Consider the following 57,671-nt stretch of genomic DNA (forward strand, 5'->3'; position numbering starts at 1 on the left):
AGCAGCCCGGGTCCCGAGCGCTGCGGCGTCGGGGCCGGCCGACGGTCCGCGGCCCGCCCCGTCCTCTGGAGGACCTCGTGGAAGAACTCGTCCTGGCGGACCGGCCGGTATGGCTGCTCCTCACGATCGCCGTGGTGGCGATCGCCCTCCTGCTCGTTCTCATCATCAAAGTGCGTCTGCACGCCTTCTTCTCGCTGCTGATCATCGCGGTGGCCACCGGCCTCGCCGCGGGGATCGGGGTCGCCGACGTCATCGACGTGGTGATAGACGGCTTCAGCTCGACCGTCGGCACCGTCGCGCTGCTCGTCGGATTCGGCGCCGTCCTGGGCCGATTGATCGAGGTCACCGGCGGCGCGCAGGTGCTCGCCGACAAGATGCTCGACACCTTCGGCGAATCGCGGGCCCCGCTCGCGCTCGCCGTGGCCTCGCTGTTCTACGGCTTCCCGATCTTCCTCGACGCCGGCTTCATCGTCATGCTGCCGGTCATCTACACGGTGGCGCGCCGTCTCGGCGGCTCCTTCATGCTCTACGTGCTGCCCTCGATCGCGTCGTTCATGATGATGCACGCGCTCCTGCCCCCGCACCCCGGACCGACGGCCGCGGCGACCGTGATGGGCGCGGACATCGGCCTGGTGGTCATGGTGGGTCTGCTCATCGGCCTGCCCACCTGGTACTTCGGCGGCTACCTGGTGGCGCGCGCGATCGCCAAGCGCTTCCCGGACACCCCCGTCCCTGCCCTGCTGGGCACCCCGCGCGAAGTCCCCGCCGAGGAGCGCCCCTCCTTCGGCGCGATCCTGCTGGTGCTGCTGCTGCCGCTGGTGCTGATCTTCTTCAACACCGGGCTGTCCACTCTGGAGCAGACCGGCACGGTCACCGACGAGAACGTCTTCTTCCAGCTCTCGCGCCTGATCGGTGCCACGCCGGTCGCGCTCGCGATCTCCGCGCTGACCGCGATGCTGCTGCTCTACGTGCTCCCCCGGCGCCGGCGCGGCGAGAAGATCGGCGGCCTGCTCGAGGACCTCGTGGACGACGCCCTCGCGCCCGTCTGCTCGATCATCCTGATCACCGGTGCGGGCGGCGCCTTCGGTCGCGTGCTCACCGAGACCGGCATCGGCGGCGAGGTGGCCGAGGGACTGGACGCCCTGGGCCTGCCGCTCATCGTCGCCGCGTACGTCGTCACGATGGCCATGCGCATCGCGCAGGGCTCGGCGACCGTGGCCGCCACCACCGGCGCCTCGATCATGGCCCCGGCGGTCCTCGCCGGCGACTTCGGCTCCGTGGCCGTCGCCGCGATCGTGATCGCGATCGGCGCCGCCTCCATCGGCTGGTCGCACGTCAACGACTCCGGCTTCTGGCTGATCGGCCGGTTCTGCGGCTTCGACACCGTGACCACGTTCAAGACCTGGTCCGTCGTCGGCACCACGATCTCGCTGCTGGCCTTCGCGCTGTCGGCGGTGGTGTTCACCATCGCCGCCTGAGCGGGCGCGCGGGGACGGGTCGGAGCGCCGCGGCGCACCGGCCCGTCCCGTCGATCCTCGAGGAACGATGACGGGAGATACTGGATCCATGGCTCACCACCCCGCCCGCCGCCTGCTCGTCCTCGACGACGACCCGACCGGCTCGCAGTGCGTCGCCCACGTCGACGTCGCCCTCGACCTGGACCCCGCGATCCCCCGCGGCGTCCTCGCGGAGCCGGGCTCGACCTGCTTCGTGCTCACCAACACCCGCGCCCTCGACGAGGCCGAGGCCGTGGCCCTGAACCGCCGCGTCCTCGCCGGTGTGCTCGCCGATCCCGCGGTGCGGGACGGGCTGCACGTCGTCTCCCGCTCCGACTCCACCCTGCGCGGCCATGTCGTCGCCGAGCCCACCGCGATCGCCGACGAGCTGGCCGCCCACGGGATCGACGTCGACGCGATCCTCCTGGCCCCCGCCATGCTCGAGGCGGGTCGGTACACCCGGGAGGACGTCCACTACGCCGTGGTCGACGGCGAGGCCCGCCGCGTCGAGGACACCGACTTCGCGCGCGACGCCACCTTCGGCTACACCCATTCCGACCTGCGCGCGTTCCTCGCCGAGCGCAGCGACGGGGCGATCGCCGCGGCCGACGTCCTGAGCATCGGGCTCGAGGACATCCGCGCCGGCGGCGTCGAGCGGGTCCATCAGATCCTCTCCACGGCCCGTGATCGCCGCTGGGTGGTCGTCAACGCCACCGAGTACTCCGACATGGAGGTCGTCGCCGAGGCGGTGGCGCGCCGCGAGGCCGAGGGCCGCACGCTCATCACCCGCTGCGGCCCCTCCTTCGTGCGCCCCCTGGCCGGGCAGCGCGGCGCCGAGGTGGTCGATGCCGCTGCCGTGTCCATCCCGGAGGGGCGCCTGCCCCACGGGCTCGTGGTGGTGGGCTCGCACGTGGGTCTGACCACCCGCCAGCTGCGGGCCGTGCAGGAGCGCGGAACCCTCGTGGAGGTCGAGATCGACGTGCCCTCGCTGCTGGACGAGCGCCGGGCCGCGCACCTCCGCGAGGTCGCCGACCGCGTCCGCGAGGCCCTCCGCGAGGACGACTGCGTCGTCTACACCAGCCGCGACCTGGTGCGGACCGAGGACCCAGCCGAGTCGCTGGCCATCGCACGCAGCGTCTCCGACGCGGTGGTCGAGGTGGTCCAGCGCGTGCGCACCGCCCGCCCCGCCTGGGTGGTGGCCAAGGGCGGCATCACCTCCCACGAGGTCGCCGCGAACGGGCTCGGGATCCGCCGCGCCCGCGTCGAGGGACAGTTCTGGCCCGGTCAGGTCTCCCTGTTCTCCGCCCAGGAGGCGCCGGAGGAGGTCATGGGCATGCCCTACGTCGTCTTCCCCGGGAACGTGGGCGGCGAGCAGGCTCTGGCCGAGGTCACCGGCCGCCTCGCCGCCGCCGTCGCCTCCCGCTGAACGGTGCCCGCAGGAGGGCGACCACAGGTGGGCGACCGGCGCCGGCCCGCGGGCCCGCCGGCCGGATGCGCCGTCGGCCCGCGGGCTTTGGTGGGGAAAAGCGCCAGTGGACTGGAACTTCTCCCCACCGAATCCCGGCCGACCGTCGGGCGGTGCCGCGTGATGGCGCAGGAGATCGGTGACGCCCCGGATGATCGCCTCCGCCGTCTTCCTCCCGCGGCCCCGCCGCCGTCGTCCCGCTCCTGCTGCTTCGCCTCTGCCGTCCCAGCTTCCCGCGCACAGCGGTCCCGCCGTCCCGCTCCCGCTGCTTCGCCTCTGCCGTCCCAGCATCCCGCGCACAGCGGTCCCGCCGTCCCTTCGCGGCGTTCGCGCATTTGCGTATCCGCACATTGCTGAACACCCGCCACCCGACCTCCGAGAGAGAACACGATGAGCACTGATTCGACCGTCCCCGCCGGCCCCACGAGCACTCCCGCCCCCGTGGACCCGGCCGGCACCACCGGCAGCACCGACTCCACCGGCGCGCCGCTCACCATCGGCTGGATCGGCCTGGGCGCGATGGGAGCCCCCATGGTCCGTACGGCGGGCCGGGCCGGATTCGCCGTGCGCGCCTTCGACCTGGACCCTGCCGCCCGGGACGCCGTCGCGGCCGACGCGACTCCCGTGCCCGATGCCGTCGAGGCCGCGACCGGTGCCGAGGTGGTGGTGGTCATGGTCGCCACGCCCGCGCAGCTGGAGTCCGTGCTCTTCGGCCAGGACGGTCGGGGCGGCATCGCCCCGGTGCTCACGCCAGAGACGATCCTGCTGGTCATGTCGACCGTGGGCCCGGCCGCCCTGGAGCGCACGCTCGCCGCCCTCGAGGGTGTCACCGCCCGTGTGGTCGACGCCCCTGTCTCCGGCGGGGTGGCCCGCGCGGGCACCGGCGAGCTGCTGATCATGGTGGGCGGTGCCGCGGCGGACGTCTCCGCGGTGCGCCCGCTGCTGGACGCCCTCGCCTCCCACGCCCCCGTGGTGGGCGAGCGGGCAGGGGACGGTCAGCGCCTCAAGATCGTCAACCAGCTGCTGTGCGGCGTGCACATCGCCGCCGCCGGAGAGGCCCTCGCGCTCGCCGACTCCATGGGTCTGGACGTGCAGCAGGTCCACGAGGTCCTCACCGCCGGCGCGGCGACCTCCTTCATGTTCGAGGACCGCGGTGCCCGCATGGTCGCCGGCGCCCATGACGACGTCCGCTCCGCGCTGGGCATCTTCGTCAAGGACATGGGCCTGGTGGCCGAGGCCGCGCAGGAGGTGGGGCAGGAGGTCCCCCTGGCTACCTCCGCCCAGGAGATCTACGCCCGGGGCGAGGAGCAGGGCCTGACCCGGAAGGACGACTCGATCGTGTACCGGGTGCTGCGCGATCAGTGACGTGCGGGAGGGCGATGCATCGTCCTGACCTCCCATGACTGCCGTGGAGCCGATGTCGGACTGTGACATGCGGGGAGCGCATCGGGGGCGGGGGCGTGACATACTTTCATACGCTCAGCTTTGCCCATGTGAAAGTACAGAGAATGACGACCAGCGATGCCCGCCCGGCGGAGGCGTCGGTGTCACGGGATGAACGACCCTCCCGCGTGCCCGTATGGCGCGCCTTCCTGCGCCCCGTGCCGGCGACCGCTGCCCTCATCGTGGCGGTCAGCCTGCTCGCTGCCGTCTTCGCTCCACAGCTGAGCGCGCTCTCGGGGAACGATCCGTTCACCTATCACGCGGACACCCTCGGCCCGGACACCGCCCCCCTCGGCGTCCTCGGCGGCGTCAGCGGCGAGCACTGGTTCGGCGTCGAGCCGGGCACGGGCCGTGACCTCTTCTCCCTCGTGGTGTACGGGGCGCGGGTCTCGCTGCTGGTGGGCATCGCCTCCACCGTGCTGGCCACGATCATCGGCGTGCTGCTCGGCATCATCGCCGGGGCGGTCGGGGGCGCCGTGGAGAAGCTGGTCGACTTCGCCACGGACGTCACCCTCGGCTTCCCCTTCCTCATCTTCGCGATCGCGCTCAGCGCGCTGTTCCCTCTCGAGATGCCGCGGGCGCTCCTGCTCACGGCGGTGATCGGCATGTTCGGCTGGCCCGGCATCGCTCGGGTGGTGGCCGCGGAGACCCGCGTCATCGTGCGCCAGCCCTATGTGGTCGCCTCCCGGGTGATGGGGGCCCGCTTCCCCCACGTCTTCCGCCACCAGGTGCTGCCCAACGTCGCCTCGACGGTGATCGTCTACTCCTGCATCTCGCTGCCGGGCCGGATCAGCGCGGAGGCGACGCTGTCCTTCCTCGGCGTGGGGGTGCTGCCGCCCACCCCGTCCTGGGGCCGCTCGATCGGTGACGCCATCAGCTGGCTGCTGGTGGATCCGGCCTTCCTGCTGTTCCCCGCCGCGGCCCTGTTCCTGGTGACCTTCTCCTTCAACATCCTCGGCGACACCCTGCGCGACGCCCTCGACCCGCGAGGAGCGCGCTGATGACCTCCGCCCTGACCCGCGTGGGCCGCAGCCTCGCCGTGCTGCTCACGGTCCTGATCCTCACCTTCGCGATCTTCTACGTCGCCCCGATCGACCCCGCGCTGCGGATGTGCGGCAAGCCCTGCTCCCCGGAGGACCTCGAGGCCGCTCGCGGCTTCATGGGCTTCGACCAGCCCTGGTTCGTCCAGCTGGGGACCTTCCTCGCCGCAATCGTCACCGGGCGCACCTTCGGCTCGTCGGACGTCGTCGTGGAGTGCGCGGCCCCGTGCCTGGGCTACTCCTTCCAGCTCCACCAGCCGGTCACCGCGCTGCTCGGGGACCGCTTCCCGATCTCGTTCTCGATCGCGATCGGCGCGGTCGCCCTGCAGGCGGTGCTCGGCATCGCCGCGGGGGCTCTCGCCGCCCGCCGTCAGGGCGGGATCCTGGACCGCATCGTCACCGGGGTGTCGGTCATCGCGGCCTCCGCCCCCTCCTTCGTGGTGGGCCTGCTGGCCGTGGTGATCTTCGCCCTGGGCCTGGGCCTGCTGCCCAGCGGCGGCTACGTGCCCTTCACCGAGAGCCCGGTGGACTGGGCGCGGCACCTCGTGCTGCCCTGGGCGACGCTCGCCTTCCTCAACGGTGCCGTGTATGCGCGGCTCGTGCGCTCCTCGATGATCGAGCAGCTGGGACTGGACTACGTGCGCACCGCCCGGGCCTCCGGACTCTCCGAGCGCCGCATCGACCGGTACGCGCTGCGGAACCTTGCGCTGCCGCTGACCACCCTCATCGCCCTGGACATCGGAGCACTGCTGGGCGGCACCGTGATCACCGAGCGGATCTTCGGCCTGCCGGGACTGGGAGCGCTGCTGCTGGACGCCACCACCACCGCGGATCTGCCGGTCATCGTGGGCACCACCCTCGTCGGCTCGCTGATCATCGTGCTCGCGAACCTCGGCGCCGACCTCGCCCGCCCGCTGCTCGACCGGCGCCTCGCCGTCGGCGGACGTCCGCCCGCCACCACCACCCGATCCGACTCGACCACCCAGGAGACCACCTCATGACCTCGACCTCCCTCACGCGACGCGGCCTCCTGGCCGCCACCCCGCTCGCGCTCGGCACGGGTGTCCTCGCCGCCTGCTCGAGCGACGGCTCCGGCGGCGGGGCCTCCGACGCCGGCGGTGAGAGCGGCGGCACCCTGACCATCTACACGACCGGCGAGGAGATGAGCTTCGATCCGGCGACCAGCCAGAACCTCGCCATCACGACGCTGGGTCTGACCGCACGCCGGCTCACTGCCTGGAAGACCTCGGCCGACGGTCCCACCGAGCTGATCCCGGACCTCGCCACCGACACCGGTACCGCCTCCGATGACGGACTGACCTGGACCTTCACCCTCCAGGAGGGGCTGCTGTTCGAGGACGGCACCCCGATCACCGCCGCCACCGTCAAGTACGGCCTCGAGCGCTCCTTCGCGGACGAGCTCACCGGCGGCCTGACCTATCACAAGGTGCTGCTCGAGGGCGGCGAGGACTACTCCGGGCCGTTCTCCGGCGAGCACCTCGACGCGATCGAGGCGGTCGACGACCTCACCCTCGTCCTCCACCTCAACCGCCCCTACGGCGACTTCGGCTGGGTCGCCTCGACGCCCGCCTTCGCCCCGGTCCCCGAGGAGTCCGGCGAGCCGGAGACCTACGCGACCCAGCCCGTCACCAGCGGCCCCTACCGTCTCGAGTCCTACTCCCCGGGCAGCCGGGCGGTGCTGGTCCGCAACGAGAACTGGGACCCCGCCACGGACCAGGCCCGCCTGGGCGGACCGGACAGCATCGAGTTCTCCCTCGCCCAGGACGCGAGCGTCGTCGCGCAGTCGCTCATCGCCGACCGCTCCGACGTCCAGGACGCCTTCCTCGCGAGCTTCGTGCCGACGGCGCAGCTGGTCCAGGCGCAGAACGACCCCGGCGTGGGCGAGCGCCTGGTCACCTCCGGACCGGGTGCGCTCGAGTACCTCGCGATGAACACGGAGTCCGAGGCGCTGCAGGACGTGGACGTCCGCACGGCCATCCAGTACGCCGTGGACAAGGAGGCCTACCGCACCACCAAGGGCGGCGAGATCTCCGGCGACTTCGCCACCACCCTGATCACCCCGGGCATCGCCGGTCGCGAGGAGTACTCCCTGTTCGCCGACGACCCCACCGGGGACGCCGACGAGGCGACGGCGCTGCTGGAGGCCGCCGGCGCCACCGACCTCACCCTGCGCCTGGTCGTCACCGACGACCAGACCGGTGCCGCCGAGGCGATCCAGCAGGGCCTCGCCCGCGCCGGGATCACGGTGCAGATCCAGCCCCTGGACGAGAACGCCTACTCCTCCGTGGTCACCGCCGGGGACGGCACCGGGTACGACCTGGTGCTCAGCTCCTGGCAGCCCGATGTGCCCTCCCCGAACGCGAACCTCACCCCGCTGTTCGACTCGAGCCAGATCGGGAACGGCAACTACAACCTGGCCCGGTACGCGAACCCGGAGGTCGACGCCGCGATCCTCGAGGCCTCCTCGACGATCGACCCGGACGAGGCCCACGCGAAGTGGGCGGCGGTGGACCAGCAGATCCTCGCGGACTCGCCGGTGGTGCCCCTGATCTACTCGAAGAACTCCTTCCTGCACGGCTCCGGGGTGACGAGCTTCGTGATCGGCGAGTTCCCCGCCTACCCGAACTACCTCACGGTGACGCTCGGCTGATGAGCACCGACGACGAGCTCCTCGCCCTCCGCGACCTGCGCGTGACGATCGCCGACCGGACCATCGTGTCCGGTCTGGACCTCAGCGTGCGCGCGGGCCGGGTCACCGCCCTGGTGGGCGAGTCCGGGTCGGGGAAGAGCATGACCGCTCTGTCCACGATCGGGCTCCAGCCCCGCGGCGCGCAGGTTTACGGCAGCGCCACGCTGGACGGTGCGGAGCTGGTGGGGCGCTCGGCGCAGGAGATGCGCCGCCTGCGCTCCGGGAGGATCGGCATGATCTTCCAGGAGCCGGCGCAGTCCCTGTCCCCGGTGATGAAGGTGTCCAGGGTGTTCCGGGACGTCCTCGGCGTGCGCGAGGGACTCCGGGGCCGGGCACCGGTCGAGGTGCGCACCCGCGAGCTGCTGACCTCCGTGGGTCTGCCGGACTCGGCCCGGACCGCGGCGTCCTTCCCGCACGAGCTCTCCGGCGGGGAGCTGCAGCGGGTCGTCATCGCGCTCGCCCTCAGCGGTGATCCTTCGCTGCTCATCGCCGACGAGCCCACCACCGCTCTCGACGTCACCGTGCAGCGCGGCATCCTCGACCTGCTCACCCGCATCGTCGAGGAGCGGGAGCTCGGCGTCCTGCTCATCACGCACGACATGGGCGTGGTGGGGGAGATCGCCGATGACGTGGTGGTGCTCCGGGACGGCGAGGTGGTCGAGTCCGGGACGGCCAAGCAGGTGCTCGCCGCCCCGGAGGCGCCGTACACGCAGGCTCTGCTGTCGGCGGTTCCGCGCCTGTCCGAGAGCCTCGAGCGGACCGATGGTCCCCGTGCGGAGGACCCCGGCGGCACGGAGTCCGACTCCGCGCCGCCCGTGGTGCGGGTCGAGGGACTGTCCGTCGAGTACTACCGCCGCGGGGGCTCCCACCGGGCGCTGGACGACGTCGGCATGGAGATCCGTCGCGGGGAGATCCACGGCCTGGTGGGGGAGTCCGGCTCCGGGAAGTCGACCTGGGGCAAGGCGCTGGCCGGATTGGTCCCGGCGCACGCACGGACCTTCGAGCTCGAGGGCGTGGATCCGCGCGGTCTCCGGGCCGCGGAGCGCCGTGCCGTCTTCGAGCGGGTGGGGCTGGTGTTCCAGGATCCGGCGTCCTCGCTGAACCCGCGCCGGAGCGTCGGGTGGAGCATCGGTGAGCCGCTGCAGCTGGCCGGTGGCCTCTCCCGCACCGAGATCGCGCGGCGGACGCGGGACGCCCTGGAGCTGGTGCGCCTGCCGGCGTCCTTCGTGAGCCGGTTGCCGCACGAGCTCTCCGGCGGGCAGCGTCAGCGGGTGTCCATCGCCCGCGCCCTCGTCCACGAGCCGGCTCTGCTGATCGCCGATGAGCCCACCAGCGCCCTGGACGTCACCATCCAGGCGCGGGTGATCGAGGTGCTCCGCGAGGCGATCGAGCAGACCCGCTTCGCCTGTGTGTTCATCAGCCACGACCTCGCCGTGGTCGGCTCGCTGGTCGATCAGGTGACGGTGCTCCGCCAGGGCCGGGCCGTCGAGCAGGGGGCCGCGCGCGAGGTGCTGGGGAGCCCGCAGCACGAGTACACCCGCGCCCTGCTCGAGAGCGTGCCCGATCCGGAGCGGCGGCTGCGTGGCGGAGACGGCGGCGCGGCGGCCTGAGCGGCCCTCCGCCCGTAGACTCGGGGGCGACGACGACGGCGACGGCAGGGACCGCGGCGGCCGGACGTCGCGGGCGGTCCGCCGCGCCGGGCGCGTGCGACGATCCACCCGGGAAGGGGACCCCATGCACATCGAGCCGGCCACCGAGGCGACCGCACGTGGCGCCGCCGACGTCCTGACCGAGGCCTTCGTCGACGATCCCGTCTACGGGTACCTGCTGGAGGGCGCGGATCGTCGGCGCCGGCTGGACCGGTTCTTCCTCGGTGTGGTCCGCACGGCCCTGGGGCCCGGCGGCGTCGTGGACCTCGCGCTCGACGAGGACCGCACCGTCCTGGGCGCCGCCGTCTGGAGCCGTCACCCCGCTCCGCCCGCCGCACGCCTGCGGAACCTCCGCGAGGGGTGGCGCATGCCGCTCGCGCTGCGCCCGCGCGGCGTCGTCCACCTGCGCACCTACCTGCGACGGACCGCCCCGTACCGGACTCCGGGCCCGCACTGGAGCCTCGACGACATCGGGGTCAGCGCCGCCGGGCGCGGCCGGGGCGTGGGCGGGGCGCTGATCCGCCACCGCCTCGCGCTGATCGACGAGCAGCGCGCGATCGTGGACCTGGACTCGACCACCCGTGGCAGCCGCCGGCTCTACGCGCGCTACGGCTTCCGGGTCGCCGGTCCCGCCGGCACCGAGGCGGCCCCCGAGGCCACCATCATGGTCAGGACCCCGCCGGAGGGCTGACCGGGCCGGACCTACGCCGGCGCCACGGCTTCCCAGGCCCTGCCGGCGGCGGAGCGGACGATCGCCTCGCCCACCTCGGCCGCCTGCAGGCCGTCGGTGGCGCTCGGCGCCCGGTGCGTGCCGTGCGCGACGTCGGAGAGGAAGGCCGCGGCCTCGATGGTCTTGAGGTCGTCGAAGCTCATGGGGATGCCCGGACCGGGCTGGAAGCGGGCGAAGTCGCCGTGGCCGGGGCCGGCCAGCACCGTGGTGTAGCCGTGCTCGAGGCCGCCCTCCCCGAGCTGCACCTCGAACTCGTTCATCCGCGTGAAGGACCAGCGCGCGGAGCCCTCGGTCCCGAAGATCTCCAGGGCGTAGTCGCTGCGATGGCCGCGGGCCACGCGGGAGGCCTCGAGGGTCGCGTGCGCTCCGCCGTCGAGGTGGGCGAGGGCCGCGGCCCAGTCCTCGTTCTCCACCGGCCCACGCTCCTCGCCGACCTTGATCCCGCTGTGTCCCACACCCGCGGACAGCGGCAGGGGGCGCTCGGGGAGGAACACGTCGGTGCTCGCCACGACCTCTGCGACGCGCTGCCCGGTGACGTGGGCGACGAGGTCGGCGCCGTGGGAGAGCAGGTCCCCGATCACGCCGTTGCCGGCCTGCTCCCGGCTGTATCGCCAGGTCAGCGGTCCGTCGGGGGAGGAGGCGTAGTCGGCCACGAGCCAGCAGCGCACGTTCGTGATCCGCCCCAGCCGCCCCTCGGCCACGAGCGAGCGCAGATGCGCGACCGCCGGGGCGTGGCGGTAGTTGAAGCCCACAGCGGTGGCGACCCCGGCCGAGGCCGCGGCGTCCCGGATCTCGCGGGACTGCGCGGCGGAGACCCCCATCGGCTTCTCGATCCAGAAGGGCTTCCCGGCGTGCGCGGCGGTGAGGGCCAGGTCCCGGTGCAGCGCGTTGGGGGAGCAGATCGAGACCACGTCGACCCGAGGATCGGCGAGGAGCTTCTCGATGTCCTCCACCGCCTCCTCGATGCCGAACTGCTCGCGGGCCGCCTGCCGGTTCGCAGGGACCGGATCCGCCGCCGCGATCAGGCGGGGACGGAGCCCCAGCTCCGGGAAGCGGGAGGGGACCCGCTGATAGGAGGTGGCGTGCAGCCGTCCCATCCAGCCCAGGCCCACCACGCCGACGCCGATCTCCTGCATGCTCGTGCTCCTTCGCGATAGGGGCGCACCGTGCGGTGCGCGGTGCGGGGCCTCAGGCGCCGCCGAACTCCTGCTCGAGCCGTTCGCGCATGCGCACGTTGATCGCGTCCGCCTGCTCCTCCCAGCCGAACACGCACACGCTCATCGTCCCGTCGTACTCGCGCTCGCGCAGCCAGGTAAAGGCCGCGTCCCAGTCGATCTCGCCGTGGCCGATCTCGTTGTGCTGGTGGACGCGGGCGTCCACCCCGGGCGGATTCACGATGTAGCGGTTGCCGACGTTCGCGGTGTGGTCGAAGACGTCGGCGATGTGCAGGTGCCGCAGCCGATCCCCGGCGTAGTCCATCATCTCCCGCACGTCCCGCGCGCCCTGCCCCAGGTGGAAGGCGTGAGGGAAGCAGAACTCGTAGTTCAGCCAGTCGCGGTCCACGCCGCGGATGATCTGGACGGCCCGGTCGTTCTCCTCGACGAAGTCATAGGGGTGCGCCTCGATCGTGCACTCCAGGCCGTACGTCTCGAAGGTGGGGATGAGCTCCTCGATGGAGCGGTAGAACTGGTGCTCGCTCTGCCGGGGCCGCTGCGGGTCCCCGGAGAACTCGGTGGCGATCAGCGGCACCTCGAGGGCGTCGGCGATCTCGAGCAGGCGCCGCCAGTTGCGCACCTGCGCCTGGCGCTCCTGCTCGTCCGGGCAGGCCCAGTCGAAGACGGGGTTGAGCGACCAGATCCGCACCCCGGTGTCCTTCATCGCTCGGCGGATCTCGGCGATCATGTGCCGGTCCACCTTGGGGTGGTGATGCCACTCGTGGACGTCCGCGCGCGGCGACAGCTCCAGGTAGTCGTAGCCCAGCTCCCGGGCCTTGTGCAGCTCTTCGGCGACCGAGAGCTGCGGGTGGTACATGCTGGGATCGAGCAGGATCTTCACCATCGCGCGCTCCTCCTCACCGCAGTCCGAGGCCGCACTCGGCGAGGAACTCGCGGGTGGCGATCGCATTGGGCAGCGGCAGGGCGGGGTCGCAGGGGTACAGGTCCTGCTCGCAGATCACGTACAGCTCCTTGTCGAGCGCGGCGAGCTTCCGGGTCAGGTCCTTCATGTCCGGCAGCCCGGCGGGCGGGCGCACCGAGGCGCCCTTGGCGACCGCCTCGCCGAAGGGCCAGTCCTTCTCGTGCGCCTCGCGGGTGAGATCCGGGTCGAAGGCCTTGATGTGGACGTAGCCGATCCGCTCCGGATACTCGTCGATCATCAGGAGCGGGTCCCCGCCCCCGTAGACGACGTGCCCGGTGTCCAGGCAGAAGCTCACCAGCTCCGGATCGGTCGCCTCGAAGATCCGGGCGATCTCCTCCGGGGTCTCGATGTGGCTGTCCCCGTGGGGGTGCAGCACCATCGTCAGGCCGTAGTCCTCCTTGAGCAGCTTCCCGAGCCGGTTCGCGTTCTCCACGTACAGCCGCCAGGACTCGCCGGTGAGCTCGCGCTGATCGGTGAACTCCCAGGTCTTGTCGTCGCGGTAGAGCGGCGGCAGGTGCACCATGTACTCCGCGCCCACGGCCGCGTGGGTCTCGGCGATCGCCCGGAAGGTCCGCTCCGTCTCCGCCCACGCCTCCTCCTTGTGCAGGATCCCCCAGCCGGTGCCGGCGACCACCTGGAAGCCGTGCTCGTCCATCACGGACTGCAGCTGCTTCGCGTCCTGGGGGAAGTACCCCCAGGGCCCGGTCTCCATCACGGAGAAGCCGGCCTGCGCCATCTCGCCGAGGGCGGTGCGCCAGGGGATCTGCTGCTCGTCCTCGGGGAACCACACGCCCCACTGGTCCGGGCAGACCCCGATGGTGAGCTTGTCGAACGGCGGCTCGGGGTTGCGGGCCTTCGCCGCGCGGTCCTGGACGCCGGTGGGGGTCGCGGGGTCAGCGGTCACGGGGGATCAGTCCTTCGGTGGAGAGGCGGTGCGTAGGGCCGGCGGCGGTCAGTCGTGGGTCGGGAAGCTCATGGAGCTCTCGACGGTCTCGTTCTGGGCGGGCCAGCGGGTGGTGATCGCCTTCTGCCGCGTGTAGAAGCCGACGCCCTCGGGGCCGTGGGCGTGGTGCTCGCCGAACAGCGAGTCCTTCCAGCCGCCGAAGGAGTAGTAGCCCACCGGGGTGGGGATCGGGACGTTCACGCCCACCATGCCCACCTGGATCTCCTCCTGGTAGCGCCGCGCGTAGTGCCCGGAGTCGGTGAAGATCGCGGTGCCGTTGCCGAAGGGGGAGGAGTTCACCAGCTCCACGGCCTCGTCGAAGTTGTTCACGTGCATGACCACCAGCAGCGGCCCGAACACCTCGTCGGTGTACGTCGGGTGGGTGCGGTCGAGGTCGGTGACCACGATCGGGCCCACGAAGTTCCCGTTCTCGTGCCCCTCGACGACCAGGCCGCGGCCGTCGACGACCAGGCGCCCTCCGGCCTGCTCGGCCTCGTCGGCCATGCGGAGGACGCGCTCGCGGGCCGCGGCGGTGATGACCGGCGGCATGTCGGTGGTCGGGTCGTCGCCGGGGCCCACCACGAGCTTGTTCGCCTCGGCCGCGATGGCCTCGAGGAAGGGCTCGTGGGCGTCGCCCACGGTCACCGCGACCGGGACGGCCATGCAGCGCTCGCCGGCGGAGCCGAAGGCGCCCGAGGCGATCTGGCCTGCGGCGAACTCGATGTTCGCATCCGGCATCACCACGGCGTGGTTGTTGGCGCCGCCGAGGGCCTGGACGCGCTTGCCGGCCGCGGAGGCGGTGGCGTGGACGTGCTGCGCGATCGGGGTGGAGCCCACGAAGGACACCGCGGCGATGCCCGGGTGGGTGCACAGCGCGTCGACGGTCTCCTTGCCGCCGTGGACCACCTGGAAGACGCCGTCGGGCACCCCGGCCTCCTGGTAGAGGCGGGCGACGATGTTCGAGGCGGAGGGGTCGCGCTCGGAGGGCTTGAGGATGAAGGCGTTGCCGGTGGCCAGCGCGATCGGGTGCATCCAGAAGGGCACCATGGCCGGGAAGTTGAAGGGGGTGATGCCGGCGACCACGCCGAGGGGCTGGCGCATCGTGTGCGCGTCCACGCCGGTGGAGACGTTCTCCGAGAAGCCGCCCTTGAGCTCCTGGGTGATGGAGGTGGCGAACTCCAGGGTCTCCAGGCCGCGCGCGATCTCGCCCGTCGCATCGGCGACGGTCTTGCCGTGCTCGCGGGTGATGGCGCGGGCGATCTCCTCGGTGTGCTCGATCATCAGCTGCCGCATGCGGTACATGATCTGGGTGCGCTTGGCCAGCGACACCGTCGCCCACTCGCGCTGCGCGGCGGTCGCGACCTCGACGGCGCGGTCGACGGTGCCGGCGTCGCCCAGGTGCAGGGTGCCCACCTCCTGGCCGGTCGCGGGGTTGAGGATCGGCTGGGTGGAGCCGGTGCCGGCGGTCTCGGTGCCGCCGATCCAGTGCTGGACGTCGTATCCCATGGGGTGTCTCCTCGGTGTGCTGTCAGTCGTCGGGGGCGCCTCGGCCGCGGAGGGTGCGGAACGGGCCGACGCGCGGGCGCGCGGGGTGGTGTCGGGTCAGAGGTAGTGGCGCTGCGGGGCCCGGGCGGCCTCGTACTGCGCGGAGGCCTGCTGGGTGGACTCCAGGCGGGAGACCTGCGAGACGGGCACGTCCCACCAGCCCTCGCCCGGCGGGTGCGGGCCGTAGAGGTTCGTGTTCACGACGATCGCCGTGGCCTCGGTCGAGGCCTCGGCGCGGCGGTAGGCCGCGCGGAAGTCGGCCGCGGAGGACACCTCCTGCACCTCGAGGCCGTAGGAGCGGATGTTGGCGGGGATGTCGAAGGGCAGCTTCTCGCCGTCCAGCAGGCCGGACTCCTCCGAGCGCAGTCGGTACTTGGTGCCGAAGCGCTGGCTGCCGTGGGACTCCGAGAGGGCGCCGATGGAGGCCCAGCCGTGGTTCTGCAGGATCACGAGGATGACCTTGACGCGCTCGGCGACGATGGTGGCGATCTCCTGCGGGGCCATCTGGAAGGTGCCGTCGCCGATGATGGCGACCACCTCGGCGTCCGGGGCGGCCATCTTCGCGCCCAGCGAGGCCGGCAGCTCGTAGCCCATGCACGAGTAGCCGTACTCGAGGTGGTACTGCCGCGGGGAGCGGGCCTTCCACAGGGCCTGCAGGTCGCCGGGCATGGAGCCGGCGGCGTTGATGACGATGTCCTCGTCGCCCATCATCTCGTTCAGGGCGCCGAAGATCTCGGTCTGCGCCGGCAGCTCCTGATCGTGCGGGGCGAAGCAGGGGGCGACGCGCTCGTCCCACGCCGCTCGCAGGCGCACGGCCCGCTCGCGGTGCGCGGCCGGGGCGCGCCAGCCGTCGAGGGCGCCGGTGAGGGCCTCGAGGCCGGTGCGGGCATCGGCCACCACCATCTCCGCGGCGTGCTTCGCCGCGTCGAAGGACTTCACGTTGAGGTTCACGAAGCGCACGTCGGGGTTCCGGAAGGCGGTGTGCGAGGCGGTGGTGAAGTCGGTGTAGCGGGTGCCCACGCCGATCACCACGTCGGCCTCGGCGGCGAGCTCGTTGGCGGCGTCGTTGCCGGTCGCGCCCACGCCGCCGATGCACAGCTCGTGGTCGTCGCGCAGGGCGCCCTTGCCGGCCTGGGTGTCGAGCACGGGGATGTCGGTGGACTCGGCGAAGGCCTGCAGGGCGGAGCTCGCCGCGGAGTAGATCGTGCCGCCGCCGGCGATGAGCACGGGGCGCCGAGCGCCGCGGATGACCTCCACGGCCCGCTCCAGGGCGGCGGGCTCCGGCACGGGGCGGGCCACGTGCCAGGTGCGCTCGCGGAAGAAGTCGACGGGCCAGTCGTGCGCCTCGGCCTGCACGTCCTGCGGCAGGCAGAGGGTGACGGCGCCGGTCTCGGCCGGATCGGTGAGCACCCGCATGGCGGCCAGCGCCGAGGGGATGAGCTGCTCGGGCCGCCAGATGCGGTCGAAGAAGCGGGAGACGGGGCGGAAGGCGTCGTTGACGGAGACGTCCAGGGCGCGCTCGTCCTCGAGCTGCTGCAGCACCGGGTCCACGGCCCGGTTCGCGAAGACATCGCTGGGCAGGATCAGCACGGGGATGCGGTCGATGGTCGCGAGCGCCGCGCCGGTGACCATGTTGGTGGAGCCGGGGCCGATGGACGCGGCGCAGGCGAGGGTCTGCAACCGGTTCCTGGTCCGGGCGTAGGCGACGGCCGTGTGGACCATGCTCTGCTCGTTGCGCGCCTGGTAGTAGGGCAGCGGCGCCTCCGGCTCGGCCGCGTCGTCCCGGGCCGGGTCGACGGCGTTCTGCAGCAGCGCCTGCCCCAGACCGGCCACGTTCCCGTGGCCGAAGATGCCGAAGGCCCCGGGGAAGAGGCGCTGCCGCTCGCCGTCGCGCTCGGAGTGCTGCGCGGCGAGGAAGCGGACCAGGGCCTGGGCGACGGTGAGACGGACGGTGTCGCGGGGGCCCGTGCCGCCGACGGGGGCCGGGGGGTTCTCGCTCATGCTGCCTCCGTTGTGCAGGCCCGCCGGGCGAGGGCGGGAGAGTGGTGGCACCGTCGGACGCAGTCCACTCGACGGTGAGATCATCGGGCACCAGCATGGACCGGCCGTGCCACCATGTCAAGACATTGTCAGGACAAGGGGGTGGCGGGAGAGTGCCCAGGTCGCGGGCAAGTCGCCAGGCCTGCACGGCGATCGGAGGTCCACCGGGTGCCTGGATTGCATGCTAACGTGCCGCCACGTTCGCTTGCGGTGATCGGTTAGATAGAACAAATGCTGAGCGTTTCGGGCTGTCGGCCTGACAAAGAGGTCGATCCCCGCCACCGGTCGCCCCGATTTCCGACCACCCGTCGCGCGAGTGCCGCCACGGCGCCGCGCACCGACGCCCTCGCGTCGGACTCACGTTCCAAGGAGGGGACATGAGCTCCACCCCCGCAGCGGAGAGCGCCCGGGTCCGTGACCTGGTCCGCTCGACGCCGGCCTCCGGACCCAGGCGCTCGATCGGCCTGCTCGCGGTGGTCGCCTGCCTCGGCGGCTTCCTCTTCGGCTACGACACCGGTGTCATCTCCGGGGCCCTGCCCTACATGCTGATGCCCGAGGCCGCCGGCGGCCTCGGGCTGAGCGCTCTCGAGGAAGGGCTGATCGGCGGCATCCTGCTCCTGGGGTGCGCCGTCGGCGCCGTCGTCGGCGGTCGTCTCTCCGACCGCTACGGCCGTCGCCACAATCTCCTGGTGCTCGCCGTGGTGTTCCTCGTCGGCGCCCTGGGCTGCGCCCTGGCCCCGAACCTCACCACGGTGTATCTCGCCCGCTTCGTGCTGGGCCTGGCCGTCGGCGGTGCCTCCACCACGGTCCCCGTCTACCTCTCCGAGTCCGCTCCCAAGGAGCAGCGCGGGATGCTGGTGGCCGTCGACCAGCTCATGATCGTCACGGGGCAGTTCGCAGCCTTCGTGGTCAACGCGATCATCGCCTCGATCCAGGGCGGGCCCTCCGCCCAGGTCGCGAACGACCCCTCGGGCACGTACCAGGCCGGCGAGACCGTCAGCTGGGACGCCCTCGCCGCGCTCGGCGGTGTCGCGGTCTCCGACGGCAACGGGCACGCCTGGCGCTGGATGCTGGCGATCTGCTCCCTGCCCGCGGTCGCGCTGTGGATCGGGATCCGGATGATGCCGGAGTCCGCCCGCTGGCACGTGCGCCGCGGGGAGCTCGCCGCGGCGATCGGCTGCCTGAAGCGGATCCGGGTCGAGGGGCGGCACGACGTCGCCGTCGAGGTCGCCGAGATGGCGGACAACCACCGGCAGGAGGAGGCGCGGGAGAAGCTCAGCCTGGCCCGCGCGTTCTCGGTCCCCTGGCTGCGCTCGATCATCGTCTTCGGCGGCATCTTCGCCGTCCTGCAGCAGCTCACCGGGGTGAACACGATGATGTACTACGCCCCGCGGGTCCTGATGGCGGCGGGCTTCGACGCCCAGGCCTCGATCATCCTCAACGTCTTCACGGGCCTCGCCTCGGTCGTCGGTGCGATCCTGGGACTGCTCGCGCTGCGCCGCTTCGGCCGGCGCCAGGTGCTGCTGGTCGGCCAGACGGTCCTCACCCTCTCGCTGATCGCCATGACCGCGATCTTCCTGCTCGGGATCAATCCTCACCTCGAGGCCTCGGGCGCCGTCTCGCCGGACATCCCCGGCTTCGTGCCCTATCTGGTCGTGGTCGTGATCGTGCTGTTCATGCTCGGCATGCAGGCCGGACCCGGCCCGGTGATGTGGGTGATGCTCTCGGAGATCTTCCCCAGCGCCGTCCGCGGGGCCGCCACCGGCTTCGTCGTGATGATCCTGTGGATCGCGAACATGATCGTCACCTTCACCTTCCCGCTGATGATGTCCGGGCTCGGCCCGGTGGTCACCTACGGGCTGTTCGCCGTGATCAACATCGGTGCCGTGACCTGGTACTACCTGCGGATCCCGGAGACGCGGAAGTTCACCCTCGAGCGCATCGAATGGGAGTTCCGCGAAGCCGGCGGCGTGATCCGCCTGCGCTGAGCGCGCTCCGCCCGCTGCAGGGCGGAGGACGTCCTCATTTGTCTGGACAAAGAGATGTGCCCATGGGAGCATGGATGCATCGCCGGACCGTCGGGCGCCGTCGCCCACGGCGCGACGCGCTCGCGGCAGCGCACGGCACCGACGCAGGTTTTCGACGCAGGGAGGCATGGAGACCCATGGCAGCAGACCTCGACATCATCACCTTCGGACGCAGCGGGGTCGACCTCTACCCCTTGGAGATCGACAAGGGCCTCGAGGACATCCACAGCTTCGGCAAGTTCCTCGGCGGCAGCCCGATGAACGTCGCCGTCGCCGCGGCCCGCCTCGGCCACCGTCCCGCGGTGATCACGGGCGTGGGCGACGACCCCTTCGGTCGCTATGTGGTGAAGGAGATGGAGCGTCTGGGCGTCTCGAGCCGGTTCGTGGTGACGAACGACGAGCTGAGCACCCCGATCACCCTGTGCGAGATCTTCCCGCCGGACGACTTCCCGCTCTACTTCTACCGCCGGCCCAGCGCGCCCGACCTGCAGGTCGCTCCCGAGCACCTGGATCTCGGGGCCGTCGCCGCGGCGCCCCTGTTCTGGTTCTCCGGGACCGGCCTGTCCGAGGAGCCCAGCCGCTCCGCGCACTTCGCGGCGCTCGAGGCCCGCGGCCGCACCGCGCACACCGTCTTCGACCTCGACTACCGGCCCATGTTCTGGTCCGGCATCGAGGAGGCCCGCGAGCAGTACCGCGAGGCGCTGCGGTACGCCACCGTCGCGGTGGGCAACCGGGAGGAGTGCGAGGTCGCCGTCGGGGAGACGGAGCCCGAGCGCGCCGCCGACGCCCTGCTCGAGGCCGGGGTCCAGGTCGCGATCGTCAAGCAGGGCCCCAAGGGCGTGCTCGGCAAGACTCGCGACGAGAGGGTCGAGGTCGCCCCGAACCTCATCCAGGTGATCAACGGCCTCGGCGCCGGCGACAGCTTCGGCGGATCGCTCTGCCACGGCCTGCTCGCCGGCCAGGACCTCGAGACCATCCTGACCCGCTGCAATGCCGCGGGGGCCATCGTCACCAGCCGCCTGGAGTGCTCGACCGCCATGCCCACGGGCGAGGAGATCGATCTGCTCCTCGCGGGCGGCGACCCCAACGACGGGCAGACCGTCGGGGAGATGCTCGGCGCCCTGCGCGACCGCGGGATCACCGCGCCGGTCGGAGAGCGCGCATGAGCGCCGTCCCCGCTCCCGCCGGTGTCGACGCGCCGTCGCCGGAGTTCGTCTCCACCTACGCGGAGGTCACCCGGGTGCGGCTCGAGGATCCGAGCCGGATCGCCCGGCTCGCCGCTGCGCGTCGGCGCCGCACCGTCGACGACACCGACGGCTCCATGATGATCATCGCCGCCGACCACCCGGCCCGCGGCGCGCTCGCGGTCGGCTCCCGCCCCCAGGCGATGGCCAGCCGCACCGAGCTGCTGGACCGCCTGCGCGAGGCGCTCGCGGTGCCCGGGGTCGACGGCGTGCTCGGCACCGCCGACATTCTCGAGGACCTGCTGCTGATGGGCGCGCTCGAGGACAAGATCGTGTTCGCCTCGATGAATCGCGGCGGGCTCCAGGGCAGCTCCTGGGAGATCGACGACCGCTTCACCGCCTACGACGCCGCCTCGATCGCGGCGTCCCGCTTCGACGGCGGCAAGATGCTCACGCGCATCGACCTCGCGGACGATCGCACCGCGGACATCCTCGAGGAGAGCGCCCGGGCCGTCACCGACCTCGCCCGGCACGAGCTGATCGCGATGGTCGAGCCGTTCCTGTCCTCCCGCCCCGGGGGCCCGGGCACGACGATCGTGAACGACCTCTCCCCGGATGCGGTCATCCGGTCCATCCACATCGCCCAGGGCCTCGGCGCCACCAGCGCCTACACCTGGCTGAAGCTGCCCGCGGTCCAGGACATGGAGCGCGTCATGGACGCCACCACCATGCCCGCCCTGATCCTCGGAGGAGACCCCGTCGACGACGACCCCGCGACCCTGCGGGCCTCGTGGAAGCGGGCCCTGGACCGCCCCAACGTGCGCGGCCTCGTCGTCGGCCGCACGCTGCTGTACCCGGCCGGCGACGACGTCACCGCGGCCGTGCGCGCCTCGGTCGACATGATCCGCTGACCTCCCCCTTCGACAGGAGACTCCCCCATGGCCACCGAGTCCGAGTTCCATCTGCCCGCCGGCTCCACCGGCCGCGGCCCCTACGAGACGATCATCGATCCCGGCGCGCGCGAGGGCTGGGAGCACACCGGGCTGCGGGTGCTCGCCCTCGAGGCCGGCGGCAGCGAGGTCGTCACCGCCAACGGGGTCGAGGCGATGGTCGTGCCCCTGAACGGGGGCTGCGAGGTCTCCGTCGGCGGTGAGATGCACACGCTCCGCGGCCGCGAGGACGTGTTCGCCTCCGCGACCGACGTCCTCTACGTGCCCGTCGGATCCCAGCTGACGATCACCTCCGCGGAGGGAGGGCGCTTCGCGCTCGCCACCGCCGTGGCCACCGGCAGCCACCCGGTCGCGCTGATCCGCGCCGAGGACGTGCCGGTCGAGATCCGCGGCGGCGGGCAGATGACCCGGACGGTCCGCAACTTCGGGGCCGTCGGCGCCTTCGACGCGATGGACAGCCTCATCGCCTGCGAGGTCGTCACCCCCGGCGGCAACTGGTCCAGCTATCCGGCGCACAAGCACGACGAGACGATCGACGACGGGGAGCATCGCGAGTCGGAGCTCGAGGAGATCTACTACTACGAGATCCAGGACGGCCCCACCGGACCCGGCTTCGGCTTCCACCAGACCACGGCCAGCAGGGACGATGCGCCCATCGACGTGCTCACGGAGGTGCGCGGCGGCGACACCGTCCTGGTCCCGCACGGCTGGCACGGCCCCTGCGCCGCGGCGCCCGGGCACGACATGTACTACCTCAACGTCATGGCCGGCCCGGAGACCGGTCGCGCCTGGAACATCACCGACCATCCCGAGCAGACCTGGGTGCGCGGCACCTGGGAGCAGGCAGGGATCGACCCCCGACTCGAAGGAGAGGCCCGATGACCGCGACGCAGAGCGCCGACCGGCAGACCACCGTCCCGCAGGACATCCGCGTCGGCGTCATCGGCGTGGGCCGGATGGGCGCGGACCACGTCGAACGCATCTCCCGCCGCATCAAGGGCGCCCGGGTGAGCGTGATCAGCGACTACCTGCGCGAGACCGCCGAGAAGGTCTCCGCCGCCGCGCCGGGCTCGCGCGTCGTGGACACCCCGGAGGAGGTCATCTCCGCCGAGGACGTCGACGCCGTGCTGATCGCGAGCCCCGGCCAGTTCCACCGCGATCAGGTGCTCGCCGCGATCGCGGCCGGGAAGCCGGTGCTGTGCGAGAAGCCGCTGGCCATGAACCCGTCCGACGCGTACGACGTGGTCCTCGCCGAGCACGGGACGGGCCGCGCCTACGTCTCGCTCGGCTTCATGCGCCGCTTCGATGCAGGCTACGGCCAGCTCAAGGACGCTCTTGACGCCGGCGAGCTCGGCGCCCCGCTGATCCTGAACTGCAAGCACCGCAATGCCGACGTCCTGCCGGGATTCACGAACGTGCACATGGTCTACGACTCCGCCGTGCACGAGATCGACGCGATCTCGTTCTTCCTCGAGGAGCCGGTGGTCTCCGTGCAGACCCTCACCCCCCGCAGCACCGAGAACGCCCCCGAGGGGCTGAGCGACCCGATGCTGCTGCTGTTCCGCACCGCCTCCGGCACCCTGGTCACCGACGAGCTGTACGTGAACACCCGCTCCGGCTACGAGGTGCGCACGGAGCTGGTGGGATCGCAGGGCAGCGCGACCATCGGCCAGGAGTCCGGTCTGGTGTCCACCCAGCTGCCCGGCGGGCGCTGGGGCGGGGCGGTCCCCGCCGACTTCCGGCCCCGCTTCCTCGACGCCTACGATGCCGAGGTCCAGGCCTGGATCGCGGCCGTGGCCGACGGGACGAACGTGGCCGTGCGCTCGGCCACGGCGTGGGACGGCTACGCGGCCGCCGCCGTCTGCGAGGCCGCCGAGCAGTCGCTGTCCGCCGACGGAGCGGTCGAGATCACGCTGCGCGAGCGCCCCTCCTGAGCCCTCGACCGCAGCCCACCCCGACCCTCGACCCGAAGGAGGCAGCTGTGGACAGCGCCCCCCTGCCCGAGAGCGGCCCGATCACGCTCGATCTCTCCGTCGACCGTGCCAGCCAGACCCCGCTGTACCTGCAGCTGGCCGGCGGCATCGAGGACGCGATCCGCACCGGAGTGCTCGCCCCCGGCAGCCGGCTCGAGAACGAGCTGGCGCTGTCGAAGCGGCTGCAGCTCTCGCGGCCGACGGTCCGCCAGGGCATCCAGGAGCTCGTCGACAAGGGCCTGGTGGTGCGCAAGCGCGGCGTCGGGACCCAGGTGGTGCAGGCGCCCGTGAACCGGCAGGTGGCGCTGACCTCCCTGTACGACGACCTGCGCACCGCCGGGAAGGCGCCGCGCACCGAGGTGATCGAGTACCGCGTGGGCCGGCCCTCCCCGGAGGCCGCCGACCGCCTGCAGCTCGCACCGGGAGAGCAGGTCCTCGACCTGATCCGGGTGCGCTTCGCGGACGACGCGCCGCTCGCGGTCATGCGCAACACCATCCCCGAGCGGATCGCCCCCACCCGCGAGGCGCTCGCGGCCTCGGGCCTGTACGCCTGCCTGCGCGAGAAGGGCATCTCCACGGTGCTCGCCCATGAGCGCATCGGAGCGACGGTCGCCGACGAGGAGCACGCCGAGCTGCTCGACGAGGAGGTGGGCGCGGCGCTGCTGACCATGGAGCGCACTTCCTTCGCGAACGACGGCAGCGTGGTCGAGTACGGCGTCCACGTCTATCGCGCCTCGCGCTACTCCTTCGAGGTCACCCTCGTCGACTCCTGAGCGGGACGCGCGGCCCGCGGTTCTCCGCCCGCGCCGCCACGCGCCCGCGCCGACCCGCGCTCGCGGCCGACGCCCGACGCCCTGCGCCCGGGCTCGAGGACCGGGGCCCGAAGCCCGAGCTGGGGCCCGGGCGCCGACTCCCGGCGGCGCTGCTCCGCCGCCGCCGGCAGGCCTCAGCCCTTCGTGGCGCCCGCGGTGAGGCCGCCGACGATGTACTTCTGCAGCAGCATGTAGAGCACCAGGATCGGGACCACCGCGATGAGGATGCCCGCCGCCAGACCGGTGTAGTTGGTGGCGAACTGCCCTTGGAAGTTCAGCAGCCCCAGCGGGATCGTCTGGTTCTCCTCCGAGCTCAGCAGCGACAGCGCCAGGAACAGCTCGTTCCATGTCGCCACCCCGTCCAGGATCGCGACGGTGACCAGCGCCGGCACCGAGAGCGGCAGGACCATGCGGAAGAAGATCCGCACGTCGCCCGCGCCGTCGATGCGGGCCGCCTCGAGGAGCTCGTCGGGCACCCGTCGGAAGAAGGCCTGCAGGATCAGCACCTGGAGAGGCAGCCCGAAGGCGACGTACGGCGGGATGATGCCCAGGATGCTGTCGGTCATCCCCACCCCGCGCAGCATCGTGAACAGGGGGACGATCGCGATGTAGATCGGGATGGTCATGCCCAGCACGACGGTGAAGAGGATGGCGTTGCGGAAGGGCATCTCGAGCTTCGAGAGCGCGTAGGCGAGCAGGGAGGCGACGAAGACCCCGAGGGGCACCTTCACCAGCAGCAGGAACGCGCTGTTGAGATATGCGGTGCCGAACCGGCCGGCCTCCCAGGCCTCCGGGAAGTTGGCGAGCGTGAGCTCCTGCGGCCAGGAGACCGGGCCGTTGCTCAGGAAGTCCGAGAGCGGGCGCACGGCGGAGATCACCAGCAGGATCAGGGGCGAGATCCAGATCAGCGCCCCGATCGAGGCGCCGAGGGTGGTGCCGATCCGGGCGAGGGATCGCCGCGAGTCGCGGGCGGGGCGTGCTCTCCCCTCGCCGGGCGCGCGCGACGGGACGGGGGCGGCAGGAACGGGGGAACCGGCGGTCTGGGCGGTCATGAGCTCTTCACCTGCGATCGGACGTAGGGGATGCCGGCGGCGATGGCGACGATCGTGATCACGACGGCGATCGCCGTGCCGTACCCGGCCTCGAAGTACTGGAAGACGTTCGCGTACATCCAGGTGCCCATGACCTGCGTCGAGTAGCCGGGCCCGCCGTAGGTCATGGCGTAGACCAGGTCGAACACCTTGAAGGACTCGATGAGGGACAGGGCCAGCACGATGTAGTGGGTGTCCCGGAGGCTGGGGAAGGTGATGCGGGTGAACTGCTGCCAGCGCGTGGCGCCGTCCACGGACGCGGCCTCGTACAGCTCGTCCGGGATGGACTGCAGGGCGGCCAGGTACAGGAGCATCGGGAAGCCGGTGCGCACCCACACCGCGGGGACCATGACCGACCACAGCGCGGTCGAGTCCTGCCCCAGCCAGCTCTGCTCGAACCCGGACAGGCCGACGGCGCCGAGGACGGTGTTGATCGCCCCGTCGCTGGGGTCGTACATCCACGCCCAGATCGACGCGATCGACACCAGCGGGAGCACCGCCGGAGCGTAGAAGATCGTGCGGAGGATCGGCGAGGTGCGGCTCTTCCGGTTCAGCACCACGGCGAACAGCAGTCCCAGGGCCATCGGCAGCGCGATCGTCACGAGCGACCACAGCACGTTGTTCCACGCCGCGATCCCGACCACCGGGTCGTCGAGCATCGCCCGGTAGTTGGCCAGGCCCACGAAACTCTGCGTGTCCGACAGCCCGTCCCAGTCCGTGAGGCTGATCCAGAGCGCCTGGAGCGCGGGCCAGACCAGGAAGCCCAGGTACAGCAGCAGCGCGGGGGCGGCGAAGGCCAGCGGCAGGAGGGAGGGCCGGAGGCGTCCCGGCGGTCGCAGGGTGCTCGTGGTCATCGCTGATCCGTCCAATCCTTGACGATCTGCTGCATGTCGCGGGCGGCCTCCGCGCTGGACAGGTTGCCCTGGAGCACCTTGCTCTGGACCGCGAAATAGCTGTCCGCCACCGCCTTGGGGAAGGCCTGATCCTGGATCGTGTAGATCTCGCTCTCCTCGCGGATCTGCGTCCACTGCGCGCTGAGGGGGAACTCGTCCGGGTCCGGTGGGGCGGCGAGCACGGCGGACTGGGAGTTCTGCAGCTCCCGTTGGACCTCGGGCTGCAGGATGTGGTCGATGACGGCGGCCGCGTCGTCCGGGGCCCCGGAGGTCGAGGAGATCATCAGGCCCTCGACGAAGCCCGAGTGCCGCACGGCCTCGTGCCCCGTCGGCAGCAGGAACGTCCCGAACTCCTCGCGGGGCTTCCCCGAGGGGACGATGTACTGCGACTCGATCCACGGGCCGCTGATCGTGAAGGCGCTGGTGCCCTGGACGAAGCTCTGCTCCGCATCGGGCGGGGCGACGCCGAGGGCGCCAGGGGTGATCCAGCCGCGGGCGTTCCAGGCCTGGAACAGGTCGAAGGACTCCATCACGGCCTGTTGGTCCCAGGACTCCTCGCCCACCAGGAGCGCATCGTGCAGCTCCGGACCCGCCGTGACCTCGAGCAGGTACTCGTACAGGCGCATGATGTGCCAGCCGTACTTCCCGCCGAATCCTCCCGGGGTGATCCCGGAGGCGAGGATCAGCTCGTTGGCCTCCTCGAGCTCGTCGTACGTGGTCGGCACCGCGGCGCCGGCCTCCTCGAAGATCCGGGCGTTGCACCAGGCCCCGAGGGAGGCGACGTTGAGCGGTGCGCCGTGCCGGGCACCGTGGAAGGTCATCCCGTCGATGCCGGCGGCGCCGAGGCGCTCCTCCCAGACGTAGCTCTCGTAGTACGGCGCGAGGTCCATCGTGAGTCCCGCGTCGACGAAGGGCTGCCCGATCTGGCCGCCCCAGATCTGCCAGAGGTCGGGGGCGTTGCCGCCCAGGATGCGGGTGCGGAGCTTGTCGGGGAACTGGGCGGCGCCGGAGCCGGGCACGGTGTCGAGGGTGGTGCGGACCCCGGTGTCGGTCTCGAGCTCGGCCAGCTGCTCCCGCAGCAGCGTCGCACTGTCGATGTCGTCGTAGTTCAGCAGGGTCAGGCCGTCGGTCGCGGCCGAGCTGGTCCCGATGCCCGAGGCGCAGGAGCTGAGCGCGGCAGCGCCGGGCAGCGCGAGGGCACCGGTCAGGAAGCGCCGACGCGAGCCGTGTCCGCTGAGGTCGGGGTGCCTCGTCGCGTCCATGGCCGTCAGCTCCGCACGCCGGCGAAGCGGCGCAGCTTCGCGAACATGTCCTCGAGCAGATAGCGGCCGTCGTACATCTCGCAGACCCGCACGGTGTGACGGCCGCCGGGCAGCAGCCCGCCCTCGGCGCCGAAGGTCGGTGCCGCAACGGTGCGGAAGAGGCCTCCCAGCGGGTTCAGCATGAGTCCGATCGCGGGGGAATCGCCGAGAGCGCGGTGCTCGATGGGCTCTGCGTGCCAGGTCTCGTTCCAGTCCGTGAGCTGGCGCACGAGGTACTCGCCCAGCTCGCCGCAGGGGGCGACCTTCTCCTCGAGCTCGGCGTAGCCCACGGAGGTCATGACGTAGGCGGTGCGGGGGACCTGCCAGAGACGGATCCCTGAGCGGAAGACGACGTTCGCGGCCGCGATGTCGTTGCGCAGGTTGAACTCGGCGCGCTCCTCCGGCTCGCGGTCGCCGTATCCGGGGCCGCCGATCCAGATCACCGTGGTGTCGGTCTGCGCGATGCTCGGGTCCAGCAGGAGCGCGGAGGCCATGTCCGTCAGCGGGCCGAGGAAGGCGATCTGCAGCGGGCCCGCGTCGGTCCTGTGCGCCTCCTCGATGATCAGCCGCGCTCCCGGGGAGTCCGCGGGCGAGGCCTCGTCCGCGAGCGCGGAGGCGGCGCCGTTCTCGACGCGCACCTCGGGCATCGCGAGATGCTCCAGCAGCAGGTCGATCTCCGCGCGGCTGTCGAGCATGCTCGTGCTCGAGCGGGAGGTGCCGAAGTGCGCCGCGATCAGGCCGCGCACGTCGAGCGTCTCGGAGAGCAGGGCGTGGACGATGGCGAACTGGTCGTCCGCCTCGTTCTTCGTGTCGGTGTTGATGAGGACCCGTCGGGTCCGGGGGGTGGGGATCGTCATCGATCAGTCCTCCGGGGTCGAGGAGCTCGACGAGGGGACGCCGGCATCGCCTCGGGGGCGAGGGTCGGCTCGTCGTCGAGCGCGGATGGGGTGGCAGGGACCTGCCGGTCGTGGGTGGGCGAGGGCCGATCGCGACGTCGTCGCGGTCGGCCGACAGGGTCAGGGGCTCGTCAGCCAGGTGTCGAGCTCCTCGAGCTTGAGGAAGAGGTCCTCGAGCATCAGGCGGGTGTCCACCTGGGTGTAGACCCGCATCGGGCGGGCGTCGGGGCGGGCGGTGTAGCTGCCGTCGGCCTCGAGCGCCGGGGTGGGCATCAGACGGTGGCGGCTCGAGGAGGAGTCGGGCTCGAAGAAGGAGCGCAGCGCGGTGAGCAGCACCAGCGGCGAGTCGCCGAGGGCGTAGGTCTCCGGCATGCCGCTGCTGTCCGCCCCGAGGGCGCTGAGGGCGACGGTCTCTTCGAAGAGGTAGCGGCCCACCGGCCCGGTGGCGGCGACGCGTCGACGCAGCTCGGCGGCGGAGACCAGGCACTGCCGGTAGACGTCGCGCGGGACCTGCCAGAGCGGGAGCTCGGAGTCGGTGAAGACCACCTGGGCGGCGAGCACGTCGATGAGCAGGTTGTACTCGATGGGCATGGCGCCCGGCGGCGGTGCGGCGAGCCCCTCGTGCTCGTTCCCGCCGATCCACACCACGGTCAGCCGCTCGGCGATGCGGGGCTCGGTAAGGACGGCGGAGGCGAGGTCGGTGAGACCGCCGCCGGCGACATAGAAGAGCGGGCTGTCGACGTCCTCGCGCAGGGCCTCCGCGATGATCACGTCCACGGCGGGGGACGGCTGCGGTGCGGTGCGGGAGGAGAGCGGCCGGTTCGAGCCCTCGTGGATGATCTCGGTGGAGTCGAGGCCGATGCGCGCGAAGACGTCGCGGATGATGGCGGTCGCCTGGGTCGCCGAGTCGGGTCCGGGGTAGAACCCGTCGCCCTCGCGCAGGTGCGAGCCGATCACCGCGCGGATCTCGACGCTCGGCGAGAGCAGGTGGTGGATCAGCTGGTAGAGGTCGTCGGGGTCTCCGGCGAAGTCGTTGTCGATGATCACGCGCGCGGCCGGTGCGGTCGCGGGCGTCAGCGTCTGCCAGGGTGTCTCGCCCAGTGACCAGTGCTTCCTGGCCCGAACGGTGGCGCTGTCGGTGGGGATCCGGGTCATCGTCGACCTCCTTCTGTCCGTGGCGACGCCTGAGTCGTCAACCGGTTGACCGCATTGGGTTAACGATCACAGACCGTAGCATGTGATCGGTAACCGAAAAAGGGGTGAGACGAACTCCGTCCCGATCCAGGAAGCGAGGACAGGTGGCGCAGTCCCGAGTCGGCGGCAGGCCGAGCATGGCGGACGTCGGACGAGCGGCCGGGGTCTCCGCGCAGACCGTCTCCCGATACTTCTCGGGACGGGGGTACGTGGGGGAGCGCACGCGTGTGCGGATCGCCGCGGCGGTCGAGGAGCTCGGATACCTCCCGAACCGGGCGGCCGGCAGCCTGCGCTCCCCGTACACGGGAACGATCGGCGTGCTGCTGGTGGGCGAGATGGTCCATGGCAGCGCCCAGATCCTGACCGGCCTCAGTCGCGCCTCCCGCGAGCTCGCCCAGATGCTGATGGTCGCCCAGGTCGAGGTCGGATTCGCCGCGGAGGGATGGCAGAGCGAGGTGCGCCGCGCGGTCGATCACTTCCTCTCCGCTCCCGTGGACGGGATCATCGTCTCCACCTCGATCCCCGGTGTGGACGAGTCGCTCGATCTGGCGCGGAAGCACGTCCCCGTCGTGAACCTCTCCGAGCGCCCGCGCCACGAGGTCGACTCGATCGGCACGCACTCCTTCACCGCGGGGCTCGAGGGCACGCGCCACCTCCTCGAGCAGGGTCACACGGAGATCCTCCATCTCGCCGGACCGCACACCCGCCACGAGGCCGTCGAGCGGGAGCGGGGATATCGCGAGGCCATGGCGCAGGCCGGGCTCGAGCCCGTCGTCATCAGCGGAGCACGCGACTGGTCCTCGGCGAGCGGCTTCGAGGCCACGCAGAGAATCGGGCCGAGCAGCTTCACCGCGGTCTTCGCCGCGAACGACGAGATCGCCCTGGGGTTCCTGAGCGCCATGGAGGGCCGAGGACGGAAGGCGCCGGCGGACTTCTCGATCGTCGGCGTCGACGACATGCCGGCCGCCGCCTACTTCTCGCCACCCCTGACCACGATGCGCCTCGACTTCCAGGGCGTCGGGCGCACGACGCTCCACACGCTCGTCGAGCGGATCCGCTCCGGGGAGAGCACCCCGCGGCAGATCATCGAGCCCGAGCTGGTGGTGCGCGCGTCGGTGGCTCCCCACGGGGGCACTGCCGACGACTGAGCGGTCGCCGGGCACGTCGCGGCGCTCCGGGTCCCGGTGCTCGGTGCCGCCGCGACGGGGTCCTCAGGCCCGGTGACCCGGTGAGCTCTCCGCGGCGAGGTCCGGCCGGTGCCAGCTCCAGGGGGCGACCTCGGCGCGGCGGATCGGGACGCCCGGGAGCTGGAGGTCCACCGTGCGGTGGCGGTCCGAGAGGTTCGCGAGCAGCACCGACGCCCCGTCCGCGGCGTCCTGCGCCCCGAGGGCCCACAGCAGGCCGTCGGGGCTCGCGCCGCTCAGCAGCGCGCGGCCGGGAAGGGCGGCCAGGGCCGCGAGGGCGGCGCGCACCGGCCGGTCCGTGCCGTCGGCCCGCCGCAGCCCGCGCGGCCCCCAGTCCTCGAACCAGGTCAGCGAGGCGATGCCCGGCACGGCCAGCGCCGCGGCGCTCGCGATCGTCCAGGCGGCCAGCTCGGGGCTGTCCTGGCGGGGGTCCGCCGCGCCGGTGCGGTGCGCGCCGTAGCCCTCGGCGAGGTCGGTGCGGCGAGGCGGCCGGACGGGCCGGGTCGCGACGTTGTTGAAGCGCGGGCGCAGGGTCACGGGACCGATGTGGACCGGTGTGCCGGGGGCACGGGCAGCCGCCTCGGTGGCGAGGAGGCGCTGCATCGCCACGGACTCCACCAGCTGCTCCGTCTCCAGGGTGTGGAACAGCGGGGTGGTGGGGAAGACCAGCGCGTCGAGCTCCCCGTGCGGCACACGGTCCCACTCGCGGTTCAGCTCGGTGTAGTGGGAGCGGGAGCCGCCGACGACAGGCACCGCCTCCGTCCGCACCGCGCCGAGCGCGGCACGCAGGGCCCGGGCCGATCCCGGCTCGGTGACGTGCGAGGTGGCATCGACGATCGCCGCCCAGCGCAGCGGGACGTCCCGGAGGGCGCCGGCCACCTCCGCGAGCACTGCCGGGTCCGGGGGAGTGGCGCTGACCAGCAGGACCGCGAGATCCTCCGCCCCACGACGCGCCCGCCCGAGGGCGGCGGGCCACGCGGGATCGCGCAGGTCGAGCTCGACGTGGGCGTGCGCGGCCACGGGGTCCGGGGTGGCCGGTGCAGGATCCGGGGCGGACGAGGCGCCGACGGCGATCAGCGGGACGGTGCCGGCCGCGGTGAGGGTGAGGACGTCGGGCTGCGGGGCGGGCTCTTCCGCCCGCCCGTCGCCACGGGGTGCGTCGGCGCCGCCGGCCGGGCCGTCCCCCGCCGTGAGCACCACCCGCTGGTGGGCCCGTTCCCCGGCGGCGAGGGTGTACGGGAAGGGCTCCGCGAGCGGACGGCTGTAGGTCTTGTACGAGGCGTCCGACCAGTTGCGCTGATCCTCCATCTCGAACACCTCCCCCTCGAGCTCCACACGCAGCGGGATCCCGTGGTCGCTCCAGGACAGCGCCGTGATGTCGCGGGCCGGCTGATGCGGGGAGAGGGCCACGGGGAAGGTCAGCGCCTCCTCGGAGCCGTCGCAGTGGCCCACGCCCATCACCTGCCCGGCCAGGCGCGGGGGATGCAGCACCACCAGTCCCGTGCGATTGGTGCGGGTCTCCGCGCGGGCGACGGCCTCCAGCGTCACGGCGAGGCGGTCGCCGTCGGCCTCGACGTGCAGGCGTTCGGACAGGGTGAGGCCCGGTGCGTCGACCTCCAGCTCGAGGACCAGCGTGTCGCCCTCGGCGCGATGCGCGGCGACGGTCGGCCAGGCGGTGCTCCAGTCCTCGTCGCGGGCGACCGCGCGGATCGCGCGCAGCACGATCTGACCGTCGCAGCGCACATCGGCCAGCTCGTCGCCGCGCACGTCGAGCGACCAGCGCCCCGCGCTCCAGCGCTCGCCGGAGGGGACGGCGCCCCAGGCGTCGCGTGCGCCGGGCGTGCTCACAGCGCGGTCATGCCGCCGTCGACGGCGAACAGCGAGCCGGTGGCGAAGGCGCTGTCGTCGCTCGCGAGGAACACCATGATCCCCTCGACGTCCTGCGGCGTGCCGGCCCGGCCCAGCGGGATCCGGCTCACGATCGCCGAGCGCTCCTCGGGATCGTCGGAGATGGTCGTGACCAGCGGGGTCTCGGTGTAGGCGGGGATCACGGCGTTGACCCGGATGCCGTCGGCCGCATAGGCGGCGGCCACCGTGCGCGTCAGGCCGTGCAGCCCCGCCTTGGTCGTGGCGTAGGCGGTGAAGTCGTTCCCCTCGCCGCTCAGACCCGTGGGGCTGCCGGTGATGACGATCGAGCCGCCGCCGGTGGCCAGCATCGAGCGCACGGCGTGCTTGACGGTGAGGAAGGTGCCGGTGAGGTTGACGTCGACGGTGCGCTGCCAGACCTCCAGATCCACCTCGGCGATCTTCGCGTCCTGGCCGAACAGCTGCACGCCGGCGTTGGCGATCACGACGTCCGGCGTCCAGTCCGCCGCGGCGAGCTCAGCGAAGGCGGACTCGACCGCGGCCTCGTCGGCGATGTCCACGGTCACGGCCCGCGCGGTGCCCGGGCCGGACTCGGCGGTGATGCTCTCGGCCGCGGTGCGGGCGGCCCCGGAATCGCGGTCGGCGATCACGACCCGTGCCCCCTCGCGGGCGAAGCGGGAGGCGACGGCGAGGCCGATGCCGGAGGCGGCGCCGGTGATCAGGGCGGTGCGGGAGGTCAGACGAGACATCGTTGGATCATCCGTTCGGTGGGGGTGAGGTGCGGCGGTGCACGGCCAGGCGGCGGCGGGGCAGCTCCCGGCCGGCGACCCGCCCAGTCTGCCCAACCGGTTGACCAGTGGCAAGGAGGGCGGTGCGCCCGGCCGACTGCGGCGACCGCCTCCTCGGGCCCCGGAGCGGGCGCCCTCGTCGTGTCCGAGGAGCGCCCCGCAGCGCCCCTTCCGGCCCGGCGACCGGGCCGCGGCGAGAAAGGCGCGGTTCCGTGGCAGATCAGGGCCGGATCTGGCACGGGATCGCACTCAACTGCTCGACGGCGCGGGCGGCGCAGGCGGCGCCGGTTGCACCGCGCCGCACGGGCCCGCGCCCGCAGCTGGACGGCTCCGGTCCGCGCCCGCCCGGCCGCTCGCCGCTGCGCGGCTCAGCGGTCCTCGATCTCCAGGAGGTCGGCGGCGTTGTCGAGCTGGGCCTCGACCTCGGTGGGGGTCTCCTTCTGCATGCGGTCCATGTACGGCTGGGCGCGCTGGACCTGGTGCTCGAGGTTCTCGACCGTCGTGAGGAAGTTCTTGTTCGCCTGGGCGCGGAAGCTGTCGATCCCGTCCATGGTGGTGAACAGGTTGTCGAAGGCCTTCTGCAGGGTCTCGGGGGAGACGCCGGAGGTCGCGGCCTGCTCCTGGATCTTGACCGAGTTGTCCGCGAGCATCTTCGAGGTGCGGGAGATGAGGTTGTCGGTGGTGCGGTTGACCGCGTCGATCTGGTCCAGCACGATCTTCTGGTTCTCGAGCGCCTGGGCGGTGATCACGGCGGTGCGCAGGGCGGTGACGGTGGTGGTCCGCGCCCGCTCCACGCCCTGCTGGAGCTTGGTGTTGTTGTCCTCGATGAGGCCCATCGACATGTAGGCCTGGACGGTCACGGCGATCTGCGTGGCCACGTCCTGGCGGCGCTGGCGCACGGCGAAGAGCACGTCCCGCTCGAGGGCATCGGCCTCCGCGGCCTTGCCCTCGGCGCGGGCCTGCTCGGCGCGGCGCACCGCCCGCTCGTCCAGCAGCGTCAGCAGCGAGGCGGCCTTCTGCAGGGCGCCGAGGTCCTCCCAGAGGCCGCGGCGCTCCACGGCGAGCTCGGCGTTGTCCTTCTGGAGCATCTCCTGGCCGCGGCCCAGTGCGCCGAGGACCTGGTCGAGCTGGTCCTGGTTCGACTCGAAGCCGCGGAAGTAGCGCTTGGCGGCGTTGCGGCCGGGCAGGAAGGACAGCGCCTTCTGCGCGAAGGTCTCGTCCTTGGGCGCCAGATCCTCCATGGTGGTGCGCAGCTCGGAGAGGCTCTTGGCGACGGATTCCTGGGCATTGCCCTTGTCCTTGGACTCCTTCAGCGTCTGCTCCATGAAGCGGGAGGAGGTGCTGGAGGTGCGCTCGAAGGTGCGCCGCGCGACCGCGCCGAGGGCGTTGACCTGGGCGGTGAACTCCTGGGAGTGGGGGTTCAGGCCGGCGACCTGGTCCACCCACGCGTCGGCCTTCTGCGCGAGCTCCTGCTGCTGCTCCTCGGGGAGGTCGGGCAGCACCGAGACGGCCTGGTCATCGCTGATCTCCTCGACCGGCTCGGCGGGTGCGATCTCTTCGGCGGGGGTGGGCGGCTGGAGCTTGTCCATCGGGGCCTCCTGGGGTGGGTTGCGGTGGCGGGGAACGGCGGGCGGACCAGCTGGTCAGACGTCGATCATCGGGTCCACGTGATGGTCGGCGAAGCGGGCGCGCAGGAACTCGGAGTGCACGTCGAGGGAGCGGGAGACGCCGCCGACGATGTCGGTCTCGATCTGCTCGACCCCCTCGGCGAGCACCGCGATCTGCTCGATGACGCGGTCGAGGTTCTCGAGCGCCTCCTCGCGGGCGGTGCCCGCGAAGGTCTGCAGGAAGCCGAGGATGTCCTCGGCGGCGTCGAGGAGCTCGGGCAGGTAGCGGCTGGCCATGCCCTCGAGCATCATGATCTCGCCGGAGGAGGAGCGCATCGACTGCAGCTGCTCGGAGCCGACGAGGGCATCGATCCTGGTCACGAGTGCTGTCGCCTCGTCCAGGACGCGGGTGGCGGAGGCGTTGCTCGCGCGCGGCCGCAGCTCGGCCACACGCTGCCGGGTGACCTCGTCGGCGCGGAGGATCCGTTCGAGCGTCTCGCGGGTGCTGCCGGTGACCTCACCGGCCAGGACAGGGGCCTGTGCCGGCGCCCTGCGCAGGACGCGGAGCGCCGCGCCGCTGCCACCGGCGGCCACCACGCCCACCCCGGCGGCCGCCATCAGGGCCAGCAGCGGCCCGGCGAGGCCGGTGCCGAGGACGAGCAGGAGGGTCGCGGCCCCGGCCAGGCCGCCCAGCAGCAGCGGGACGCCGAGCAGCACGGCGAGGCCGCGCCCCGAGGTGCCCGAGCGGGTGACGTCCAGACCCGCGGGACGGTGCACCGCCCCCTCGAGCGGCGTCTCGCGCGGACCCCAGAGGTCCCGGCGCTCGGCGGTCGCCTTCCAGGGCAGGTCCTGGTCCCCGGGGGAGGCCGGCGGAGGAGCCTGTCCGGCGACGGGAGCGTCCGTCGGCCCGGCGGCGGTCGCGCCGGGTGGGGAGTCGCCGGGGGAGGGGGGCTCGGGCGCGAAGGGATCGGGGAACCTGCTGTTCCCGCTGGTCGGCCGGTCGGCCGACGGGTCGTGTCCGTCGCTCACTGGTCCCCGCAGTCCTGTGGAGGCGGCGACGAGACCTCGGCGGCGGAGGGGACCGGCCGTGCGGCCCGATCCGCTCCCGAGAGCGCCTCGTCCTGTGCGTGCGGCCAGGCTATCGCGGACCACTGGACGTCGGCCGAGGATCCGCTGCGAGCGCAGGGACGGTCGTCGCTGCACGCTCCGCGCGGCCCGGCGCCGCGCCGGTCAGCGGCGAGACCCGCCGCCCCGGTGCAGGTCGGCGGCCGTGGGCGCCGGGATCTCGGCGTCGAAGGGGATCATGGGCCGGCGGATCCTCTCGTGCCCCAGTCGCAGCAGGTCCTGGTCCACGCCGCCCGGGGTGAGGGCCAGCAGCCAGTCTGCGGCGGCGGCGTACTGGTCCGGCTCGAGGTAGCCCATCTTCACGGTGACCACGTCGAAGCCGGTCATCGACAGCCCCAGCCGCGCGAACATCTCGTGCCGCGCCCACTGGGAGCGGCGCGCGGTGACCACCACGACCAGGCCCGTCTCCTGCTCCCCGTCGAGCACGCGCAGCGCCGCCGCGCGGCCCGTCGGCCCCGACGCATCCAGCGCCTGGACCTGCACCCGCAGCGGCACCGGACCGGGCTCGCGGGTGTCGATCCGCGCCCCGATCGCCACCTCGCCGCGCCCGCCCACGCCCAGGGCATGGGCCGCCTCGGTGGTCTCCGGATCGACCAGCGAGACCATGAGGGCGCTGACCTCGCCGCGGCGGATCTCCTCGCGCGCGGCGAGGCGCGCGAGGCAGTAGGTGGTGTCGTCGGCTCCGCCCGCGCCGGGGTTGTCCCCGGAGTCGGAGATCCAGAAGGGCCGGGCGTCGGAGGCGATCGCGCGGTCCAGGCACTCCTCGAACTCCCCGGTGGGGGCCACGAACTCGAAGTCGTGGCGGACCTCCCAGAGGGCGGTGGCGAGCTCGAGGGCGGCGGCGTCGACCGCCGCGGCCTCCGGGCCGTGGGCGACGATCGCGGCCTGGCAGCGATCCTGATCGGCCCAGGCGAAGCCGATCCAGCAGGAGATGTCGGTGACGCCGGCGCGCTCGGTGAGCGCCGGGATCCGCTCGTACAGCGACTTCGCGGGCTCGATCCGGGTGGAGGTCTTCTCCCCGGGCAGCAGGATCGGGACGTGCACCAGAGCCTTGTGCGGCAGGGGGGCACCCTCCCGCACCGCGGCCGCGGACTCGACCAGGTCGCGCAGCCCCCGCTCGCGGGTCTCCCAGGCGTCGATGTGCGGGGCATGGCGGTAGCAGGTCAGCAGGTCGCAGCAGGAGAAGAGGGTCTCGGAGACATTGCCGTGCAGGTCCATCGCGGTGCCCACCACGACGTCGTCGCCGAGGACGGAGCGGATCGCGGTGATCAGATCGCCCTCGGCGTCCTCGAGCCCCACCACGCTCATCGCCCCGTGGATGTCGAAGAAGAAGCCGTCCAGCGGAGCCTCGGCCGCCGCCGCGTCGAGGCCGTCGAGGATCTCCTGCTTCCAGCCCTCGTAGACCTCGCGCACCAGCTGACCGCCCGGCAGGGCCCGGGCATGGAGCACGCCCACGTAGTCCGCGGCCTCCCGCAGCGCCTGCCCGGAGGCCGAGCCGTCCGTGAAGAACGGGAAGCGGTCCAGGATCTCGGCGGTGCCGCGGCGCACCTCGAAGTCCTCGGCGGAGGAGACGTAGGGGGTGAAGGTCGAGGACTCGATGGCGATCCCCGCGAGCGCGATACGGGGTGGGGCGGACGGGGATGTCGTCTCTGACATGCGTGTCTCCAGGGGCTGAGCGGCGGGATCCTGCCATCCTTGCATCCGGCACCGCCCACCGCCACGGGACCGCTCCGACGAAGGACCACCGATGATCAGCTTCGACGACCGCCACGGCCCCGCGCACGCCGCCCCCGCCTCCGCGTATCCCGATCTCTCCGTGCCGGACTGGTACCGCGACGCGAAGCTGGGGATCTTCGTGCACTGGGGGCTGTACTCGGTGCCCGCCTGGGCGGACGTGCTGGACCGCAGCGACGTCACCGCCGAGACCGCCTATGCCCGCCACCAGTACGCCGAGTGGTACGCGAACACCGTGCGCCTGGAGGGCCCCACGAAGCGCCGCCACGAGGAGCTCTACGGCCTGGGCCGCACCTACGAGGACTTCGCCCAGGACTGGCGCCCCGCCCCGGGCGCCGCCGCGGGGATCGTGGACCTAGCCGTCCGCGCCGGCGCCCGCTACCTGGTCCCCACCACGAAGCACCACGACGGCTTCTGCCTCTGGGACAGCGCCACCACCACCTTCACCGCTCCCCGGCGCGGACCCGGCCGGGACCTGATCGCCGAGCTCGCCGCCGCGGTGCGCGCGGCGGGGCTGCGGCTGGGGCTCTACTTCTCCGGCGCCCATGACTGGCACGTCAGCGACTTCCCTCCGCTGACCTCGAACGAGGACCTCTTCGCGCTGCGCCGCAACGATCCGGCCTTCGCGGCCCACGCCGCCGCGCAGCTGCGCGAGCTCGTCGATGCCTTCGCGCCGGACCTGCTGTGGAACGACATCGACTGGCCGGATGCCGGCAAGCTCGACGGCCCCGACTCCCTCCAGCAGCTGTTCGCGGAGTACCTCGAGGCCGTCCCCGCCGGGATGGTCAACGACCGCTGGGGGATCCCCGTCCATGGGGTGCTCACCCGCGAGTACCAGGACATCGCCGCGGTGCAGGACGAGGTCTTCGAATCGACCCGTGGGCTGGGACTGTCCTTCGGGTACAACGCCGAGGAGTCCCAGGAGCACGCCCTGGACGGGGCGGCGCTGATCCGTCTGCTGGTGGACGTGGTCTCGAAGAACGGGAACCTGCTGCTGAACGTCGGCCCGCGGGCCGACGGGACGGTCCCCGACCTCCAATCCGCGGCACTGGAGCAGATGGGCGCGTGGCTGGACGACCACGGCGCGGCGATCCACGGCACCCGCCCCTGGTTCCACGAAGCGGTCCGGACCCCGCCGGAGGGCGTGCGCTTCACGTTCGGCCGCACGGCCGACGGGCAGGAGGTTCTCCACGCCCTGCTGCTCGACCCGGCAGCGGGGCCTGTGACCCTGGACCCGCAGGTCAGCGCCGCGGTGTGCGAGGTTGCGCGGGTGCCCGGCGAGGACGGGGCCCGGGCCGAGGGCGGCCTCACGCTGCGGCCGGAGGCCGCTCACGGTGCCGTGTCGGTGGTGACCCTCCCGCGGCGTTGACCGCGACGCTCCGCCTCATCCCAGCAGCAGCCGCATCCCCGTGCTCAGGGACAGCGCCGCGCCGAGGAAGCCCAGCACGATGACCAGGCGCTGGATGCCGTTCTCGGGCAGGCGCCGCTGGACCTTCTCGCCGAGCCCCACGGAGACCACCACCGCGGTGAGCATCGCCAGCCACACCCACCAGGGCAGGTGGGGCAGCTGGCCGTCGTCCCACGCCCACTTGGTCCCGAAGGACCCCAGGGAGACGAGGATCCACAGCGGCTGGAGGGTGGCGACCATGGGCAGCGCCGGCCACCGGGAGAGCACCGCGTAGACCGTCACGGCCGGCCCGCCCACGCCGCCCAGGACGGTGCCGAGCCCGGTCCCGATCCCGGTGACCACCTGTGCGGTGCGGCCGTCCACGGTCCGGTCCACGCGGGCCAGCAGGAGCGAGATCAGCAGGCTCAGCAGCACCAGCGATGCGACCACGAGGTACAGCGGGGCCGGGGGGGGGGAGATCGAGGAGAGCCAGGCGGCGCCCGGCATCACCGCGACCGCGGGCAGTCCCAGCCAGAGCACCGTCTTCCAGTCGATCCGGGACCAGACGCGGGGGAGGATCGCCAGCGGCACCAGCCCGCCCAGGAGGTTGGCGAGCATGATCCCCTCGTGGGCGCCGATCAAGACCACCGCGTAGGGCGCGAAGACGATGCCCAGGCCCATGCCCGCCACGCGCTGGATGATCGCGCAGGCCAGCACCAGACCGATCAGGGCCAGCTCGACGGTCAGGCTCATCGCGGGAACCGGCGGGGCGCGGCGGATCGGGGGAGGTCGTGCACGGGGTGTCGCTCGTTCCTGAGTTCGGGGCATCCCGACAGGCGGGACGGGGGAGAGGCCGTGGACGCTCTCCGATTCGTCCCACCGTAGGCTGGTGGGACAGGACTATCGAGGAGGATCTCGCATGACTGCTGTTCCCGCACTCTCCTTCCATGACGGCCGGACCGTCCCCCAGCTCGGCTACGGCGTGTGGCAGGTCGAGGACGAGGTCGCCGCGGACGTCGTCGTCCAGGCGCTCGAGGCCGGCTACCGGCACATCGACACCGCCGCCGGCTACCAGAACGAGGGCGGCGTGGGCCGCGCCGTGGCGTCCTCGGGCGTCCCGCGCGAAGAGGTCTTCGTGACCACCAAGCTCGCCAACGGCGACCAGGGCTTCGACTCCGCGAAGGCGGCGCTGCAGACCTCGCTGGACAAGCTCGGCCTGGACAGCGTCGACCTCTACCTCATCCACTGGGCGAGCCCGCAGCGCGGGACGTACCTGGAGTCGTGGAAGGCCCTCATCGAGCTGCAGAAGGAGGGGAAGGCGACGAGCATCGGCGTCTCGAACTTCCCGATCCCGCAGCTCGAGGAGATCATCGAGGCCACCGGCGTGGTGCCGGTGATGCACCAGATCGAGCTGCACCCCGAGTTCCAGCAGCACGAGCTGCGCGAGTTCCACGCCCGCCACGGCATCCTCACCGAGGCGTGGTCCCCGCTGGGCCAGGGCGGCGACATCCTGGAGCACCCGGTGATCACCGAGATCGCCGCCGCGCACGGGGTCGACGCCGGCCAGGTGATCATCGCCTGGCACCTGGCGATCGGCAACGTCGTCATCCCCAAGACCGTCACTCCCGCGCGGATCGTCTCGAACCTCGCCGCGGCGGAGCTCGAGCTGACCTCCGAGCAGGTCGAAGCGATCAACGGCCTGGACCGGGCCGACGGCCGGATCGGCGCGGATCCCGCCAACCCCGGGTTCTGACCACGGGGACGTGATCGCGATGGGCGCGGTCCGTCGATGATCGAGGGGGCAGGTGTCGGGGCGTTCGTGTAATTGCGCATACGCAATTACGTGAACGCCCCGACACCGGTCCCGGCACGCCCGCGGGATCTCGCTCGCGGGACCTCGCCCGTGGGACCTCGCCCACCGGACCTCGCCCGTGGGACGTCGCCCGCCGTCCCCCTCAGCCCGCGCCGAGCAGCGCGGCGATCCGGGGGTGGCCGGCGGTGTACCCCTCGAGCAGGGCGCGGCCCAGCTCCGGCGAGCTGACCAGCGGGTGTGTCGAGAATCCCTGCCAGGCGGCCTCGCGCGAGCCGGTCCGCGCGGCCTCGAGGATCGCCCGCTCGGAGGCGCGCAGACTGCTCATGAGCCCCAGCCGCCCCAGCTCCACCGGGGCCACCGGCAGGGGGTGCACGCCCGCACCGTCCACCCGGCACAGCACCTCGATCACGGCATCGGACGGCAGCTCGGGGACGATGCGACCGGCGGGCGGGGTCTCGCCGCCTGCGGGCGCATTGCCGACGTCGAGGATCATCCGCTCCTCGCGGCCGGTGGCGATCGCGGTCATCAGCCGCAGCGCCACCTCCTGGTAGCCGCCGCCGGCGATGTCCTCCTCGCGCCGCTCCTCGTCCCGCGACTCGGCCATGTAGGTCGCCTCGCGCTCGTGCAGCGTGGAGCGCCAGAGGTCCAGCGGCGAGGTGCAGCATCCGTCGGCCGATGCCCCGGCGGTGCCCGCTGCGAGGTAGAAGTCGCCCTGCTGCTTGGCGAGGAACTCCCCCCGGGTGGTGGCCGCGCCGGTGATGCGCTCGATCGCGGCGGTGGTGTGCAGGTAATAGAAGAGGTACTCGTTGGGCAGCGCGCCGTCGGCCCGCACCCAGTCCTTCCCGATCAGCCGCGCCTCCTCGATCTGCTCGAGGGCGGCGTCGTCGGCCAGCAGCCCGGGCAGGCGCTCGACCCCGTCGATCCGCACCGAGCGCAGCCAGCCCAGGTGGTTCAGGCCCACGTAGTCCACCTCCGCACCGCGCTCGCCGGCCACGAGGTCGACCCCCAGCAGGCGGCCCACGCGGCGCACCAGCCCGATCGGGGTGTCGCAGATGCCCACCACGCGATCGCCGAGCACGCCGCGCATCGCCTCGGTGACGATCCCGGCGGGGTTGGTGAAGTTGATGACCCAGGCGCGCGGGGCGAGCTCGGCGACGGCCGCGGCGATCTCGAGCGCGACGGGCAGGGTGCGCAGCGCGTAGGCGAGCCCGCCGGGGCCGATGGTCTCCTGCCCCAGCAGCCCCAGCCCGAGCGCCACCCGCTCGTCGACGGTGCGGGCCTCGGCGCCGCCCACCCGCACGGCGGAGAAGACGAAGTCCGCCCCGGTCACCGCCTCGCGCAGCGCGGTGGTGGACCGCACCCGCGGCAGGGAGGACGCGCGCCCCTCGGCCAGCAGCCGCTCGCCCAGCCCCTCGATGACGGCGGAGATGGTCCCGAGGCGTCCGGGATCGACGTCGTGCAGGGCGATCTCGTCGACCGTGAGGCCGGTGGCGGCGGTCGCGACCGCCTCGTACACGAGGGGGACGCGGAAGCCTCCGCCTCCCAGGATGGCGAGCTTCATGGCAGCAGGACCTCCACGTCCTCCCCGTCGGGGAGGGTGATCTCGAAGGGGTGGGGTGAGCGGTCGGTGATCAGGGCGGTGAACCGGCCCAGCGGGGCGATCTCGAGGAAACCCGTGCCGGGGAGCTTCTCGTGGTCGGCGAGCAGGTAGGAGGAGGTGGCGATGTCCAGCAGGCCGCGCTTGACGGGCACCTCGCTGGGGGTCGAGTCGAGCACCGCGCCGTCCGCCCGCACCCCCGAGCTGCCCAGGAAGGCCCGGTCCACGCGGAGCTGTGCGAGCGCGGACTCGGTGAGGGTGCCGACCATGGAGTCGTAGCTGGGGCGCAGCAGGCCGCCGAGGATCACGATGTCGACGGCGGGAGCGGCCGCCAGCGCACGCACCACGGCGAGGGAGGCGGTGACCACGGTGAGGGAGCGCTCCAGCAGCAGCGGGCACATCGCCGCGACAGTCGTGCCGATGTCGAGGGCGACCACCTCGCCGTCCTCGACCAGCGAGCAGGCGCGCGCGGCGATCGCCTGCTTCTCGGCGGTGGCGGTGCGGGCGACGTCGGCGAAAGAGCGCGGATCGGCCTCGGGGCGCACCGAGCCGTGCAGCGACGCGGCGCCGCCGCGCACGCGGCGCAGCGCGCCGGCCTCGGCGAGGATCTCGAGGTCGCGCCGGATCGTCGCCGTGGAGACGCCCAGGTCGGAGCTGAGCGCGGCGACCGTGACGGTGCCCCGTCGTCGGAGCGCCGTCGCGATCGCTCGATGGCGCTCCTCGCTCAGCATGGCGTCACCGTAGCACCGAGTGAGCATTTTCGCGCAGGACTGCGCAAAGCTGTGCAGGCCCGAACAACTCGTGCCATCATGGTGTGCCGGACCACATGGCCGGCATCGGAGGGCGCGACCGCGACGAGGCGGTGCCGCCGACCACCCCCAGGAGGACATCATGCGACGACGGAACTTCCTCGGCAGCACCGCTGCGCTCGGCGGTCTCGGCCTCCTGGCCGCCTGCGCCCCCGGCTCCGACGGCGGGGGCGGCGGGGACGAGGGCGCCGGCCCGTCGGCCGAGGAGGTCGACACCGACATCGCCGCCCTGGGCGAGATCACCCTGGTGGTCTGGGACCAGGAGGTGCGCGGCGCACAGAACGACGCCATCGAGGCGCTCATCGAGGCGTTCCGGGCCGAGTACCCCAATGTCACGATCGAGCGGAACTCGCAGTCCTTCGACGACCTCCAGCAGCAGACCGGCCTGGCCCTGTCCGGCAACGACGTCCCCGACGTCCTGCAGGTCAACAACGCCCGCGGCGACATGGGCGCCTTCGTGGCCGACGGCCTGCTCACCGACCTCACCGGCTACGCCGAGGCCTACGGCTGGACCGAGCGCTACGCCCCCAGCGTGCTGGGCAAGATGAGCTACTCCGCGGACGGCGTCACCTTCGGTGAGGGCTCCCTCTACGGCCTCGCCCAGACCGGCGAGGTCTGCGGCATCTACTACTCCCAGGCCAAGCTCGACGAGCTGGGCCTGGAGGCGCCGGCCACCTGGGACGACGTCTTCGCCCTGGTCGAGGCGGCGGCGACGGCCGGCGAGCAGCCGATCATGCTGGGCAACCTCGACCAGTGGCCCGCCCTGCACGTCTTCGGCCCCCTGCAGGCGCACTACGTGGACGCCGAGACCATCGTGACCCTGGGCATGGGCAACGCGGGCGCGGACTGGACCAGCGAGGAGAACGTCGCGGCGCTCACCCAGCTCGCCGAGTGGGGCAGCGGCGGGGCGCTGGGCGACTCCCCGAACGGCCTCGCCTACGACGACGCCTGGCCGCAGTTCACCGAGGGCACCGGCGTGCTGCTCATCGGCGGCTCCTGGCTGGGCCCGGACATGGAGGCCGTGATGGGTGAGGACCTGCGCTTCATGGCACCCCCGCCCGGGGCCGACGGGGCCGTCGCCACCACCGGCGGCACCGGCATCCCCTTCGCGATCCCCTCCGCCGCCGCGAACCCCGCCGCGGCCGCCGCCTTCATCGACTTCATCACCAGCGACGACGCGATGGCCATGATCGCCGAGAACGGTGGCATGCCGGTGAACCGCACCGCCGAGCTCGCCCCGGCCGGCGGCGTCAACAAGGACATCTACGAAGCCTTCGACGCCGTCTCCACCGAGGGCACCCTGCTGCCCTATCTCGACTACGCCACCCCGTCCTTCGCCGACACCGCCGGGGCCACCCTCCAGGAGGTCATCGGCGGCCAGGCCACGCCGGAGGAGGCCGCGCAGGCCCTGCAGGAGGACTACGGCGCGTTCACCGAGGGATCCTGAGGCGCATGGCTCCACGTCCCGCGACCCGCCGGAGGGGCCGCCCCTCCGCGGTGGCCCGCTCCGCCCTCACCCCGTACCTGTTCCTCCTCCCGGCCCTGCTGGTCTACGGCGCGTTCTCGCTGTACCCGCTGGTGCGGGCCGCCCAGTTCTCCCTCTTCGAGTGGAAGGGCTTCGGCTCCTCGACCTTCGTGGGGCTGCGCAACTATCTCGACCTGGTCGCGGACGAGGACTTCCGGGCGGCGATCGGCAACGCCCTGGTGCTGATCGCCTTCTACGCGGTGATCCCGCTGGCGATCGGGCTGGTGCTGGCGGCGATCCTGCGGCGCGGGCAGGTGCGGGGGATGGGCTTCTTCCGCACCGTGGTCTTCCTGCCGCAGGTCATCGCGCTGGTGGTGGTCGCGGTGGCGTGGCGGCAGATCTATGCGCCCACCGGTCTGCTCAACGACCTGCTGCGGGTGGTCGGTCTCGAGTCCCTCACGCGCGGCTGGCTGGGCGATCCGGGCACGGCCCTGGCGGCCGTCGGCTTCATCGGCACCTGGGTGGAGATGGGGCTGGTGATGCTGCTGATGCTCTCGGGCATGAGCCGTATCCCCGCGGAGCTGTTCGAGGCCGCGCGCCTGGACGGGGCCGGAGCGGTCCGCGAGTTCTTCGCGATCACTCTGCCCGCGGTCCGCGGCGAGATCAGCGTGGCCCTGGTGCTGACGATCATCGCGGCGCTGAAGACCTTCGACCTGGTCTACATGACCACCTCCGGCGGGCCCGGCAACACCACCACGGTGCCCAGCTTCGAGGTGTACTTCCGCGCCTTCGAGCTGCGCGAGGTGGGCAGCGCCTCCGCGGTCGCGATCGTGCTCACGCTGCTGATCTTCGCGATCAACGTGGGCGTGACCCGCATCGGGGAGCGTGAGGCATGAGGGTCTCCCGCGCCGAGACGACGATGAACTACGTCCTGCTGCTGGGCTTCGCCGCCTTCGCCCTCGCGCCCGTGATCACCATCCTGGTCACCGCCGTCTCCGCCCCGCTCGGGGAGAGCGGCGGGATCCACCTGGGCAACTTCGCGCGGGCCTGGACCATCGGCGGTTTCGGTCGGACGCTGGGGAACTCCGCGGTGGTCGCCGTGATCGTGGTGACGACGGCGACCGCGCTCTCGATCCTCGCCGGATACGCCTTCGGGACCATGCACTTCCGCGGCGCGACCGTGCTGTTCTACCTCTTCCTGCTGGGCATGATGATCCCCGCCGAGGCCACGATCATCCCGCTGTTCTTCGACCTGCGGACCCTGGGCCTGACCGACACCTATCTCGCGATCGCACTGCCGCAGGTGGCGCAGTCCATCGCCTTCGGCACCTTCTGGCTGCGGGCGCAGTTCCGCGCCCTGCCGGTGAGCCTGATCGAGGCCGCCGCCCTCGACGGCGCCGGTCCGCTGCGGGCCCTGGTGCAGATCCTCGTGCCCGCCTCCCGGCCCGCGATCGTGACGATGGTGGTGCTGGTGTTCATGTGGACCTGGAACGAGTTCCTCATCGCGCTGATCATGGCGCCCGGCGGCCGGCTGCGCACCGCCCCGTTGGGTCTGGCGAACTTCCAGGGCCAGTACACCGCGGAGACGGCGCTGCTCGCCGCGGGAGCGGTCATCGTCGCCCTGCCCACCGTGATCCTCTTCCTCCTGCTCCAACGCCACTTCATCCGCGGAATGCTCGAAGGAGTCGCCAAGTGATGACCGACCGACCCGACGCCCCCGTCTCCGCCGCCGACCCGCTCCCGCCGCCGGCCGTCCCGCCGCCGGCCGTCCCGCCGGCCGGCCGGGCCGGGGGAGGCTCCACCCCGGCCCCGCCGGAGGCCGCCGGGCGCCAGGACTGGGACCCCCTGGCCGCGCAGCGCACCCCCGAGGACCCGCCGCTGGACGTGCTGCTGTCCGGCACCGTCTTCTTCGACATCGTCTTCACCGGCATGGAGCGTCTGCCGCGGCCCGGCGAGGAGCTGTGGAGCAAGGGCATGGGCTCGAGCCCCGGCGGCATCGCGAACCTCGCCACAGCGGCCGCCCGCCTCGGGCTGCGCACTGGGCTCGTCGCCGGCTTCGGGGACGACGCCTACGGGGACTGGATGTGGCACACCATGGCGCACGAGGAGGGCATCGACCTGTCCGCCTCCCGCCGCTTCAGCGACTTCCACTCCGCGCTGACGGTCTCCATCGCCGCCGAGGGCGACCGGGCCATGGCCACCCACGGCCACGACCTGCCCGAGCCGCTGAGCGCCCTCATCGCCGCCGCCCCCGACGCACGCGCGGCCGTGGTGGACCTGGCGGGGGAGACCTCCTGGTGGGCGGAGCTCTCGCGCCGCGGCTCGCTGGTCTTCGCGGACATCGGCTTCGACGAGACCGGCCGCTGGGACACCGCGGACCTCGCCCCGCTCGCGCACTGCCACGCCTTCACCCCCAACGCCCTCGAGGCGATGGCCTACACCCGCACCGACAGCCCCGACCGGGCGGTGCGGGCGCTGGCCGAGAGGGTGCCGCTCGCCGTGGTCACCGACGGCGTCCACGGCTCCTACGCGGTGGACGGCTCGACCGGTGAGGAGGCGTACTGCCCGGCGGTGCCGGTCACCGCGATCGACACCACCGGCGCCGGGGACGTGTTCGCGGCCGCGATGGTGCTGGGCACCCTCGCGTCCTGGCCGCTCGAGGAGCGGCTGCGCTTCGCCTCGCTGTGCTCGGCGCTGGCCGTCCAGCAGTTCGGCGGCTCCCTCGCCGCTCCCGGCTGGGGCGACCTGGCCGACTGGTGGCGGTCCATGAGCGAGGCCGCCGACGGCGGTGACCTCCGCGCCGCCTACACCCGCCGCGGGTACCGCTTCCTCGACGACGTCGTCCCCGACCATCCCGTCCAGGGCCGCCGCCGCGCCCAGGGCACCTTCGCGCTGCGCTCCGACGCGGGAGTGCACTGAACCCGTCCCCACCGCACCGACGCCTGTCCACGACGCACCGCCGCGTCACCTCTCGAGAGAAGTCAGGAATCATGTCGCATCCCCATCCCCCCGCCCCTTCCCTCACTCGCCGCCGCCTGCTGCAGGGCTCCGCGGTGCTCGGCCTCGCCGCCGGTGCGACCGCCCTGGACCTGCCGGGCCTGCCGCCGATGGAGCGGGCGCTCGCCGACGGCACCGTCGATCTCGACATCCTCTACATCGGCGCGCACCCCGATGACGAGGCCTGGACCCTCGCGGCGCTGGGCCAGTGGAACGAGTTCGAGGGGCAGCGCGCCGGCGTCGTCACCCTCACCCGCGGGGAGGGCGGCGGCAACGCCGTCGGCCTCGAGGAGGGCCCGGCGCTGGGCCTGATCCGCGAGACCGAGGAGCGCACCGCCGTGGGTCTCGCCGGCATCGAGCACGTCTTCAACCTCGACGCGGTCGACTTCTTCTACACCCTCTCCGCCCCGCTGACCGACGAGGTGTGGGGTGGCCGGGCGGCCCTGAGCCGGGTGATCCGGGTGGTCCGCGCGACCCGGCCCGACGTCATCGTCACCATGAACCCCTCCGCCGTCGAGGGCAACCACGGCAACCATCAGCAGGCCGCGATGTACGCGGTCGAGGCCTACCTGCTGGCCGGACGGGAGGACGTCTTCCCCGAGCACTTCGAGGAGGGGCTGCGTCCCTTCGCCCCGCGACGGATCCTCCGCTCCGGTTCCACCGGCAGCGCCGGCACCGGGCCGGACGCCGTCGGTGCGGGCTACGAGCCCGAGGTGCCCAGCGACGTCGTCTTCGGCGCGTGGAACGGCACCGAGTCCGTGCGGCACGGCAAGCGCTGGAGCGCCGTGCGCGACGACTCCGTGCACGCGTACCGCACCCAGGGTTGGTTCGCGATCCCGCCCTCGCCCACCGAGCCGGAGCAGATCCCCGCCACCTGGTTCACGCTGATCGACTCCCGCACCCCGCTGGCCGACCCCACCAGCTCCGACACCGCGGCGCTCCAGGGCGCGACCCTGCCGATCGACGGAGGACTGCCGCTGGGGACCACCCTCGAGCTGCGCTCGGAGCGCTTCACCGCCCTGCCGGGAGAGGCGCTCGAGGTCACCGTCACGCTCGGCGCGCCCGGCCGCGCCCTGCCCGGCGCCGCGGTCGAGCTCGAGGTTCCCGAGGGATGGTCCGTCGGCGACGCGCAGGAGCTGGGCACCGTCCCGGCGCACCAGGAGCGCGAGGCGACCTTCTCGGTCACGCCCCCGGCGGAGACCGCCCCGGGCGAGCACCTGCTGCTGCGCGCCCGCGCCACCTCGAAGGGTGCGAACGGGGAGAACGTGCTCCCTGTGCGCACGGCCGGGCCGGTCGAGGCCGGGCTGGAGGACCGCCCCGAGATCGCGGCCTTCCTCGACTGGACCGCGGAGCTGGGCATGCAGCGACTCGACGCGCTGGTCCCCACCCGGTACACCCTCGGCTCCGGCCGCGCCGACACCGTGGAGCTCGTGGTGCGGAACCACTCCGCGGCCGTGCAGGACGCCGAGGTGGTGCTCGAGCTGCCCGAGGGCTTCACCGCCGAGCCGGCCGAGTTGCTGGTCGAGGGCGTCCCGGCGCAGGGCGAGAGGCGGGTGGAGGTGCGCCTGGAGAACACGGATTCCTCGCTGCCCACCGCCAACCGGGCGCCGGACGGCGGGGTGTACCCCGTGACGGTCGCCGCCACCGCCTCCGGCGTCACCGCGCCGGTCGAGCAGGGGATGCACCTGGTGCCGCGCCTGGTCGCCGCGCCCACCGAGGGCGTCGAGGTGGATGCCGTGCGCGGCAGCGGCGAGTTCCCCGGGGACGGGATCGACATCGGCACCCTGTGGGAGGGCGAGGCGGTCGAGCCGGCGGACGCCTCCGGTCGCACCTGGGTCACCTACGACGAGGAGAACCTCTACGTGTTCGTGCAGGTCGTCGACGACGTGCTGGGCGCGCTGCTGCCGCCGGAGGACAACAAGCAGCGGTTCCGCACGGATTCGATCGAGATCATGATCGATCCGCGCGGCACCTCGGACAACACCTCGACCACCTTCATCCTCGGCATCCTGCCGGGCACCGCGGTGGACGGCGGGATCGGCGGCCCGGCCGCCGGGCGCGACCACGACAACCGCCAGGGTACGATCGCGGACACCGCCCCCGGCGTGCAGGTCGCCGCGAAGGTCTCCGACCCGTACGAGGGCTACCTGGTCGAGACCCGCATCCCCATCGCGGAGCTGCCCGACGGCATCGACCCCACCTCGATGGGTTTCAACGTGGTCGTCTACGACTCCGACACCCAGGACCGGACCGGCCAGTCCCGGATCGGCTGGTCCACCTTCGGCGGCATCCAGGCGGACCCCTCCCGCTGGGGCGTGCTCGAGCTGCCGGACCTGACGCCCGCCGACCCCGCCCCGGTGGAGCCGCGGATCCCGGACACCGCCGCCCGCTCGGTGGAGTCCCCGGCCTCGATCCTGCAGGCGGACCAGGACGGCACCGGGCTCGGTGGCGCCGCCGTGCTCCCGGCCGGGGCGCTGCGCGTCGACCAGGTCACCGCCACCGACGGCGGCGTCTCCGCCCGGGTGCGCACCGACCGGACCGGCACCCTGCGGGCCTACCTCTGGGACGGGGCCGCGATCCTCGGCGCGCTCGACGCCCGGGAGACGGGCACCGGGAAGGACGAGGTGGAGGTGCCGATGACCGGCACCCCGGCCGACGGCGCGACCGTGCACCTGGTGCTCTCCGTCGAGAGCGAGGAGGGCACCGCGGCGGCGAGCGCCGTCGTGGCCTGAGGCGGTCGCGGCGGGCTCCGCGGGGCCGCCGTGCTCCACGCCGCGTGCGGGGGCGCGGGGACGGCGCCCCCGCCCCGCCCCTGCCTCACAGGCCCCGCGCGTGCCTCACGAAGGCATCGGCCACCGGATTGCGCCGGCGGAGGAGGCCGGAGTCGGACTCGACCAGGTCGAACAGGCCCATCGGCAGCTGGGACTCGGCGCGCGGACCGGTCGCGTGGCGGTAGGTCCACTCGTACATGTCGAACAGCGGCCACCAGGTGTAGGCGACGATCTGATGACCGGCCTCGCGCAGGGCATGGATCGCGGCGAGCGAGGCGTCCATCCAGGCGATGCGCTCCTCGACGGTGCCTTCGACGCAGGTCTCGGTGAGCGCGACGGGCGCGCCGTAGCGCTCCTCGTAGGTGACCAGGAGGTCCTCGAGGCCGGCGACGCCGTCGTTCTGCGTGGGGGCCGGATCGTGGAAGCCGCCCGTGTGGTGCTCGCCGTCGCGGAACAGTCGGGTGGAGTGCTGCGGGTAGTAGTTCACGCCCATCACGTCGGGCAGGGCGGGCTTCTCGACCAGCTCGGACAGCAGAGAGTCGGGCATGCCGTGACGCTGCAGGAACTCCAGCAGCGGGTGCCCGTCGCCGACCCGACCGGTGACCAGGTCCTCCACGATGTAGCGACGGTCCCGCAGATGGTCGACGAGCTCGCGATGCTCCCCCTCGAGGTCACCGGCGAGGCGGAGGCTGGCCTCGACGTGCACGAAGGTGGCGCGGCTCCCCAGGACCTCGGCGATGCCGTGCTGGGCACCCACGAACCCGGCGGTCAGCGCGGTGATCATCCGCACCAGCCCGTCGTCGCCGCTGAGGTAGGGCGGCCAGTAGGCGATCTCGCCGGAGAACTGGGCATGGATCATCGGCTCGTTGACGGGCGTGTAGTCGGTGACGCGGTCGGCGTAGCGCTCGGCGAAGGTCGTCGCGAACTCGGAGAAGCGGGAGGCGAAGTCCGGGTGGGCGAACTCCCCGTCCATCCACTGCGGCGTCCCGTAGTGGAGGAGGTCGATCACCGGCCGCACCCCGACCTCACCGAAACGGTCGATCGCCCGGTCGGTCCACTCCCAGTCCCATCGGCCGGGCTCCGGGCTGACGCGGTACCACGGCACTCCCCAGCGCAGCATGTCCGCCCCGACCTCCGCGACCTTGGCAAGGTCCTCGTCGACGTGGGTGTAGTGCTCGGTGAGCTCGTACTCGTCCAGCGCACGCTCCCCCGGGCGGGTCTGCGGGACGAAGGTGTCCTCGATGCCCAGGGCGTAGTGGAGAGTGCCGTCCTGATACCAGGTCATGGTGTCCTGTTCCGGCTCGCGAGACGAGCCTGTCGGGGTCTCGGGGCAGGGGCCGCCGATGGGATGGTGCGTGCGGGGGTGCACAGAGGGTGTGGCGAGTGGTGCGCGAGGCTCCCCGCGGTGCTCACTTCAAGCCGGACATCGCGACGCCCTCGATGAAGCGACGCTGGACCAGCAGGTACATGACCACCAGCGGGACGATCGCGAGCAGGGATCCGGCCATCACCACGCCGTAGGGCGCGGCGCCCGTCGCCGAGCCGGTCAACAGCGTGAGGCCGGCGGTGAGAGGCCGGTGCGCCGAATCGTTGGTCATGATCAGCGGCCACAGCAGGTCGTTCCAGTTGTTCACGAAGTGGAACAGCGCCATGGTCAGCAGGGCGGGTTTCGCGTTCGGCAGGATGATCGACCAGAACACCCGCAGCTCCCCGGCCCCGTCGATGCGGGCGGCAGAGTCCAGGTCCCGCGGCAGCGTGACGAAGAACTGGCGCAGCAGGAAGATCCCGGCGACATCGGCCGCGCGCGGCACCACCAGACCCCACAGGGTGTTGACCCAGCCCAGCGACGCCACCATCTGGTAGATCGGGATCAGCAGGGCCTGGAACGGGATCATCATGGTCGCGATGAGCACCGTCAGCACGAGGCCGTTGCCGCGGAAATCGATCCGGGCCAGGGCGTAGGCGGCCAGCGAGTTGAAGATCAGGGCGAGCACGGTGACCGCGGCGGCGAAGACGAAGGAGTTCCACATCTGCCGCCCGATGGGCAGGCGCTGCGCGAGGTCGGTGAAGTTCGCGAGGGTGAAGGAGTCGGGAAGCAGCCGCGGAGGCCAGTCATTGATCTGGGCCTCCGGCGTGAAGGCGGCGATCGCGACGACCAGCACCGGGAAAGCGGTCAGCGCGGAGATCGCCATCAGTCCCGCCAGGAGCAGCGCCTTGCGGGCGATCTGTGAGGGGGTGGTGGGTCGTCGGCGCGGAGTGAGAGCCGGAGAAGGGGCGACAGAGGCGGTGGGAGCAGTCATCAGATCAGGTCCTTCTCCTGGGCGGCGTTGATGCGCAGCTGCACGAGACCCAGGACGAGGGTGATCGCGAGCAGCACGTAGGAGAACGCGGAGGCGTAGCCCATCTCGAAGTCGCGGAAGCCGTCGGTGTAGATGCGGTAGACGATCGTCTCGGTGGCATGATCGGGGCCGCCCTGGGTGAGGATGTAGATCTGATCGAACGCCTGGAACGACCCGACCAGGGCGAAGATGATCACGAAGGTCATGGTGCTGCGCAGCCCGGGCAGGGTGACCGCGAAGAGCTTCCGCCAGGGGCCGGCGCCGTCGAGCGTGGCCGCCTCGTAGAGATGGCCCGGGATGCCCTGCAGCCCGGCCAGGAAGATCACCATGAAGTAGCCGAAGTTCTTCCACACGGCGATGCCGGTGACCACGGGCAGCGCCCAGCTCGAGGCGAAGAGATCGCCGCCGTGGATCCCGATCTTGCTCAGCCAGTAGGACACCAGCCCCAGATTCGGGTCCAGCAGGAAGTTCCAGGCGATCGAGGCGACGGCCATGGAGATCACGAACGGGAGGAAGATGATGGTCCGGAAGAATGACCGGAAGGGGATGTCCTGTCGGTTCAGCAGCAGCGCGCAGGCCAGACCGAAGATGATCACCCCCGGCCCGTACATCGCCGCGTAGGCGAGGGTGTTCAGGATCGCGCGGCGCGAGGAGCTGCTGGAGAACACCTCCACGTAGTTGTCCAGGCCCACCCAGGAGGACTGGCCGAAGCCGCTCGCGTCGGTGAAGGACAACCTCAGCGCCTCGAGGGCGGGGAAGAGGACGAAGACGACGATGACCAGCAGCGCCGGGGCCAGGAAGGCGAGGGCGCGCAGGGATCGTGCCCGTTCGTGGCGGGCGACGACGCCGCCGATCCGGCGGGGAGCCCGCGAACCGGGGCGAGCGGTGAGGGACATGCTCATGACTGGTGCCTTCTCTCGGAGAGGGGACGGTCGCGGAACGAGTCAGTCGTCCTCGTCGATCGCGTCCTCGAGCTGGAGCGCGGCATCGGACAGCAGGCCGGCGACGTCGCCCCCGCTGTCCTCCGTGATGTGCACGCTCAGGGTGGTCAGGACGGATTCGGCATCTGCGCCGCCGCGGGGCAGGCCGTCCAGCCGCACGGTCGCGTCCTTCGTGTACGAGGTCATGGCGGCGACATAGGGGTTCTCGGCCAGCTCGTCCTCGGTGATATCGGTGCGGTTCGGCGGGTAGTACGAGCCCAGCGCCCATCGGACCTGCGCGTCGTGGCTGTTGACGTGGCGCAGGAAGGCGAAGGCTCCCGCGCGGACCTCGTCGTCGGCCTGCGCGGTGAGCCACCAGTAGTTCGCGGCCGCCTGGGTCACGCTGCGCTGAGGGCCCGCGGGGACCTCGAAGACGCCGATCTCCAGGCCGACCGACTCGGCGACGGTGATCATCCACGGACCGAGGACGGTCATCGCCGCCTTGCCGTTCTTGAACAGGTCGACGGACTTGGGCAGGGTGATGTTGGTGGGACCCCAGCCGCGGCGGTACGCCTCGCGCCACCACTCCAGCGTCTCGACGTTCTGCGGGGAGTCGAGCACGACCGCGCCGTCGGCGTAGGCGTCGCCGCCGTTGGCCTCGAGCATGGTCGGAACGATCTGGGAGGTGTCGCGATCGGCCAGGCTCAATCCGTAGCGCTCGGGCCGTGCGGCGCCGGGGATCGTGAGCTCCTCGGCGAGAGCGATCCATTCCTCCCAGGTCCTCGGCGGCTCGGTGATGCCGGCCTCGTCGAAGGCGGCCACGGAGTACCAGCACGCGAAGGGGCCATAACCCATCGGGACGCCGTACTGCTGCCCGTCGATCCGCGTGTACGCGGTGACGTTCTCGAGATACGTGTCCGTCTCGTTGGCGGGATCGTCGTAGAAGTCCTGGACGGGGACGAAGGCCCCTTGGCGGGCGTAGCGCTCGCCGTCCGAGGGAGTCTGCACCACGAGATCCGGTCCGTTGCCGGCGGAGACGGCGGGCAGGATCTTGTCCGTGATGACGTTCCACGGACTCACTTCGACGGCGATGCGATAGGTGCTCTGGGAGGCATTGAACTCCTCGGCCAGCTCGCCGACGATCTGGCCATCGGCCTCGGTGAATCCGTGCCAGACGGTGACGGTGACAGGGCCGTCCTCGCGGGTGCAGCCGGCCAGTGGGGCGGCGGCCAGCGGTGCCAGGAGCGCTGCGGCGCCGAGAGTGCGCCGCGGGACGCGGGGACGGGCAGGCGGTGCGTTCACCACGGGTCCTCCTCGGGAACGGGGTAATACATCGATGTACTACTGCAGGTGGGGGTGAGGGCGGTGGGGGATGGGGTGGGGTGGATGCCTCGCGGAGCCGGTCAGCGGGGGAGCGGCGCGCCCTCCGGTGCGCAGTCCTCCTGCGCGCGGCGTGCCTGAGCCCGCAGGATCCGGTCGCGGTCGATGACGCCGACGCGCCGCGCCCACTGCTCGGAGACGGCGGCCAGGGCGGCCACGAGGTCCGGGTTCTCGGCGGCGAGATCGTGCAGTTCGGTGCGGTCCGCCTCGAGGTCGTACAGCTCCCAGGGGTGGGCGTGCTTGCGCACGAGCTTCCATCGTCCGGAGCGGACCGCTCTGTTGCCCTCGTGCTCCCACAGCAGCGGACCGTGCTCGGTGCTCTCCCCGCGCAGGAGGGGGAGCAGGCTGGTTCCCTCCGGCGGGGGCACGGCGTGCTCCTCGCGCTGGGCGGGGTACTCTGCGCCGGAGGCCTCCAGCAGCGTGGGAACGATGTCGACGAGCTGGGCCGGGACCCGGCACAGGTCTCCGGGCCGGCCCAGGCCGGCGGGCCAGTGCGCGATCAGCGGCGTCGAGATCCCGCCCTCGTGGACCCAGTGCTTGTACTCGCGGAACGGCGCGGCGGAGACGTTCGCCCATTCGCGGCCGTAGCTGGTGTAGGTGTCCTCGCCCCCGGGTTCGATCGCCGGGTTGTTGCCGAGCTGGATCTCCCGGCCGTCGCGGGTCGCGTTCGGCACGATGGGCTCGTTGCGGAAGCGCTCGTCCCCGCCGGGCGGCATCTCCTCCTCGCAGGCGCCGTTGTCGGAGAGGAACAGCAGCAGGGTGTTCTCGAGCCGGCCGGTGCGCTCCAGCTCCTCGACGATGCGCCCGATCGCGCGGTCCATCGCCTCGACCTGGGCGGCGTAGACCTCCATCCGCCGGGACTGCCAGCCGTGCTCGGCGGCGTCCTCCCAGGCCGGGACCGAGTCGTCCCGATCGCTGAGGTCCCAGCGGGGGTCGATGATCCCCTCGCGCCGGAGGTTCTCGTAGCGCCGCCGCCGGGTCGCGTCCCAGCCCTCGTCGTAGCGCCCCCGGCATCGCTCGATATCGGCCTCGGGGGCGTGCAGCGGCCAGTGCGGGGCGGTGAACGGGACGTAGAGGAACAGGGGGTCGTCCGGGCGCTGCCGGGCGTGCTCGGTGACGTACTCGGCGCCCGCCTCGCCGATCGCATCGGTGTAGTAGAAGTCGTCCGCGGCCGTCTCGGCCGCGGCGTCCTCCCCTTCGCGGTGGAGTGTGGCGGGCGTGAAGTAGGAGCCGGCACCGTCGATCGTCCCGTAGGCGCGTTCGAAGCCGCGCTCCAGGGGCCAGGAACCGGTGGGCGTCGTCATGCTGGCGCTGAGGTGCCATTTCCCGGCGAGGTATGTGCCGTAGCCGGTGTCCCGCAGCAGCTCGGCGATGGTGTGGCACTGCTCGGAGAGATCCCCGGCGTACCCGTCGGGGCGCTCGTCACCTGTCAGGATGCCGACGCCCACCTGGTGGGGGTGCAGGCCCGTGAGCAGGCTCGCCCGGGTCGGCGAACAGCGCGGCGAGTTGTAGAACTGGGTGCATCGCGTGCCGTCGCGCCCGAGCGCGTCGAGCACGGGCGTCCGCATCTCGCCTCCGTAGCAGCCGATGTCCGAGAAACCCATGTCATCGGCCAGGAGGATCACGATGTCCGGGCGGGACGGACGGGTTCCCTGCGTCATGGCGGCGCCTCCACTCCGGTAGTACATCGATGTATTACGGGACTGTAGAGGGGTGGTGCGCCAGCGTCAACCCCGGGGTCAGGACGGTCCCCGACCAGAGTGCTCACGGGGATCCGACCTCGACGAACCGGTACGATCCGAGCACCAGGAGGTGCAGATGGCAGTGACGATGGCCGATGTCGCCCGGCGCGCCGGCGTCTCGCCGAAGACGGTCTCGAACGTGCTGAACGACCGCTATCCGTACATCCGCCCTGCGACGCGCACGCGCGTCCTCGAGGCGGTGGAGGAGCTCGGCTACCGGCTCAACACCTCGGCGCGCGCGCTGCGCACCAACCGCACCGGAGTCATCGGGCTCGCCCTGCCCGAGCTGCGTGCGCCGTACTTCGCCGAGCTCGCGGACGAGGTGTTCCGCGCCGCGCGCGATGCCGGTCTGCGGGTCGTCGTCGAGCACGTGGAGCCTGCGCCCCATGTCGCCGTCGACCACATGGCCGGCGCGGGGGCGCAGGGCCTGGACGGCGCCCTGATCGCCCCGGCGAGCCGTGCGGACGTCGCGCTGGAGACGGCGCCGCCCGGCTTCCCGATCGTCGTCCTCGGTGACCGACGGCTCGAGGGGGACGTGGACCAGGTCTTCCTCGCGAATGCGCAGGGCGCACGGCTCGCCATGGAGCATCTGCTGGGGATCGGTCGTACCCGCATCGCCCTGCTCGGAG

General features: G+C 72.2%; 46 protein-coding genes (1 of these 46 running past the window's edge). 23 read left to right on the plus strand and 23 right to left on the minus strand.

Annotated features, from left to right (window positions below):
• The first annotated feature begins 77 nt into the window (after positions 1-77).
• From CXH06_RS00005 to CXH06_RS00040, 8 genes are all read left to right on the plus strand, one after another.
• Entirely contained in the window at positions 78-1,478 is a 1,401-nt protein-coding gene (locus CXH06_RS00005; protein ID WP_114853103.1) for a GntP family permease, read from the plus strand.
• 88 nt (positions 1,479-1,566) lie between these two features.
• On the plus strand, positions 1,567-2,922 hold the full coding sequence (locus tag CXH06_RS00010; protein WP_114853104.1) for a four-carbon acid sugar kinase family protein: 1,356 nt from the start codon (positions 1,567-1,569) through the stop codon (positions 2,920-2,922).
• A gap of 429 nt (positions 2,923-3,351) precedes the next feature.
• Complete coding sequence (locus tag CXH06_RS00015; RefSeq protein WP_114853105.1) at positions 3,352-4,326, plus strand: NAD(P)-dependent oxidoreductase; 975 nt, start codon at positions 3,352-3,354, stop codon at positions 4,324-4,326.
• A gap of 143 nt (positions 4,327-4,469) precedes the next feature.
• Positions 4,470-5,405, plus strand: a complete 936-nt coding sequence (locus CXH06_RS00020) for an ABC transporter permease (RefSeq protein WP_114853106.1) — start codon at positions 4,470-4,472, stop codon at positions 5,403-5,405.
• Positions 5,405-6,445 (plus strand): ABC transporter permease, encoded by a 1,041-nt coding sequence (locus CXH06_RS00025; RefSeq protein WP_114853107.1) that lies wholly within the window; start codon positions 5,405-5,407, stop codon positions 6,443-6,445. The genes CXH06_RS00020 and CXH06_RS00025 overlap by 1 nt, the downstream gene beginning before the upstream one ends.
• Positions 6,442-8,115 carry an ABC transporter substrate-binding protein gene (locus tag CXH06_RS00030; protein WP_114853108.1) on the plus strand — a complete coding sequence of 558 codons (1,674 nt, stop codon included), beginning with the start codon at positions 6,442-6,444 and terminating at the stop codon, positions 8,113-8,115. Before CXH06_RS00025 ends, CXH06_RS00030 begins: the two co-directional genes overlap by 4 nt.
• On the plus strand, positions 8,115-9,764 hold the full coding sequence (locus CXH06_RS00035; protein WP_114853109.1) for an ABC transporter ATP-binding protein: 1,650 nt from the start codon (positions 8,115-8,117) through the stop codon (positions 9,762-9,764). The genes CXH06_RS00030 and CXH06_RS00035 overlap by 1 nt, the downstream gene beginning before the upstream one ends.
• A 124-nt stretch (positions 9,765-9,888) precedes the next feature.
• On the plus strand, positions 9,889-10,494 hold the full coding sequence (locus tag CXH06_RS00040) for a GNAT family N-acetyltransferase (RefSeq protein ID WP_114853110.1): 606 nt from the start codon (positions 9,889-9,891) through the stop codon (positions 10,492-10,494).
• Positions 10,495-10,505: 11 nt separating this feature from the next.
• Here the strand turns inward: CXH06_RS00040 and CXH06_RS00045 are convergent, their stop codons facing one another.
• The 5 genes from CXH06_RS00045 to iolD all read right to left on the minus strand — a co-directional run bounded on the left by CXH06_RS00045 (position 10,506) and on the right by iolD (position 17,158).
• Positions 10,506-11,669: a Gfo/Idh/MocA family protein gene (locus CXH06_RS00045; RefSeq protein ID WP_114853111.1), complete on the minus strand. Its 1,164-nt coding sequence runs from the start codon at positions 11,667-11,669 to the stop codon at positions 10,506-10,508.
• Positions 11,670-11,721: 52 nt separating this feature from the next.
• A complete protein-coding gene (locus CXH06_RS00050) occupies positions 11,722-12,591 on the minus strand; it encodes a sugar phosphate isomerase/epimerase (protein ID WP_114853112.1) in 870 nt (289 codons plus the stop codon).
• 13 nt (positions 12,592-12,604) lie between these two features.
• Complete coding sequence (locus tag CXH06_RS00055; RefSeq protein ID WP_114853113.1) at positions 12,605-13,573, minus strand: TIM barrel protein; 969 nt, start codon at positions 13,571-13,573, stop codon at positions 12,605-12,607.
• A gap of 48 nt (positions 13,574-13,621) precedes the next feature.
• Positions 13,622-15,118 carry a CoA-acylating methylmalonate-semialdehyde dehydrogenase gene (locus CXH06_RS00060; RefSeq protein WP_114853114.1) on the minus strand — a complete coding sequence of 499 codons (1,497 nt, stop codon included), beginning with the start codon at positions 15,116-15,118 and terminating at the stop codon, positions 13,622-13,624.
• A 96-nt stretch (positions 15,119-15,214) separates the two neighbouring features.
• Positions 15,215-17,158: a 3D-(3,5/4)-trihydroxycyclohexane-1,2-dione acylhydrolase (decyclizing) gene (gene iolD, locus CXH06_RS00065; protein ID WP_114853115.1), complete on the minus strand. Its 1,944-nt coding sequence runs from the start codon at positions 17,156-17,158 to the stop codon at positions 15,215-15,217.
• Between the two features lie 416 nt (positions 17,159-17,574).
• On the opposite strand from iolD, the gene CXH06_RS00070 reads away from it, so the two are divergent.
• The 6 genes from CXH06_RS00070 (at position 17,575) to CXH06_RS00095 (ending at position 24,104) form a co-directional block, all read left to right on the plus strand.
• A complete protein-coding gene (locus CXH06_RS00070) occupies positions 17,575-19,185 on the plus strand; it encodes an MFS transporter (RefSeq protein ID WP_114853116.1) in 1,611 nt (536 codons plus the stop codon).
• Between the two features lie 176 nt (positions 19,186-19,361).
• On the plus strand, positions 19,362-20,390 hold the full coding sequence (gene iolC, locus CXH06_RS00075) for a 5-dehydro-2-deoxygluconokinase (protein ID WP_114853117.1): 1,029 nt from the start codon (positions 19,362-19,364) through the stop codon (positions 20,388-20,390).
• On the plus strand, positions 20,387-21,319 hold the full coding sequence (locus tag CXH06_RS00080) for a deoxyribose-phosphate aldolase (RefSeq protein ID WP_114853118.1): 933 nt from the start codon (positions 20,387-20,389) through the stop codon (positions 21,317-21,319). The genes iolC and CXH06_RS00080 overlap by 4 nt, the downstream gene beginning before the upstream one ends.
• Positions 21,320-21,346: 27 nt before the next feature.
• The gene (iolB, locus tag CXH06_RS00085; RefSeq protein WP_114853119.1) at positions 21,347-22,240 is read left to right on the plus strand and encodes a 5-deoxy-glucuronate isomerase; all 894 of its coding nucleotides are present in this window, start codon (positions 21,347-21,349) and stop codon (positions 22,238-22,240) included.
• Entirely contained in the window at positions 22,237-23,292 is a 1,056-nt protein-coding gene (locus CXH06_RS00090; RefSeq protein ID WP_114853120.1) for a Gfo/Idh/MocA family protein, read from the plus strand. Before iolB ends, CXH06_RS00090 begins: the two co-directional genes overlap by 4 nt.
• Positions 23,293-23,339: 47 nt before the next feature.
• Complete coding sequence (locus tag CXH06_RS00095; RefSeq protein WP_114853121.1) at positions 23,340-24,104, plus strand: GntR family transcriptional regulator; 765 nt, start codon at positions 23,340-23,342, stop codon at positions 24,102-24,104.
• 173 nt (positions 24,105-24,277) lie between these two features.
• Here the strand turns inward: CXH06_RS00095 and CXH06_RS00100 are convergent, their stop codons facing one another.
• From CXH06_RS00100 to CXH06_RS00120, 5 genes are all read right to left on the minus strand, one after another.
• Positions 24,278-25,195 carry a carbohydrate ABC transporter permease gene (locus CXH06_RS00100; RefSeq protein ID WP_114853122.1) on the minus strand — a complete coding sequence of 306 codons (918 nt, stop codon included), beginning with the start codon at positions 25,193-25,195 and terminating at the stop codon, positions 24,278-24,280.
• On the minus strand, positions 25,192-26,088 hold the full coding sequence (locus CXH06_RS00105) for a carbohydrate ABC transporter permease (protein ID WP_198683971.1): 897 nt from the start codon (positions 26,086-26,088) through the stop codon (positions 25,192-25,194). Before CXH06_RS00105 ends, CXH06_RS00100 begins: the two co-directional genes overlap by 4 nt.
• Positions 26,085-27,389, minus strand: a complete 1,305-nt coding sequence (locus tag CXH06_RS00110) for an ABC transporter substrate-binding protein (RefSeq protein ID WP_114853123.1) — start codon at positions 27,387-27,389, stop codon at positions 26,085-26,087. Before CXH06_RS00110 ends, CXH06_RS00105 begins: the two co-directional genes overlap by 4 nt.
• 5 nt (positions 27,390-27,394) lie before the next feature.
• Positions 27,395-28,285, minus strand: a complete 891-nt coding sequence (locus CXH06_RS00115; RefSeq protein WP_114853124.1) for a nucleoside hydrolase — start codon at positions 28,283-28,285, stop codon at positions 27,395-27,397.
• Between the two features lie 159 nt (positions 28,286-28,444).
• The gene (locus CXH06_RS00120; RefSeq protein ID WP_114853125.1) at positions 28,445-29,479 is read right to left on the minus strand and encodes a nucleoside hydrolase; all 1,035 of its coding nucleotides are present in this window, start codon (positions 29,477-29,479) and stop codon (positions 28,445-28,447) included.
• A gap of 143 nt (positions 29,480-29,622) precedes the next feature.
• On the opposite strand from CXH06_RS00120, the gene CXH06_RS00125 reads away from it, so the two are divergent.
• The gene (locus CXH06_RS00125; RefSeq protein WP_157975527.1) at positions 29,623-30,666 is read left to right on the plus strand and encodes a LacI family DNA-binding transcriptional regulator; all 1,044 of its coding nucleotides are present in this window, start codon (positions 29,623-29,625) and stop codon (positions 30,664-30,666) included.
• A 63-nt stretch (positions 30,667-30,729) separates the two neighbouring features.
• Here CXH06_RS00125 and CXH06_RS00130 read toward each other — a convergent pair whose 3' ends face one another.
• The 5 genes from CXH06_RS00130 to CXH06_RS00150 all read right to left on the minus strand — a co-directional run bounded on the left by CXH06_RS00130 (position 30,730) and on the right by CXH06_RS00150 (position 37,744).
• On the minus strand, positions 30,730-32,550 hold the full coding sequence (locus CXH06_RS00130) for a hypothetical protein (RefSeq protein WP_114853127.1): 1,821 nt from the start codon (positions 32,548-32,550) through the stop codon (positions 30,730-30,732).
• Positions 32,547-33,317 (minus strand): SDR family NAD(P)-dependent oxidoreductase, encoded by a 771-nt coding sequence (locus CXH06_RS00135; protein ID WP_114853128.1) that lies wholly within the window; start codon positions 33,315-33,317, stop codon positions 32,547-32,549. The genes CXH06_RS00130 and CXH06_RS00135 overlap by 4 nt, the downstream gene beginning before the upstream one ends.
• 407 nt (positions 33,318-33,724) lie before the next feature.
• Positions 33,725-34,945 carry a toxic anion resistance protein gene (locus CXH06_RS00140; protein WP_114853129.1) on the minus strand — a complete coding sequence of 407 codons (1,221 nt, stop codon included), beginning with the start codon at positions 34,943-34,945 and terminating at the stop codon, positions 33,725-33,727.
• Between the two features lie 54 nt (positions 34,946-34,999).
• Positions 35,000-35,992: a hypothetical protein gene (locus tag CXH06_RS00145; protein WP_114853130.1), complete on the minus strand. Its 993-nt coding sequence runs from the start codon at positions 35,990-35,992 to the stop codon at positions 35,000-35,002.
• 201 nt (positions 35,993-36,193) lie between these two features.
• Positions 36,194-37,744, minus strand: a complete 1,551-nt coding sequence (locus CXH06_RS00150) for a M81 family metallopeptidase (RefSeq protein WP_114853131.1) — start codon at positions 37,742-37,744, stop codon at positions 36,194-36,196.
• 91 nt (positions 37,745-37,835) lie between these two features.
• Between CXH06_RS00150 and CXH06_RS00155 the strand changes: the two genes are divergently transcribed.
• Positions 37,836-39,191, plus strand: a complete 1,356-nt coding sequence (locus tag CXH06_RS00155) for an alpha-L-fucosidase (RefSeq protein WP_114853132.1) — start codon at positions 37,836-37,838, stop codon at positions 39,189-39,191.
• A 15-nt stretch (positions 39,192-39,206) separates the two neighbouring features.
• On the opposite strand, the gene CXH06_RS00160 is transcribed toward CXH06_RS00155, so the two are convergent.
• Entirely contained in the window at positions 39,207-39,962 is a 756-nt protein-coding gene (locus tag CXH06_RS00160; RefSeq protein ID WP_114853133.1) for a TSUP family transporter, read from the minus strand.
• A gap of 166 nt (positions 39,963-40,128) precedes the next feature.
• Between CXH06_RS00160 and CXH06_RS00165 the strand changes: the two genes are divergently transcribed.
• Positions 40,129-40,962 carry an aldo/keto reductase gene (locus CXH06_RS00165; RefSeq protein WP_114853134.1) on the plus strand — a complete coding sequence of 278 codons (834 nt, stop codon included), beginning with the start codon at positions 40,129-40,131 and terminating at the stop codon, positions 40,960-40,962.
• A gap of 202 nt (positions 40,963-41,164) precedes the next feature.
• Here CXH06_RS00165 and CXH06_RS00170 read toward each other — a convergent pair whose 3' ends face one another.
• Together CXH06_RS00170 and CXH06_RS00175 are read right to left on the minus strand one after the other, a co-directional pair.
• The gene (locus tag CXH06_RS00170) at positions 41,165-42,583 is read right to left on the minus strand and encodes a 6-phospho-beta-glucosidase (RefSeq protein ID WP_114853135.1); all 1,419 of its coding nucleotides are present in this window, start codon (positions 42,581-42,583) and stop codon (positions 41,165-41,167) included.
• Positions 42,580-43,350: a DeoR/GlpR family DNA-binding transcription regulator gene (locus tag CXH06_RS00175; RefSeq protein WP_114853136.1), complete on the minus strand. Its 771-nt coding sequence runs from the start codon at positions 43,348-43,350 to the stop codon at positions 42,580-42,582. Before CXH06_RS00175 ends, CXH06_RS00170 begins: the two co-directional genes overlap by 4 nt.
• Positions 43,351-43,510: 160 nt before the next feature.
• Here CXH06_RS00175 and CXH06_RS00180 point away from each other — a divergent pair, with 160 nt between their 5' ends.
• From CXH06_RS00180 to CXH06_RS00200, 5 genes are all read left to right on the plus strand, one after another.
• Complete coding sequence (locus tag CXH06_RS00180) at positions 43,511-44,875, plus strand: ABC transporter substrate-binding protein (RefSeq protein WP_114853137.1); 1,365 nt, start codon at positions 43,511-43,513, stop codon at positions 44,873-44,875.
• A gap of 5 nt (positions 44,876-44,880) precedes the next feature.
• A complete protein-coding gene (locus CXH06_RS00185) occupies positions 44,881-45,789 on the plus strand; it encodes a carbohydrate ABC transporter permease (protein ID WP_114853138.1) in 909 nt (302 codons plus the stop codon).
• Complete coding sequence (locus CXH06_RS00190; RefSeq protein ID WP_114853139.1) at positions 45,786-46,589, plus strand: carbohydrate ABC transporter permease; 804 nt, start codon at positions 45,786-45,788, stop codon at positions 46,587-46,589. Before CXH06_RS00185 ends, CXH06_RS00190 begins: the two co-directional genes overlap by 4 nt.
• Positions 46,589-47,812 carry a carbohydrate kinase family protein gene (locus CXH06_RS00195; protein WP_232820132.1) on the plus strand — a complete coding sequence of 408 codons (1,224 nt, stop codon included), beginning with the start codon at positions 46,589-46,591 and terminating at the stop codon, positions 47,810-47,812. The genes CXH06_RS00190 and CXH06_RS00195 overlap by 1 nt, the downstream gene beginning before the upstream one ends.
• A 71-nt stretch (positions 47,813-47,883) precedes the next feature.
• Entirely contained in the window at positions 47,884-50,622 is a 2,739-nt protein-coding gene (locus CXH06_RS00200; RefSeq protein WP_114853140.1) for a sugar-binding protein, read from the plus strand.
• An 85-nt stretch (positions 50,623-50,707) separates the two neighbouring features.
• Here CXH06_RS00200 and CXH06_RS00205 read toward each other — a convergent pair whose 3' ends face one another.
• The 5 genes from CXH06_RS00205 to CXH06_RS00225 all read right to left on the minus strand — a co-directional run bounded on the left by CXH06_RS00205 (position 50,708) and on the right by CXH06_RS00225 (position 56,961).
• Positions 50,708-51,946: a family 1 glycosylhydrolase gene (locus CXH06_RS00205; protein WP_114853141.1), complete on the minus strand. Its 1,239-nt coding sequence runs from the start codon at positions 51,944-51,946 to the stop codon at positions 50,708-50,710.
• A 124-nt stretch (positions 51,947-52,070) separates the two neighbouring features.
• Complete coding sequence (locus tag CXH06_RS00210; RefSeq protein ID WP_114853142.1) at positions 52,071-52,961, minus strand: carbohydrate ABC transporter permease; 891 nt, start codon at positions 52,959-52,961, stop codon at positions 52,071-52,073.
• Positions 52,961-53,902: a carbohydrate ABC transporter permease gene (locus CXH06_RS00215; protein ID WP_114853143.1), complete on the minus strand. Its 942-nt coding sequence runs from the start codon at positions 53,900-53,902 to the stop codon at positions 52,961-52,963. The genes CXH06_RS00210 and CXH06_RS00215 overlap by 1 nt, the downstream gene beginning before the upstream one ends.
• 42 nt (positions 53,903-53,944) lie before the next feature.
• Positions 53,945-55,222, minus strand: a complete 1,278-nt coding sequence (locus CXH06_RS00220) for an ABC transporter substrate-binding protein (RefSeq protein ID WP_157975528.1) — start codon at positions 55,220-55,222, stop codon at positions 53,945-53,947.
• 101 nt (positions 55,223-55,323) lie between these two features.
• The gene (locus CXH06_RS00225; protein WP_114853145.1) at positions 55,324-56,961 is read right to left on the minus strand and encodes an arylsulfatase; all 1,638 of its coding nucleotides are present in this window, start codon (positions 56,959-56,961) and stop codon (positions 55,324-55,326) included.
• Positions 56,962-57,118: 157 nt separating this feature from the next.
• Between CXH06_RS00225 and CXH06_RS00230 the strand changes: the two genes are divergently transcribed.
• On the plus strand, positions 57,119-57,671 hold the 5' portion of the coding sequence (locus CXH06_RS00230) for a LacI family DNA-binding transcriptional regulator (RefSeq protein ID WP_114853146.1). The gene runs 467 nt beyond the window's last position; 553 of the gene's 1,020 nt are visible here — the first part of the coding sequence; it begins with the start codon at positions 57,119-57,121; its stop codon lies beyond the right edge, outside the window.

Source organism: Brachybacterium sp. YJGR34 (genome assembly GCF_003347015.1).
In the GTDB taxonomy this organism is placed as follows: domain Bacteria; phylum Actinomycetota; class Actinomycetes; order Actinomycetales; family Dermabacteraceae; genus Brachybacterium.

Coding starts and splice junctions, on each gene's coding strand:
- CXH06_RS00135 (WP_114853128.1), bottom strand. CDS start 33,317: ATGTCTCGTCTGACCTCCCGCACCGCCCTGATCACCGGCGCCGCCTCC.
- CXH06_RS00035 (WP_114853109.1), top strand. CDS start 8,115: ATGAGCACCGACGACGAGCTCCTCGCCCTCCGCGACCTGCGCGTGACG.
- CXH06_RS00115 (WP_114853124.1), bottom strand. CDS start 28,285: ATGACGATCCCCACCCCCCGGACCCGACGGGTCCTCATCAACACCGAC.
- CXH06_RS00190 (WP_114853139.1), top strand. CDS start 45,786: ATGAGGGTCTCCCGCGCCGAGACGACGATGAACTACGTCCTGCTGCTG.
- CXH06_RS00160 (WP_114853133.1), bottom strand. CDS start 39,962: ATGAGCCTGACCGTCGAGCTGGCCCTGATCGGTCTGGTGCTGGCCTGC.
- iolC (WP_114853117.1), top strand. CDS start 19,362: ATGGCAGCAGACCTCGACATCATCACCTTCGGACGCAGCGGGGTCGAC.
- CXH06_RS00120 (WP_114853125.1), bottom strand. CDS start 29,479: ATGACCCGGATCCCCACCGACAGCGCCACCGTTCGGGCCAGGAAGCAC.
- CXH06_RS00105 (WP_198683971.1), bottom strand. CDS start 26,088: ATGACCACGAGCACCCTGCGACCGCCGGGACGCCTCCGGCCCTCCCTC.
- CXH06_RS00200 (WP_114853140.1), top strand. CDS start 47,884: ATGTCGCATCCCCATCCCCCCGCCCCTTCCCTCACTCGCCGCCGCCTG.
- CXH06_RS00080 (WP_114853118.1), top strand. CDS start 20,387: ATGAGCGCCGTCCCCGCTCCCGCCGGTGTCGACGCGCCGTCGCCGGAG.
- CXH06_RS00215 (WP_114853143.1), bottom strand. CDS start 53,902: ATGAGCATGTCCCTCACCGCTCGCCCCGGTTCGCGGGCTCCCCGCCGG.
- CXH06_RS00020 (WP_114853106.1), top strand. CDS start 4,470: ATGACGACCAGCGATGCCCGCCCGGCGGAGGCGTCGGTGTCACGGGAT.
- CXH06_RS00185 (WP_114853138.1), top strand. CDS start 44,881: ATGGCTCCACGTCCCGCGACCCGCCGGAGGGGCCGCCCCTCCGCGGTG.
- CXH06_RS00030 (WP_114853108.1), top strand. CDS start 6,442: ATGACCTCGACCTCCCTCACGCGACGCGGCCTCCTGGCCGCCACCCCG.
- CXH06_RS00140 (WP_114853129.1), bottom strand. CDS start 34,945: ATGGACAAGCTCCAGCCGCCCACCCCCGCCGAAGAGATCGCACCCGCC.
- CXH06_RS00010 (WP_114853104.1), top strand. CDS start 1,567: ATGGCTCACCACCCCGCCCGCCGCCTGCTCGTCCTCGACGACGACCCG.
- CXH06_RS00205 (WP_114853141.1), bottom strand. CDS start 51,946: ATGACCTGGTATCAGGACGGCACTCTCCACTACGCCCTGGGCATCGAG.
- CXH06_RS00025 (WP_114853107.1), top strand. CDS start 5,405: ATGACCTCCGCCCTGACCCGCGTGGGCCGCAGCCTCGCCGTGCTGCTC.
- CXH06_RS00175 (WP_114853136.1), bottom strand. CDS start 43,350: ATGCTGAGCGAGGAGCGCCATCGAGCGATCGCGACGGCGCTCCGACGA.
- CXH06_RS00155 (WP_114853132.1), top strand. CDS start 37,836: ATGATCAGCTTCGACGACCGCCACGGCCCCGCGCACGCCGCCCCCGCC.
- CXH06_RS00100 (WP_114853122.1), bottom strand. CDS start 25,195: ATGACCGCCCAGACCGCCGGTTCCCCCGTTCCTGCCGCCCCCGTCCCG.
- CXH06_RS00150 (WP_114853131.1), bottom strand. CDS start 37,744: ATGTCAGAGACGACATCCCCGTCCGCCCCACCCCGTATCGCGCTCGCG.
- CXH06_RS00225 (WP_114853145.1), bottom strand. CDS start 56,961: ATGACGCAGGGAACCCGTCCGTCCCGCCCGGACATCGTGATCCTCCTG.
- iolD (WP_114853115.1), bottom strand. CDS start 17,158: ATGAGCGAGAACCCCCCGGCCCCCGTCGGCGGCACGGGCCCCCGCGAC.
- CXH06_RS00195 (WP_232820132.1), top strand. CDS start 46,589: ATGACCGACCGACCCGACGCCCCCGTCTCCGCCGCCGACCCGCTCCCG.
- CXH06_RS00110 (WP_114853123.1), bottom strand. CDS start 27,389: ATGGACGCGACGAGGCACCCCGACCTCAGCGGACACGGCTCGCGTCGG.
- CXH06_RS00060 (WP_114853114.1), bottom strand. CDS start 15,118: ATGGGATACGACGTCCAGCACTGGATCGGCGGCACCGAGACCGCCGGC.
- CXH06_RS00015 (WP_114853105.1), top strand. CDS start 3,352: ATGAGCACTGATTCGACCGTCCCCGCCGGCCCCACGAGCACTCCCGCC.
- CXH06_RS00180 (WP_114853137.1), top strand. CDS start 43,511: ATGCGACGACGGAACTTCCTCGGCAGCACCGCTGCGCTCGGCGGTCTC.
- CXH06_RS00210 (WP_114853142.1), bottom strand. CDS start 52,961: ATGACTGCTCCCACCGCCTCTGTCGCCCCTTCTCCGGCTCTCACTCCG.
- CXH06_RS00070 (WP_114853116.1), top strand. CDS start 17,575: ATGAGCTCCACCCCCGCAGCGGAGAGCGCCCGGGTCCGTGACCTGGTC.
- iolB (WP_114853119.1), top strand. CDS start 21,347: ATGGCCACCGAGTCCGAGTTCCATCTGCCCGCCGGCTCCACCGGCCGC.
- CXH06_RS00045 (WP_114853111.1), bottom strand. CDS start 11,669: ATGCAGGAGATCGGCGTCGGCGTGGTGGGCCTGGGCTGGATGGGACGG.
- CXH06_RS00165 (WP_114853134.1), top strand. CDS start 40,129: ATGACTGCTGTTCCCGCACTCTCCTTCCATGACGGCCGGACCGTCCCC.
- CXH06_RS00040 (WP_114853110.1), top strand. CDS start 9,889: ATGCACATCGAGCCGGCCACCGAGGCGACCGCACGTGGCGCCGCCGAC.
- CXH06_RS00090 (WP_114853120.1), top strand. CDS start 22,237: ATGACCGCGACGCAGAGCGCCGACCGGCAGACCACCGTCCCGCAGGAC.
- CXH06_RS00170 (WP_114853135.1), bottom strand. CDS start 42,583: ATGAAGCTCGCCATCCTGGGAGGCGGAGGCTTCCGCGTCCCCCTCGTG.
- CXH06_RS00050 (WP_114853112.1), bottom strand. CDS start 12,591: ATGGTGAAGATCCTGCTCGATCCCAGCATGTACCACCCGCAGCTCTCG.